This is a genomic window from Acidobacteriota bacterium, from assembly GCA_016208495.1.
Lineage (GTDB): Bacteria > Acidobacteriota > Blastocatellia > Chloracidobacteriales > Chloracidobacteriaceae > JACQXX01.
The window spans coordinates 115,344-173,014 of sequence record JACQXX010000091.1 but is presented as its reverse complement, the minus strand read 5'-3'; the positions used below and the strand labels follow the sequence as shown (position 1 = coordinate 173,014).

At 50.4% G+C, this 57,671-nt stretch carries 42 protein-coding genes (2 of these 42 cut by a window edge); 16 read left to right on the top strand and 26 right to left on the bottom strand.

Features of this window, described 5'->3' with window-relative positions; all coding sequences use genetic code 11:
- The 5 genes in view from HY774_19000 to HY774_18980 are tightly spaced (at most 24 nt apart) and all read left to right on the top strand, a layout consistent with a single transcriptional unit that may run on beyond the window.
- Positions 1–301: the 3' end of an alpha-glucosidase C-terminal domain-containing protein gene (locus HY774_19000; protein MBI4750577.1), read on the top strand. The gene continues 1,082 nt to the left of window position 1, outside the view; 301 of the gene's 1,383 nt are visible here — the last part of the coding sequence; the start codon falls outside the window, past its left edge; the stop codon is at positions 299–301.
- Positions 302–313: 12 nt separating this feature from the next.
- A complete protein-coding gene (locus HY774_18995) occupies positions 314–862 on the top strand; it encodes a sel1 repeat family protein (GenBank protein MBI4750576.1) in 549 nt (182 codons plus the stop codon).
- Positions 863–868: 6 nt separating this feature from the next.
- Positions 869–1,435: an MOSC domain-containing protein gene (locus HY774_18990; protein MBI4750575.1), complete on the top strand. Its 567-nt coding sequence runs from the start codon at positions 869–871 to the stop codon at positions 1,433–1,435.
- Between the two features lie 21 nt (positions 1,436–1,456).
- Positions 1,457–2,101 (top strand): C39 family peptidase, encoded by a 645-nt coding sequence (locus HY774_18985; GenBank protein MBI4750574.1) that lies wholly within the window; start codon positions 1,457–1,459, stop codon positions 2,099–2,101.
- 24 nt (positions 2,102–2,125) lie between these two features.
- Positions 2,126–2,941, top strand: coding sequence for an alpha/beta hydrolase (locus tag HY774_18980; GenBank protein ID MBI4750573.1), 816 nt, complete (start codon positions 2,126–2,128; stop codon positions 2,939–2,941).
- Positions 2,942–3,080: 139 nt separating this feature from the next.
- Here HY774_18980 and HY774_18975 read toward each other — a convergent pair whose 3' ends face one another.
- From HY774_18975 to HY774_18960, 4 genes are all read right to left on the bottom strand, one after another.
- On the bottom strand, positions 3,081–3,896 hold the full coding sequence (locus HY774_18975; protein ID MBI4750572.1) for a DUF1963 domain-containing protein: 816 nt from the start codon (positions 3,894–3,896) through the stop codon (positions 3,081–3,083).
- Between the two features lie 9 nt (positions 3,897–3,905).
- Positions 3,906–4,760: a hypothetical protein gene (locus HY774_18970; protein MBI4750571.1), complete on the bottom strand. Its 855-nt coding sequence runs from the start codon at positions 4,758–4,760 to the stop codon at positions 3,906–3,908.
- 3 nt (positions 4,761–4,763) lie between these two features.
- Positions 4,764–5,165: a hypothetical protein gene (locus HY774_18965; protein ID MBI4750570.1), complete on the bottom strand. Its 402-nt coding sequence runs from the start codon at positions 5,163–5,165 to the stop codon at positions 4,764–4,766.
- 200 nt (positions 5,166–5,365) lie between these two features.
- Positions 5,366–11,398: an alpha-2-macroglobulin gene (locus tag HY774_18960; GenBank protein MBI4750569.1), complete on the bottom strand. Its 6,033-nt coding sequence runs from the start codon at positions 11,396–11,398 to the stop codon at positions 5,366–5,368.
- Between the two features lie 329 nt (positions 11,399–11,727).
- Between HY774_18960 and HY774_18955 the strand changes: the two genes are divergently transcribed.
- Positions 11,728–14,550 (top strand): hypothetical protein, encoded by a 2,823-nt coding sequence (locus tag HY774_18955; protein MBI4750568.1) that lies wholly within the window; start codon positions 11,728–11,730, stop codon positions 14,548–14,550.
- A gap of 422 nt (positions 14,551–14,972) precedes the next feature.
- On the opposite strand, the gene HY774_18950 is transcribed toward HY774_18955, so the two are convergent.
- The 3 genes from HY774_18950 to HY774_18940 all read right to left on the bottom strand — a co-directional run bounded on the left by HY774_18950 (position 14,973) and on the right by HY774_18940 (position 19,703).
- Positions 14,973–15,851 (bottom strand): DUF4384 domain-containing protein, encoded by an 879-nt coding sequence (locus HY774_18950; protein ID MBI4750567.1) that lies wholly within the window; start codon positions 15,849–15,851, stop codon positions 14,973–14,975.
- A gap of 157 nt (positions 15,852–16,008) precedes the next feature.
- Positions 16,009–17,280 carry an RRXRR domain-containing protein gene (locus HY774_18945; GenBank protein MBI4750566.1) on the bottom strand — a complete coding sequence of 424 codons (1,272 nt, stop codon included), beginning with the start codon at positions 17,278–17,280 and terminating at the stop codon, positions 16,009–16,011.
- Between the two features lie 293 nt (positions 17,281–17,573).
- Complete coding sequence (locus HY774_18940) at positions 17,574–19,703, bottom strand: protein kinase (GenBank protein MBI4750565.1); 2,130 nt, start codon at positions 19,701–19,703, stop codon at positions 17,574–17,576.
- A 180-nt stretch (positions 19,704–19,883) separates the two neighbouring features.
- On the opposite strand from HY774_18940, the gene HY774_18935 reads away from it, so the two are divergent.
- From HY774_18935 to HY774_18920, 4 genes are all read left to right on the top strand, one after another.
- Positions 19,884–20,435: a hypothetical protein gene (locus HY774_18935; GenBank protein MBI4750564.1), complete on the top strand. Its 552-nt coding sequence runs from the start codon at positions 19,884–19,886 to the stop codon at positions 20,433–20,435.
- A 1-nt stretch (position 20,436) separates the two neighbouring features.
- A complete protein-coding gene (locus HY774_18930) occupies positions 20,437–20,832 on the top strand; it encodes a transcriptional regulator (GenBank protein ID MBI4750563.1) in 396 nt (131 codons plus the stop codon).
- A 32-nt stretch (positions 20,833–20,864) separates the two neighbouring features.
- Positions 20,865–21,599 carry a di-trans,poly-cis-decaprenylcistransferase gene (locus HY774_18925; protein ID MBI4750562.1) on the top strand — a complete coding sequence of 245 codons (735 nt, stop codon included), beginning with the start codon at positions 20,865–20,867 and terminating at the stop codon, positions 21,597–21,599.
- Between the two features lie 114 nt (positions 21,600–21,713).
- Positions 21,714–23,210: a DUF4173 domain-containing protein gene (locus tag HY774_18920; protein ID MBI4750561.1), complete on the top strand. Its 1,497-nt coding sequence runs from the start codon at positions 21,714–21,716 to the stop codon at positions 23,208–23,210.
- Positions 23,211–23,451: 241 nt separating this feature from the next.
- Here HY774_18920 and msrB read toward each other — a convergent pair whose 3' ends face one another.
- Positions 23,452–23,859: a peptide-methionine (R)-S-oxide reductase MsrB gene (msrB, locus tag HY774_18915; GenBank protein ID MBI4750560.1), complete on the bottom strand. Its 408-nt coding sequence runs from the start codon at positions 23,857–23,859 to the stop codon at positions 23,452–23,454.
- Positions 23,860–24,263: 404 nt separating this feature from the next.
- Here msrB and HY774_18910 point away from each other — a divergent pair, with 404 nt between their 5' ends.
- Both HY774_18910 and HY774_18905 read left to right on the top strand, forming a co-directional pair.
- The gene (locus HY774_18910) at positions 24,264–25,466 is read left to right on the top strand and encodes a CoA transferase (protein MBI4750559.1); all 1,203 of its coding nucleotides are present in this window, start codon (positions 24,264–24,266) and stop codon (positions 25,464–25,466) included.
- Positions 25,466–25,699 (top strand): hypothetical protein, encoded by a 234-nt coding sequence (locus HY774_18905; GenBank protein MBI4750558.1) that lies wholly within the window; start codon positions 25,466–25,468, stop codon positions 25,697–25,699. The genes HY774_18910 and HY774_18905 overlap by 1 nt, the downstream gene beginning before the upstream one ends.
- A 93-nt stretch (positions 25,700–25,792) precedes the next feature.
- On the opposite strand, the gene HY774_18900 is transcribed toward HY774_18905, so the two are convergent.
- A complete protein-coding gene (locus tag HY774_18900; protein MBI4750557.1) occupies positions 25,793–26,278 on the bottom strand; it encodes a hypothetical protein in 486 nt (161 codons plus the stop codon).
- Between the two features lie 109 nt (positions 26,279–26,387).
- Entirely contained in the window at positions 26,388–27,257 is an 870-nt protein-coding gene (locus HY774_18895; protein ID MBI4750556.1) for a TIGR02594 family protein, read from the bottom strand.
- Between the two features lie 74 nt (positions 27,258–27,331).
- On the opposite strand from HY774_18895, the gene HY774_18890 reads away from it, so the two are divergent.
- Complete coding sequence (locus HY774_18890) at positions 27,332–29,335, top strand: serine/threonine protein kinase (GenBank protein ID MBI4750555.1); 2,004 nt, start codon at positions 27,332–27,334, stop codon at positions 29,333–29,335.
- Between the two features lie 171 nt (positions 29,336–29,506).
- Here HY774_18890 and HY774_18885 read toward each other — a convergent pair whose 3' ends face one another.
- The 3 genes from HY774_18885 to HY774_18875 form a co-directional block, all read right to left on the bottom strand.
- Positions 29,507–29,911, bottom strand: coding sequence for a hypothetical protein (locus HY774_18885; protein MBI4750554.1), 405 nt, complete (start codon positions 29,909–29,911; stop codon positions 29,507–29,509).
- A 313-nt stretch (positions 29,912–30,224) separates the two neighbouring features.
- Positions 30,225–32,774 carry a GAF domain-containing protein gene (locus HY774_18880; protein MBI4750553.1) on the bottom strand — a complete coding sequence of 850 codons (2,550 nt, stop codon included), beginning with the start codon at positions 32,772–32,774 and terminating at the stop codon, positions 30,225–30,227.
- 349 nt (positions 32,775–33,123) lie between these two features.
- Positions 33,124–33,882, bottom strand: a complete 759-nt coding sequence (locus tag HY774_18875) for a 3',5'-cyclic-nucleotide phosphodiesterase (protein ID MBI4750552.1) — start codon at positions 33,880–33,882, stop codon at positions 33,124–33,126.
- Between the two features lie 449 nt (positions 33,883–34,331).
- Here HY774_18875 and HY774_18870 point away from each other — a divergent pair, with 449 nt between their 5' ends.
- Together HY774_18870 and HY774_18865 are read left to right on the top strand one after the other, a co-directional pair.
- On the top strand, positions 34,332–35,108 hold the full coding sequence (locus HY774_18870; GenBank protein MBI4750551.1) for a hypothetical protein: 777 nt from the start codon (positions 34,332–34,334) through the stop codon (positions 35,106–35,108).
- Between the two features lie 169 nt (positions 35,109–35,277).
- The gene (locus tag HY774_18865; protein ID MBI4750550.1) at positions 35,278–35,961 is read left to right on the top strand and encodes a YdcF family protein; all 684 of its coding nucleotides are present in this window, start codon (positions 35,278–35,280) and stop codon (positions 35,959–35,961) included.
- Positions 35,962–36,280: 319 nt separating this feature from the next.
- Here HY774_18865 and HY774_18860 read toward each other — a convergent pair whose 3' ends face one another.
- The 12 genes from HY774_18860 to HY774_18805 all read right to left on the bottom strand — a co-directional run bounded on the left by HY774_18860 (position 36,281) and on the right by HY774_18805 (position 55,539).
- On the bottom strand, positions 36,281–38,518 hold the full coding sequence (locus tag HY774_18860) for a hybrid sensor histidine kinase/response regulator (GenBank protein ID MBI4750549.1): 2,238 nt from the start codon (positions 38,516–38,518) through the stop codon (positions 36,281–36,283).
- 113 nt (positions 38,519–38,631) lie between these two features.
- Complete coding sequence (locus HY774_18855; protein ID MBI4750548.1) at positions 38,632–40,089, bottom strand: CHASE3 domain-containing protein; 1,458 nt, start codon at positions 40,087–40,089, stop codon at positions 38,632–38,634.
- 230 nt (positions 40,090–40,319) lie between these two features.
- Entirely contained in the window at positions 40,320–41,954 is a 1,635-nt protein-coding gene (locus tag HY774_18850; GenBank protein MBI4750547.1) for a methyl-accepting chemotaxis protein, read from the bottom strand.
- Positions 41,955–41,974: 20 nt separating this feature from the next.
- The gene (locus HY774_18845) at positions 41,975–42,586 is read right to left on the bottom strand and encodes a purine-binding chemotaxis protein CheW (protein MBI4750546.1); all 612 of its coding nucleotides are present in this window, start codon (positions 42,584–42,586) and stop codon (positions 41,975–41,977) included.
- Positions 42,587–42,601: 15 nt separating this feature from the next.
- A complete protein-coding gene (locus tag HY774_18840; GenBank protein ID MBI4750545.1) occupies positions 42,602–44,155 on the bottom strand; it encodes a tetratricopeptide repeat protein in 1,554 nt (517 codons plus the stop codon).
- 209 nt (positions 44,156–44,364) lie between these two features.
- The gene (locus HY774_18835) at positions 44,365–44,817 is read right to left on the bottom strand and encodes a purine-binding chemotaxis protein CheW (protein MBI4750544.1); all 453 of its coding nucleotides are present in this window, start codon (positions 44,815–44,817) and stop codon (positions 44,365–44,367) included.
- A 287-nt stretch (positions 44,818–45,104) separates the two neighbouring features.
- Positions 45,105–48,677, bottom strand: coding sequence for a GAF domain-containing protein (locus HY774_18830; GenBank protein MBI4750543.1), 3,573 nt, complete (start codon positions 48,675–48,677; stop codon positions 45,105–45,107).
- A gap of 4 nt (positions 48,678–48,681) precedes the next feature.
- Positions 48,682–49,752, bottom strand: a complete 1,071-nt coding sequence (gene cheB, locus HY774_18825; protein MBI4750542.1) for a chemotaxis-specific protein-glutamate methyltransferase CheB — start codon at positions 49,750–49,752, stop codon at positions 48,682–48,684.
- Positions 49,753–50,177: 425 nt separating this feature from the next.
- A complete protein-coding gene (locus HY774_18820) occupies positions 50,178–50,813 on the bottom strand; it encodes a hypothetical protein (protein ID MBI4750541.1) in 636 nt (211 codons plus the stop codon).
- Between the two features lie 80 nt (positions 50,814–50,893).
- Positions 50,894–52,873 (bottom strand): NAD(+) synthase, encoded by a 1,980-nt coding sequence (nadE, locus tag HY774_18815; protein ID MBI4750540.1) that lies wholly within the window; start codon positions 52,871–52,873, stop codon positions 50,894–50,896.
- Positions 52,874–53,034: 161 nt separating this feature from the next.
- Positions 53,035–53,961 carry a ribose-phosphate pyrophosphokinase gene (locus tag HY774_18810; GenBank protein ID MBI4750539.1) on the bottom strand — a complete coding sequence of 309 codons (927 nt, stop codon included), beginning with the start codon at positions 53,959–53,961 and terminating at the stop codon, positions 53,035–53,037.
- Between the two features lie 117 nt (positions 53,962–54,078).
- Positions 54,079–55,539, bottom strand: a complete 1,461-nt coding sequence (locus HY774_18805; GenBank protein ID MBI4750538.1) for a nicotinate phosphoribosyltransferase — start codon at positions 55,537–55,539, stop codon at positions 54,079–54,081.
- Positions 55,540–56,008: 469 nt separating this feature from the next.
- Between HY774_18805 and HY774_18800 the strand changes: the two genes are divergently transcribed.
- Entirely contained in the window at positions 56,009–57,010 is a 1,002-nt protein-coding gene (locus HY774_18800) for a hypothetical protein (GenBank protein MBI4750537.1), read from the top strand.
- 312 nt (positions 57,011–57,322) lie between these two features.
- Here the strand turns inward: HY774_18800 and HY774_18795 are convergent, their stop codons facing one another.
- Positions 57,323–57,671, bottom strand: partial view of a hypothetical protein gene (locus tag HY774_18795; protein ID MBI4750536.1) — the 3' portion only. It continues 11 nt past the right edge of the window; the window shows 349 of its 360 coding nt (coding positions 12–360); its start codon lies beyond the right edge, outside the window; it ends in the stop codon at positions 57,323–57,325.

Sequence of the window (57,671 nt, the reverse complement as noted above, 5' to 3'; positions counted from 1 at the left end):
TTATAAAAAGCTCTTCGCGCTCAAGAAAAAGAACACCGCCCTGTGGAATGGCAAATGGGGCGCGACCATGATCAAAGTCCCCAACAATGTCCCAACCAAAGTCTTTAGCTTTATTCGCCAGAATGAAAAAGAAAAAGTCTTTGCCGTAATGAACTTTTCTGATAAACCGCAAACCGTGACCTTTAGCGAAACCCTGTATCAGGGGAAATACACCGACTATTTCAGCGGAGAAACCGTCGAATTTCCGACCACAACCCAAATGCAATTAAAGCCCTGGGCGCATCGAGTCTTCGTGAAATAGTGGAGAATCCTTATGGTTTTAAAACAAGCGTTTCCCCATGTGGGACTGGCCATTTTGGCGCTGTTTTTCATCCCAGTCCTCACTTTTGCTCAGTCTACCACCGAAGATGCAAGCAAGTTTACTGAGCTTCTGAAACGAGCATTTGATGGTGACGCTGGCGCAATGAATGAAGTGGGTATTGCTTACGCTGAAGGAATAGGTACCAAACCTGATCAGAAAAAAGCGGTTGTGTGGTTCCAAAGGGCAGCCGAGCTTGGGGACGCACATGGGGCGGGAAATATGGGACTCCACTCCTTGAATGGTGCCGGGGTCACACGCGACAAAATGCAAGCGGCAAAATGGTTTATCATTTGCCATTCGTTGGATGGCTTACGGTGTTTCCCCGATGATTTTGTCGGTCAATTAAAGCTCTCAAAAAAGCAATACCGGATTGCCTGGAAAACAGCCGAAGACTGGCTTCGGGCACGTCCAGATTTGAAAAACAACCATGGAGAACGCCCCTGGTTTGGCAAAAATGATTACCCGCCTGACTTCGAACCAAATCCAAAAGACCGTCCTTAAAAAAATATGAATGACCAAACTCTGATTGTCTGTGACGCCATGCGTGAATCTCCCAAAGATGGGGGCACGCTCCGAATGATTGTTCGCCGTCCTGCCGTGGACGAACGCGAAGTCCTTGAAACTGGTCAACTTGATACCAATGAAGGACTCGTCGGCGATACCTGGAAACAACGACATAGCCCCCGGACGCCGGATGGTTCACCACATCCCGACACGCAAATCAACATCATGAATGCCCGCGTGATTGCGCTCCTGGCAGGCAGTCAAGATCGCTGGGCTCTGGCCGGAGACCAGCTTTTCATTGACCTGGATTTGAGTCTGGAAAACCTGCCGGCTGGAACACAACTTGAAATTGGCGACGCACTGCTGGTCGTCACCGATCAACCCCATACCGGATGCAAAAAGTTCTCGGAGCGATTTGGCCCCGAAGCACTCAAACTGGTCAATACGCCTGAAGGCCGCCAGCTCAATCTGAGAGGAATCAATGCGCGGGTGATTCGTTCGGGGCGCATCCAGGTCGGAGACACGGTCAGAAAAATCTGCTACCAGGCATCAGCCGCGACATCAGAATAGCTCTGGCACCAAGGTAATCGTATGAAAAAAGCGTTTCTCTTCGCAGGCATCGGGTTTGGATTGATCGCCCTGGTTGTGGGAGGCGCGTTTCTGCTTGCCCGTCAACCAGCCGAAAGCAAGCCGATACCATCGGTTGGAGGCACACCTCAAGTCAGTACCGGAAGCGGAACGACGCAACTGGCGACCACGGCTGGCACGATCCCCTACTACCTGCAACACGATCCGAAATGGGGTTCGCAAACCATTGGCGGCAGCCAGGAAAGTATGGCCGCCGTCGGATGTACCATTACCTGTGTCGCCATGGGGCTTTCAGCCCTTGGACATCCAGTGGACCCATCCCAAGTCTGTGGCCAGTTGAAAAATCGGAATGGCTTCACCGAGCGCGGATATCTGATCTGGAGTAAAGTCGGAGAAATCACCAATGGAAAAATCCAGATTGGCATTCCCGAAGTCAGCCATGCGGTGATTGATGCCGAACTTGCCAAACGCCGTCCAGTGATTGTGAAAATTCTGCTGGCGCCGACGATTCCCCACTGGGTTTTGATTGTCGGCAAAGAAGGTCAGGAATATCTGGCCATGGACCCGCTCAATGACGACAAACGGCTGGTCAAGCTTTCAGAACTATCGAATTCGATTGAGGCCATTCGGGTGTTTCGTCGCTCTTAATCTCAATGTGAAAAGGACACACCGATGAGTCAAGACACACCCCAGGATCATATTTCACGCAAGCTTGTACTCTTTCAATTGCCAGACCAGGATCGGGTCACAATCCGGCAAGATCTTGCCTTTCATACAATCGGTGACGATGTTCTCACCCTGGACCTCTATGTTCCGCCGGATGCACAGTCAGGCGATTTATTGCCAGCGGTCATCATTGTAACCGGATACCCTGATTTGGGTTTTCAGAAACTGGTTGGGTGCAAATTCAAGGAGATGGGGTCTTCGGTTTCCTGGGGAAAGTTGATTGCAGCTTCAGGAATGATTGCAATTACTTACACCAACCTCGAACCAGTCGCAGATATCCACACACTGCTCCGATTTGTGCGGCAATCAGCACCTGAACTTGGAATTGATGCCACCCGGATCGGACTCTGGGCGAGTTCCGGCAATGTTCCCCTCGCGCTTGCCCTCCTGATGGAACCTGACTTTCAAGACGTGCGGTGTGCTGCATTCTGCTACGGATACACTCTTGACCTGGACAACTCCACACACGTGGCTGATGTTTCCCGGATGTTTGGTTTTGCCAATCCAGGCCAGGGAAAGTCAACGGCGGACCTGCCACGGACAACACCGTTGTTCTTTGCCAGAGCCGGTCAGGACCAGTGTCCGCACCTGAACGACACACTTGACCGGTTTCTGGTTGACGCTTTACGGTGCAACCTGCCGGTTTCTCTGATCAATCACCCAGAAGCCCCGCATGCCTTTGATTTGCTTCACGATAGCCCTGAGACCAGGGAGATCATCCAGCAAATCCTGCGGTTTTTGCGAGTTCACCTGTTGAAATAAAACCAGTTTGTAGTCAGTAGTCAGCAGTTAGTAGCTAGCAACCAAAAGTTCATTAAACTCTTCTAATTGAATCATTTAACTGTTTTTTAATGTGAGTATTTTATTGAGAAATGGTATTCACTACTCGGAAATGATGGATTTAATGACATTGTATCCGCAAGCAAACCTGATGACGATGCGCCGGGCAGAAAAACAGATAGGCGGTTCCACCATCAGCCCACATCAGGCTTGCTTCACGGAGACTGGCAACTTGAGCCAGCAGCGACATTCGAACCGTACAGTCAGGGCAGGTTGGTGTTTCGTCACAATCGGCCTGGAGCCATTGGGGATAGCCTCCGACCATTGTCTGTCCAGAACCAGCGACCAGCGGGAACGAGTTCTGGCCAGAGATTTTGTTGATCAATGAAACATATTCATCTGTGGCTTCCGTCAAGGCATTCAACCAGTCCATTCCTTCCAATTCTTCCAACTGATACCTGGTCTGAAGAGTGGCAAAGTACTGAGGGCAATAGTGTTCAAGCCCGGTCCAGTCTGGAGCACACAACGCAGGTTGCATGACACCCAAAACTGGTTTAGTCAGTCGTTCCTGCTGGTGTGGGTTGTCCAACCATTCGACCGTATCAACCCTTGGAGTCTGATGAATGATTAAACGCCAGCCATCTCCTTCAGACGTATCCCAGGGAAAGCACGACCAGCAATAGAAAAGTGAGAACCAGACCGTTTGTTCTCGCTCTGTGACAAACACACCAGACGCATCAAGCTGGCAAATGAAGTCCAGGGCGCGTTGACACGTTGAACACACTGGCCAGGGCGTACCTTTTTCAAGAAATGGTCGTCCGCCAAACCGGTTCAGGAGAATGTCAGCGTCTCTGGTCTTGGGTTGAGCGAGTTCAAAGACTGAAACTGGTTGTATGACGGATTTGAGTTCATCGGCATATGGATCACATTGAGACATAACAGCGCGCTATCCTTTGTTCACAATGGTTTCAATGAATTTTCGAGCCTTGTCTTGATCAGTTTTCTTTTCTGAAAACCAGAATTGGAATGCGGCGCCGGAGAAATATCTTTCATTTGGGTAATGTGGTTGAATGATCTCTTCCGCCAGATTGGGTCGGTTCAAAATTTTGACCAGCGCTTCGTAACTCAACGTGCAGTCTGCTGGATTGTGTGAACCCAACTTCTCCAGAAATGGCTGACAACAGACTTTCAATTCAGCCTGACCACGATACTGCAACCGGCAAGTTCCATTACCAACCAGATCGGCCAGTACTTGAAAACAAACCACATCCCCATCGCTGAGAAGTTCGCTCAATTCCTGTGTATTGAGGTCCAAATGGGGTTCTTTGTACTCAAAAGGATCATGAAAAGCATAGAGCACAGCCCGCCGAACTATGATATTTCGGTCCTGCAGTACGATTTGTTTGAGCCTTTTGACAATATCTGGATGTAATGGGGCGTCGGACTCCAAAAGTTGACAGGCTGTTGATATACGAACTTCCGGGCCAGGATATGAAAGGAGCAGGCGTGCCAGGAGTGGGTTCGCTCTGCTTTTCTCACTCATGTCAATTGAGGGTCTGGCAAACCCCATTCCGCCTTTATATCCTGCTGGCGTCACTGATATCCATCCATCACCAGAACTTACGTCTGCGGGTTTGACTTCAAAGGGTGCAAGTCCCCGTGCTTCACATTCTTTGACATAGTCATAGGTGTAAAGCAGAAAGCACGAGACGGCAATTATCAAAATCAGACTCAGCACTCCGCCAGAAAAGAAAAGGTATTTTAAAACGATGAAACCAAGCCGCTTCCACTGGGGGCTCATAGATCACACCTGCTGTTCCAGCTTCGAAAATGCCGCCACGATGTTGGCTCGATACTCCACTTTGTAGTCTGGATCTGGTCTCAGTTCATCAATTTCATCATCGTACACCTGCAAAATCGTTTTCTTCCATCGCGTTACTTCGTGAGTGGTCGGACCGCCTCCCTGGCCCATGCTTTTGAGAAAAACCAGTAGCCTTGGGTCACCGGGTTTGATTTCACTACACTGGCTGGTCTCCAGAACCGCTGTCAGCATGGCGATGTACCCCATCGTGGAATCAACGTCTTCAACACCGAAATCATCGCCTTCAATAAATTCCTTGATGGCGGCGAGAATGTAATCAAGCACATCCCGCCGGACATCGAGCGCTGAGTCATTATCAAAAATGCCGGAGCCGAAACTTCCCATAAACCAAATTTTCCTTTCGCTTTGGCAACGCCGTACTCAACGGCGCAAGGTTTGATTTCGATAAGGAACAAAAAATCTAAAGCTGCGTCAAGCCGCAGCACTCCACATCTGAAAAAAGTTGAAGGGCGGTTCTCAATCAAAACTGCCCTTGCTCTCTTTTAGAATTCAAAACCCCGAACCCTGAACCCTGAACCCTGGATTTATTTGTCTTTGCGTTCGTCCACCGTCAGTCGAATTTCCGTGCTGTTTGATTTGATTTCCGGCACGTACATCGCGTGTGCCATTAGCGGTAAGGCGTGGAAAATGCCTGGGACTTCTGCCCGCAGATCGTACTTGATCTGCCACACCCCTTGCGGCAGCTTGCTGACAAACATGGCCACTTTCCGGTCTCGGAGTTCCTGATACACCCATTGCTGTCGATTGGTGTAGTCAAACTTCGACAATCCCAAACTGTGTTCCAGCAGATTTTTCCCACGCAGTTCCGGCTGGATTGCGTCGGCCCGGAGTTCCCTGGCATACAGGGGTTCTCCGCTCCGGAGTTGCACCGCTTCCAGTCCGGCGGGTTTCAGGTCTTCAAAGAGCAGGTATTCATAGTCGTTTTTGGTCTCAATCGTGACCACGACTTCCACCCGGTCGCCACTGGTCAACGACTCTCCGTCTTTGAGCGGAATCCGGTCATAGACATAGCCTTTCAACAACGTCGGGCGCGCCACCAGTCGGAAGTATTCGCGATTGACAAACATCTCGTTCCCGGCTGGCGTCACCGGGTCTTCGGTGCTAAAGAACGTGGTCTGGGCTGAAAAATACAGCGGCCCTTTCCCTGATTTGCGCACAATGTTGATGTCGTTCAGGCCGTTGCGGATGAACTCTGGATTGATCTCAAACCGGCTCGGCGCACTCAAAGCGTCTTCCGGTGTAACGGTTTTGGTCACAATTGACCGGCCATTGACCAGCACTTCGTAGCTTATTTCGCTTCCAAGTTCTTTGGTTGCTTTGAGATAATCATTGAGTGCCAGCACGGTAATTGCCGTATCACGGGTGTTGCTCCACTGGGCGCCGCGCCGGTTTTTTACCAGCCAGTTCATGGTTTGTTCGACCAGCTTGTTGTTTGGATCAATTGCCACCAGCGCCCGCAAGGCAAACGCCGTGGTTTCAACCGGACTCTCTGACCAGTGCCAGTACAGGCCATCCGAACCCCAGTGCGCGGTGCCCACCACCGATTCATCCGAAGCGTTTGAATTCCGCTCCAGGACACCAACGTCGGGCGTAGCGTCCAGCTTGACGCCGTTCACCAGATTTTGCGCCACCACGCTCGCTTTGTGTTTATGGTCAAAATTGATTGCCGCCAGAGCCAGCAAACTCAACGTGTAGGCGTTGAGCCGTTCACGGTTGAGCCACAGGTTTGAAAAAGCTTTGGCGTGAAACGCCGTCGGAGAAATCCCCTGCTTCGGTTTGTAATATACTGACAGTGCATGCAGCATCCATGCCTGCATGTCGTAATGGGTTTCTTCCTCGACGATTTCTTTATCCAGAAACTCTGCCGCGCGTTCCATCACCTCAGGCTTGACTGGAATTCCAGCGTTGCGGGCTTCGGCCATTCCCCAGAGCACATAGGCGGTCATAAAGTGATCGCTGCTGCCTTCTTTCCACCAGCCCCAACCGCCATCTGAATGCTGAAAATCGTAGAGCCGTTCCAGCCCCTTCCTGGTCATGTCATCGAGTTTGCGCAAATCCTGCGGGGCTCTGGAGTGGGTTTTATCGGCGGTTTCCGGTTCAATGCCACCAAAGACTTTTCCCATCACCGATTCTGGTTTTACCCCTAAATCATTGAGTGTTTTCGCGGTTATCACGGCTGGCAGGAAACGGCTCATGGTCTGTTCCGTACAGCCATACGGATAGTCAATCAGGTACGGCAGGGCATCCAGCATCGTCACGGCCATGCTTGGCGTCACCTGGACGCTCATCCGGGTAGTTTCGGGTTTGCGCTCAACCGGAAGCTCCAGTTTGATCGTCACACCATCGCCGCGAAGTTTTCCAGATCGGGCGAGCAGTTTTTCAATCCCGTGCTCAAAAATCGGATAGCTTCGCTCCATGGCATCCGCCAGTTGACCGCTTCTGGCCGTAACTTTGACTTTCGCCGTGCCTTTTTCCTGGGCTGAAACGACCCAATCAGCCCGTGCTTCGCTGTTGGCTGGAACTTTGATGGACGCTTGCTCGCCTTTGACAAACTGTCCGTTGACGACAATGCCCGAAACCACAATGCCTTCGGCGGTAATGGTCGGCATCACGGTCAAGTCTTTGCTGGTATTGTTGTTGATGACGGCAGAAACCGTCGCCAGATCCTGCTCGACAAAGAAGCGCGGTGCTTGCAACCGCACGATCAATGGTTGTTTGGTTCGGGTTGTTATTTCGCCGATGCCGGTCTGGGTGCTGGTGGTAAATGCCCGCGCCACGGCTTTCCACGACGTCAACGTGTCTGGATAAGTCACTTTCACCACCGCTTTCCCCTGCGCATCGGTTCGGATATCCGGCTGCCAGAATGCTGTCGCCCGGAAATCATTGCGCACCACAACTGATGGCTCTTCTTGAGTTTGTCTTGCATCTAATGAAATGGCCAAGTCGCCCTTGCTTGCATCTTGTTCTCCATTAGCTTTTCGTTTAAAAAGCTTTTCTTCAGTCACCATTTGGCCGCGAAATTCATTGGTGCGAGAGGCGTCACCGAAGCCAAAGCTAATTGATTGTCCTCCTGCAGTGCTAAAGCCAATTCCGCCACCATATCCTCCTCCCCTACCTGGACCAAGTCCTGAGCCAGTTCCCATCCCCTTTCCACTTCCAGTTCCATATCCAATTTGGTCAATTCCATCAATCAACAGATTGCTCTCATCTGCAGGCTCTGGTGGAAGCACTTTGGTATAAGGTTTGAGCTGGAATGAATTGAAATCTTTCACCAAATCCAGGCGTTTGCGGCCATAGAACCAGGCTCGCGGGTCAGCGGCATAGTCACTCTGGATGTACAGAACTGATTCGTCCGACAGGCCAAGCGCCACTTCGGCTGAAACAGGCCGATTGCTGGAATCGCGGGTCGTCACGGTCAACGTGCCTTCCTGACGGGCCTGATACTCTTCACGATCAGCTTTCACATCCACTTTCAGGAAGTTTTCTGTTGGCGGAACAACCAGTTCAACTTCGGCACCGACCACCTGATATTCGTTGACCATCACGGCGGTCATTTTCACGTTTGGAACATGTCGGGCATCAATCGGAACTTCAACCAGCCGGGTAGTTCCAGTCACATGAACAATCTGATGACTGTAAATTTCCTCGCTTTCCACCGTGAACAAAATATACCGGTCGTTCACAGGTGAAGTCAGCAACACCGGCATCGTACGGCCCACCTGAGCTGTGTCTTTATCCACAATGATTTGAACCTGTTGTGGATGGAAACCCAGGTCCTGATTTGCCGTCGTTGAAACCCAAATCTGGGTGGCAGCCAGCACCGGACGCTGGTCCTGGTCGGTGCTCGCCCAGTTGATTGTGTAGTACCCTTCCTGCGTGGCGGTAAACATCAGTTCACCGTTGCCTTCCGGATTGGTTTTGACGGTTTGTTTGAGCACTTCGTCGCGTTTGTAGCCCCGCGCCTTGAGCTTCCAGGGTTTTTCACCCTTTGGAACCTGGAGCGGGAACATCGTTCCGGCGGTTTGCAGCTTGCGCAACTCATCGCCAGTCACTTCACGTCCGGTTGGATCAACCCAGATTTCACGCCACGTTTCGCGCCAGATGGTCACGGTTCCTTCGGCTTCAACGGGCGACGAATTGGCATCAATCGCCTTGAATTTCATCATTACCCGATCCTGCGGTTGATAAATCCAGTGATCGGCTCGCGGGTAGACATAGTACCGCTGGCGGGTGACCCGAATTTTATCGCTCCCGATGATTTCACGCCGCGAAGCATCGGTCACGCGGGCTTCAACGCGATATTCAAAATCCTGACCGCTATCGCGTGGGGTTTCAAATTTAAGCGTGGCTTTTCCATTCAGGTCAGTTTTGATTGTTTCTTGTTTTACGGTCTGACCATTTCCATATTCGGAACTTCGGCGAGAGGAATTCTGATCGGATTCCTCATAAAACCACGGAAATTCACGCGGTTCTTGCCAATACTGGTAAAACGGCTTCTGGTAGACAACCACCTGAACCGTCGCATTGGCCACCGGTCCGCCGAAATAATACTCCGCCTGAATCGTGACTTCGACTTCATCACCCAGCCGGAAGGTCTTTTTGCGTCCATTTTCCTCGGGCGCGCTGACCGAGACTTTAAATTCCGGGAGTTTGTATTCTTCCATTCGAAAGAGCGTGGCCGCGCCAATCGTGAGGGTGCGTCCATCGGTCCAGAATGTGATGCGATATTCCCCAAGCGGCATGGTTTCGGTCAGGTCCAGTGTTCCCCAGGCACTGCCAAACTGATTGAGCGTGGCCTTGTCGGCTTTGACTTTGGTGCCACGTGGGTCGGTAATTTCATACTCGACGACCTGATTGGCGGGTGTGGTGTAGGTTTGATCACTCTGATTGCGAACCAGAAATTTCCAGTTCACCGTCTCGTTGGGCCGATAAGCAGGCCGGTCAGTAAAGGCATAAACTTTCCATTTGGCTGATTCACTTCGGTTTTCGTCGGAGGCGACGCAAAATGCCTGATGATCCTGGCTTTTTCCAGCCACAAAGATTCGGTGATTGTAGTCGGTGTGTGGTACCAGACTGATTTGGGCCAGCCCGTTTTGGTCGGTTTCGAGCTGATAATCACGACTTTGCCACGCATCGTTTTCATAATATTGATCCCACATGCGCAGTTGGGCGCCCCCGAGTGGTTTCCCATTTGCCGCATCCGTCAAGAAGGCAATCACCTTCGTCGGCGAAGTTTTGATCACGAGCGAAGCATTGGTCACCAGGATCAACTCGCGGGATTTCTGCCCACCGGCTTCAGCCGTGATGAGATAGGCACCAACAGGAAGCTTTTCGTCCAGTCGAAGTGTTTCGGAGCCGGGCTTGTAATCACCCTTCTCACCGGTTTCTTTGGTCCAGGATTTCACTTTGGTTTTGGCCGAAAGCGCAATGGTCTCCAGCCAGTTGTCAACCTGTTGCTCGCCAGCTTTGAAAACCACGTCCTGGGTCAAATTGGTTTTATATATCGCCAGATTGATCTGTTTGACGTTACGCCAGCTCAACGAGTATTCAATTTCAGACTCTGGCAGAAAAATATTTGAGACAGAAACTTCCACCACGGGTTGAGTAATGGTTTTGATTTCTTCCTGGGCATCGTCGAAAAAACGGGTTTCGCCTTCCTGGAATTCGGTCGTCAAGCGGCGGTAGAGTTCGAGGGCTTTGACAAAATCCGGCTTTTGCGTCCAGCCGGTTTGCTCACTCCAGGTGATCACCCCGGTGTCTTTCATCCATTGGGCATAGGCAAACAAGGCGTCGTCATACCAGTCGGTACTTTTGCCGGGCTTGAGCGCCTGTTCAAACAAAGCTGGAACCCGTTCCCGACGGTCCATTTGACCACCTTGATAGCGATAGGTGGCGGCCAGCAAATAACTGGCGTGAGCTTTGTCATTTTCGGTTTGGGCAATGGCCAGGGCATTGGCGGCAACTTCCAGCGGCAACGAACCATAATAGCCATAATAATAATATTGATCTGCCCAGCCCGGTGATGACATCCGAAACACAATCTTCAGGTAGCGGTCACGAGCCACGTCAATTTCAGGTGAGCTGGCCCACCAGTCGAGGGCCTGCTGGTAATATTGCCAGCCCTGATACCAGTTGTGGGATTGGCGGCGTAACCACCAGAAATCACCGAGCGACTCCTGAACTTCAACCCAGACCAGGTCGCGGTCTTCCGAACGCTGAATGTCACGCACCAGGGTGTCAAGCTGCCGTTGCGCCCGGTCAAATTGTGAGATATCAGCGGTTTCAGTTGCTGCCTGCGAGCGCCACAACGTGTCGGCCAGTCGAAATTGTACCCAGCGCGATTCAGCCAGAGGCAGGAGCGCCGGGTTGATTTTGGCGTATTCGGCATTTGCCAGGGCGTAGGATTTTTCCTGATACAGCTTTTCGGCCTGGGCTTTGAGCGTCTGGTACTGGCGTTCATAGTCGGTCTGCTGGGCGTGAGTTGACAGTTTCACAAACAAACACCCAACTCCGATCAATACAACCAGGAGCAAAACTATATTTTTTGCACGTTTCATGCGTGACCTCTGACCAATTTGAGAATGATGGTTCGTTGTGTCTGGAGAAAGGGAAAAAAGCTGGAATGTCTGGGCTAGAGTAGTGCAGATGGTTTGTTCCGAAACACAACCCTCTCTTTAGTCGCGCATTTTCCGGGGAAGTTCCCATTTTTGGAATTAACTTTTCACTCCACGCCAACACAGAAGCACGCCTGAGCTTCTCCCAAACTATTCCGCAGGTTTCTTTCCTGAAACTCAAGGGTGTCTCTGTGTGGCGATGGGGTTTCCTGAGGAACTCATGCCCACCGAATGCTTTATCACAGCTTCAGATTACAGGAGCGATTCAATTTATGATGTTACGCCGCTTCTTTTTATTGTTTTTCGCCGTATTTTCCGTGTTTCAGTTCAACCTGTTGCTTTCCGCAGTCCAGGTGGGCGCCAGTTGCCGTCCCAACCGTCAAGCGATTCACCACCCACTTTCCAGGGGCCCCCAGCCTATTCCCAGACGCCCTCGGCAAAACACTGCCAATGAATTGACCGGTAAGGCCAAACAGTTATTTGAGCTCGCCAAAGCTGCCAATCCAGAGCGAGTTCAGTTTGCACTCGATAAGGGAGCGAAAGTAGTTCCAACACCGGATGGCGAAAGTTTTGTTGTCACCTGGGAGCCAGTGAGTCCAGCCGACAAAAAGCCCGTGATGGTGGCCTTACACGGCAGCACCAGCTTTGCGTTCGATGAATTTTATCTGTGGTACCCCAGCCTCGAAAAACACGGTGTGGCCATGATTGCACTCCAGTGGTGGTTCGGAGAAACCGGAACGGATCGGGATTATTATCTGGTCAATGAACTGTATCCAATTATGGAGACCTTTCTCAGAGAACGTGGCCAACAATCAGGCACGGCCATTTTGCAGGGATTTAGTCGGGGCTCGGCCAATAGCTACGGCGTAACTTATTTTGACCGCGATACTGGAAACAATTATTTCGGGATGACTTTCTCGCTTTCTGGAAGCGCCGAGCTTGATTTCCCACTCTATGCCGACATTGAAAGTGGTGCACTGGGTGAAAAAGTATTTGCCAGGACACACTGGGCACTATTTTGTGGTGGAAAAGACCCAAATCCCGAAAAAACCGGCTGTCCGGGTATGGAACGCACCGCCGACTGGCTCAAAAAGCACGGTGGTTCCATTGACCTGATGTTTGAGGACCCAAACCTGGCCCACGGCGGGTTTAACTGGAACTCCGAAGGAACAGACACGTTCTTCACCTTCTTTAAACAGCTCATCGGAAGCCAACCCAACCAGAACGAACGTGAAACATTTGTAATGAAAGGTTTTTGTGTTGGTGCGCTGGCTGGAAACGAACCTCCGAAAAGCGGGTCCTACCTCATGCCAAACATTCAGCGGCTGGAGAATGGAAGCTATCGAATGTATTACAATCGGTCAATGTTAGGTGATGACCAGATTAAATATGCGGAATCTCCAGATGGGGTTACCTGGACGATCAAAGGCACGATTTTAAAAGGGTCTTCAAATCCAACTGATCGAACCTTCATGTTTGGTGGTCCGAGCGTCGTGAAACTCGTGGATGGCCGATATCGGATGTATTACCGATGTGCACCAAAACAGGAACAAAATCAGCCGCCCAAATACCACGTCCTGAGCGCGATTTCCAACGACGGCATTACTTTTACCCAGGAATCGGGCGTTCGGATTGAGATTATTCCGCATGATCCAAACAGTCAGTTTCAGTTGGCCGGGCACGGGGCGTTTTATCGCCTGAAAGACGGGACATTTGCGGCTATTTTTTCAGCCAACCCGGTCAGCAGCACCAACCAGCCAAGTGACCTGTACCTGACGACTTCGCCGGATGGATTGACATGGGGGAATTTCAAATTGCTCTATAAGGGATTTCACGATCCGACGGTGGTGGAAAAGGATGGAAAATTCTATCTCTACACCATGTATTTACATTTCTATCATGCCCGAGGGATCTCAGAAGACGGCGTCACCTGGCCAACTACGTTGGATGAAATTCTGCTTTCTGACGAAGCTGGCACTGATTTAACCCAGTCCCGTGCCGGAGTTGGCGATCTTGGCGCCGCCATTGCGCCGGATGGAAATATCCGCATCTATTCAAATTATGGCAACCCTTCAGAAACAATTGCCTATTTCGATGTAAAACCGTCGTCGTCTCCGTCGGACAACGCACCAACGGTCAGGCTCGCATCACCCAACGGCGGCGAACAAGTCGTGCTCAATGCGCCACTTTCCATCTCCTGGACCAGTTCAGATGATAAAGGTGTGATGGCCCATTCGATTGGGCTTTCAAGTGATAGTGGCACAACATTCCCAACCACGCTGGCAACCGGCCTTGATGGATCCGCCACCAGTTTTTCAGCGACGCTCCCAACCACAATGAATTCGACCACTCGGGCACGGGTGAGAGTTACCGCCACCGATACCAGCGGGAAAACCGGATCCGATACCTCAGACGCTGACTTCTCGATTTCAGCGCCAAATCAAACCGATACCGTCGCGCCAGCCGTCCAACTTTTGTCACCCAACGGAGGCGAACAGGCAGTTGCCGGGGCAAACCTGACGATTCGGTGGAATTCGAGTGATAACGTTGGGGTTCGATCCCAGGCCATCCACCTCTCAACTGATGGAGGCACCTCGTTTGCTCTTCAACTCGCCACGGGACTGCCAGGCAATGCGACGTCGTTTGCAGCACAACTCCCTTCAACTCTGGCCACGACTCGCGGCAGAGTTCGAGTCTCAGCCACTGATCAGGCTGGAAACAGCGGAACAGATATGTCGGAGGCTGATTTTACGGTTACAACCCCTGCACCAGACGATACAACACCGCCTTCGGTACGGTTGATTGCTCCGAATGGCGGTGAGAAATTAAAACTCAATCAATCGTTTTTGATTCAGTGGCAATCCAGCGACAATCTCGAACTGGCCAGCCACGACCTGTTTGTCTCAACTGATGGTGGCGCCAGCTATCCCAATCTGATTGCCACCGGATTACCGGCTTTGGCACAATCGTTTGCCTTTACCGTTCCATCAAACATGGCAAAGACGAAGACGGCAAAGGTTCGCGTGGTGGCAGTGGATAAGGCTGGTAATCGCGGGCAGGATGATAGCGACGCGACCTTCCGCATCAAGAAATAAAGGCAGAATGAAGAAACCATTTAGTGGTTAGTGGTTAGTGGTTAGTGGTTAGTGGTTAGTGGTTAGTGGTTAGTGGTTAGTGGTTAGTGGTTAGTGGTTAGTGGTTAGTGGTTAGTGGTTAGTGGTTAGTGGTTAGTGGTTAGAAATCAATACTTTCGAAGAAAAGTCAGAAGCCAAGAACTAATCACTAATCACTAATGCCAGTTAAGAGTTGAAGCCGTTTTGGTTCTCAGCCCACGAAGTGGGCGCCGGCTCGTAGCCCAGGGCGAGTCTTCGAGCCCTGGGAATTCGGGTCATTCCCCACTTTTTCCCCGCCCGGCCAGCCGCTTCGCGGGTTCAAATCCGCTTATTTTTTCAACTCTTAACTGGCATCACTAACCACTAACCACTAGCCACTAGCCACTTTTTTCATTCTCAATTCTTCACTTATGAGTTAGATCAACTTCGGTTACCAGATTTTCTTTGTTGGCTGACTGATTCATCAAAATAACCGAAGGCGCTGGCGCGCCCTTTGGCAACCCGAGCGAACGGGTCAACGAGGTTTGTTCAAGCTTCGTTTGCACTGTACCGGCATTGCTGTTGGTGGAGACAATTTGTGCTCCAGTTTTTTCATTCCGAATTTTGGCCCACAGTTCTTTACTCGGAGACCATTGAAAGCCATTTTCATTCCCAGCGTATTTCTGGACCAACTCCTGGCCAATGGGAATTCCAGTGATTGGCTGCCGGGCAATAATGATTAAAAGCCGTTCTGTGGTTGGAGCACCATCAAAGACAAACCATTGATTCCTCTGATTTGCGTCGGTACTGGATGGAACCTCATAGGGCACGTGTGCTCGAACAGCATTGGATCCAGCTTGCAAGCGGGGATCTGGAAATAAGAGTTGGGGGTTTTTGTCCTGTTCGGTGTGAAAAATATATAAAAATCCATCTATATTGGGCTCAAGCAATATTCGAATCGCATCACCAGTCACAAATTCTCGGTTGGTATCAACCCGAACTGGCTGATCCTTTGGGCCCTTCATAAAAAGTGTATACCCTAACCCAACGGCTGTGCCAGGTGTCGAAATAGCCAGGTTATGGGAACTGGCGGTGGGCTCCGTTGACCCAGAGCTGGTGACATCTGATGTTTTCTTTTTTGGAACTGCTTTTTTGGGTTTGGGTTTCGCGGCAGTTCCGCCAGGGCGAGTACTTAGAAAACTTCCCCGCACTTGATCTTGATTCTTTTGAACCGCCCAGATAGCTGACGGAAATACCATCAATGAAGCAATAACCACAATGCGAACCACGAAATACTTCAACATACACCTGATTCTCCAATTGAATTGTCTACAATAACGAACTTAAACTTGGGTAAAACAAACTGGGCTTTACCCAGGACTTGCACAAATCGCTTTTTTGCCGTTCGGTCACAGAATGAAAAAAGAAGCTCAAGGCCCAATTTTTGACAGAACTGCATTTTCATCTTATTTTCGGCGTGGAGACCCGGTCCTTGCTGGGCCGGGAGGAAACGCCGTTCCTGCTTTGAATTAAAGTTGTGTTTCGTGCGGTCAACCGGACACAGTTGGTTTTGATGTTGACGCTGTTGGTCAGCCGAGTCCCGTCAATCGCACCCACGGCGAAATACCCACTGCTGCGCTTGCCGGTGACAAACCCGATTCCCTTCACAGTTTGAATCAAATCAAACTTGCGCAACCCAAACAGCTTGCCGGTTGGAATTCGTTGCTGGCTGTGTTTGCCGGTGGTTTGCTGATAATCGCCCTGGCTGACGTGACGTTTGACGAAACTATTTCCGTTCCCGGCTTCGACCGCTTCGCCATCCTCGCAACAAATCGCCATCGCATCAGTGGTGTGAGACTTGGGCAACTTCAAGAACTGCTCGCGCTTGTATTTGGTTTCGTAGCCGAAGGTCGGTTCAAATTCCCAATCAGATTGCTTGAGTTGGGCGGCGATCACACCCACTTCGGTTGCGTGTTTGGTCACATTTCGTTTCGGTTTGATCTCAAATTTTCCCTGGTGCAAATCCTGATGACAGGTCAGGCACAGCGTGAGGAGATTTCCAGGCTGGTTGCCGCCCTGACGACGCTTGAACTGCACGTGATGAACATTGAGTTTGACGCTGTGGGTGATCTTTTGTCCGCTTTGACACTGGTGGCCGTCACGGTGCGGCACATACGCTTTGACGTGATACCAGTCCTTGAGCAGTCCATTTTGATATTCGACTCCCGCTACCTCCGGATTGACCAGTTTGTGAATGTCGAAACTTGCCGTTTCCACTTTCCACCTGGTCACCGGCACCAACCGTTCCACTTGTCGGCGTTCCCGAAGGTGCGATTCGACTTTGCCGCGGATCGAAGGCGGCAACCGGCCTTTGCGGCGCGATGCCCCACGATTTTCAAATCTGGCTGCCCGGTAGCGGGTCTTTCGACTGCGGCGGCTGCGGCGGTACATCTTTCGGTGTTCCATCTTACGTGAAACATCGGTCCGGAGTGTGACTTCCGCCTGATACACCACGTTCCCGTTCGCCACCGCCGCCGTTCCAACCCTGGCACTTCCCGTATCCATCCCGGCTACAACCTCTTGCTTGTATCCCGATGAACCGAACCGCAGTTTGATGGTAAACGGTGTTTTCCGAACCACTTTCGCTTTCCCCGCTTTGAGCAACAACCTCGCCTTGGCCGGATTGGTCGGCATCAGCGGTTTGCCATGACAATTCAAAACATAAACGAACATCGCGTTTATTCTTCCTTTCGGAGTGATGCGTACCGGTCTAACTGTGACCGCCGACCGGATTCGACTTCCTCTCGACCGGATTTAGGAAGGTTTGCCTATGACAGGCACTGGAACTGACTCCCATTCTGGGTTTAACCTGTCACCGTAGTGCGGCGGACCGCAGGCAAATCCGCCGGTACCTATCGATTCTTCCCAATCGTTTCCCGTGATTTGCACGGGGGTCTGGTCAACTGGAGCTTGAACCAATCTCCCCACACCGGCCATCCGGCAGGATGGCGTCGTGGCGACACGACTCAAGCTCGGCCCTTGAGGGCCGAGCCTGTTGACTTATGGTTGATCTTGACTTCGAAGACAACTGGTTTCTTCTGGTTCTGATCTTTTGGTTTCAAAACCAACAACCTTGGTCCAGGTTGGGAAATGATTTTGGTCTCAGCCTTGACCAAGAAAATTTGAAGGGCCTGCCATTCCTGCATTTCCTCCGGTGTGAGAATGGAACCCGGCTCTCGATTCCAAAAGGTTGGAACTTCAAGCTGAACCGGGGAGAAAATCAGCGTGTATGTTTCTACTCCCGGCTGATTGTCAAGCTTGATCCAGAAGTGCTCTTTCTCCGGGAAGATATAGTCCTTACCGCCTGGAAGCACATTCACATGACCAGGTTCCCCCAGCGACTGCACGTTGGTCAAAAAGGTCATGAGTTGGTTGTTCTTCCCTGGGCCAAGAATATAGAGATACCCAAATTCAGATGATTGGAAACCAAATTTAAACTCAGTGCCGGACTGAAGTTCCGGCTCATTGGCAAATTGCTCCGTGGTCGCGCTACCTGTTTTTTGGGAAACGGTTATCCAGAATTGGAGAACTTCGGTGAGAACCGGAGTGGTTTTTATTGGTACAGGAGGAGTCGAACGAGGAATGTTCGTCCGTGGCCAAAAAATTACGCCAGCCACAATGACCATCATAATCCCTGCCACCATGGCAACCAGTACCTGGTTCATCGTGAACCTGCTTTCACTGATGGCAGGCTTTTCCACCAAGGCTCCAATCACGTTTGCTGAGTCAAGCTGGGGAGACTCTGCAATGAATACTTGCTGGACGGGTGAAGGATCTGAAGTTTCGGGGTCCAACTTGAGGGTTGGCGCGGTTAGCGCAGGCGCCGCCAACGGTTTTGAAGTGGAAATTGCTTTCTTTGGCGGATCCTTCCTGATGGGTGCGCGCGTGGTTGAAAAATCAGGCGGCGGCACCATCTTTTGAGCTTGCGAGGGTGTCGGATCCAGCATTGTCACCTGGGCATCGGGTGTACCAGCCGTCTCCCGCAATTGATCACTTTGCGAATTTTCAGCCACATCAAGCAGGGTTTTTGTGGCGCCTTTCTGGCGTGTATCCTGACCAGGGTTGGTTGGTTGGGCATCAGTGTGGACGAAAAGCGTCAGGGCGGCTTCCTGTTCATCGGTTACCGGTCCCCCAATGCCAATATTTAATTCAAGGATGGCCTGTCGGAGCTGCTCCATAAAGGCGAGCATGGTCGGAGGTCGCAGGTTTCGATCCTTTTCCATGGCCCGTTCAATAATCCGACTGAAATTATATGGAATTCCACTCCGTAATTCATGAAGCGGTTTGGCCTTTGTGAACGTGTGCAGATAGGCCAGGCTTTCAAGTGTTTTTCCCTCAAAAGGTCGCTTCCCGCTGATGAGTTCATACAAAATGATTGCCAGGCTATAGATATCTGAGCGACCATCAATGTCCTCGGTTCCGTCCCATTGTTCAGGAGACATGTAAAAGGGCGTTCCCAGTAACTGGCCAGTCATAGTCAGCGCCGTCACATCGGCGCTTTCCCGGATTTTGGCAATCCCAAGATCGAGCAGTTTCACCATTGGCTTTCCATCAGCATCAGTCCCAATCATGATGTTGTCCGGTTTTAAATCCCGATGGACAACGCCGCTTTGGTGGGCTGCCTGGAGCGCGCCCATAATCGGCTCCAACAGGTAAAAGGCTTCGGTGGCAGGTAAGGCTCGCCGTTTTTTTAATTCTTTGGTCAGCGTTTGCCCTTTGACGTACTCCTGAACCATATAGAGCAAGCCATCGCTGGTTTCCCTCAAATCGAAAACGGCTACGGCATTTGGATGCCGAAACAGTCGAGCCGCCTGGCCTTCCCGCACAAATCGCCGCTGATATTCCGGGTTCCCACTTAAGTGCAATGGCAAAATCTTGATCGCCACCATGTCCCCAAGCCGACTGTGCCGGGCTCGATAGACAGCGCCCATGCCGCCTTTTCCCAGGAGTTCTTCAACCTGATACTGCCCATCGAGCAAAGTTCCCACCAGCGAATTCAGGTCAAATTCCAGGACCTCGCTATCCGCCGGGCAGAAATTGATCGTCGCGGCAAATGTCTGCTTGCAGGTGGGACAGATTTTTCCAAGAGTGGACATAGGCGAAAGACTCCAACAAGGGATAAAACTCAATAAATGAAAGCCGGGAATTTCGCAAGAGGACTTTATTCCAAAAAGTACTTGTCAACAATCAAGAGCATATGCAACTATCCGCCCGTGGCTGCGATTCATCCATTTCCAAAACAACCAAATGACCCACCAGCACTCCACGCGCGTGCGATGGATAACTTGCGCTTTATCCGCGAAGCAATGGAAAATGCTTCGGCGTTTACCGCAGTGCCCGGCTGGGGAGGTGTCTGGATGGGCATTACGGCCCTGCTGGCGGCAACCTGGGCGGCAAACCTGTCATCACCGACCCGGTGGCTCCAGGCGTGGCTGGTCGAAGCCGGCGTGGCGATTGCCATTGGGTTTGGCATGATGATCCGAAAAGCACGAATCGTAAACATTTCTTTATTGTCCGTTCCCAGCCGGAAATTTGTGTTGAGCTTATCGCCCCCACTGCTGGTTGGCGGATTATTGACGGTGGTGATGTATCGTGCCGGCCTGATTCACATAATCCCAGGACTGTGGCTGCTGATGTATGGAACTGGAATCGTCACCGGAGGCGCATTTTCGGTGCGCATCGTACCACTGATGGGGGTGTGTTTCATTTCGATTGGGACCGTGGCTTTGTTTAGCCCGCCAGCCTGGGGCAACGCATTTATGGCGGCAGGATTTGGCGGACTGCACATTATTTTCGGCCTGATCATTGCCAGGAAGTACGGAGGTTGATATGGCAAAACACAACGCACTGGCACGGGAGTTAAATCTCCACGCCAGTTCAGAGACTCCCAAGCTCCAGGAAATCCCTGGAAAAGCCCCAACCGAAGCAAGCGCCCTCGAACTCGACCGGCTCATCCACGAACGGATGCGTCTGGGCATCGTGAGCGCCCTTGCGGTCAATGAATCCTTAACCTTTAACGATCTCAAAAAATTGATGAACACCACGGACGGGAATCTGAGCGTCCATGCCCGAAAACTTGAAGAAGCCAACTACATTACCTGCACCAAATTTTTCGATGGGCGACTGCCCAAAACTGAATACCGGCTCACCCAGTCTGGTCGTGACGCCCTGGAACGATATCTCAACCACATGGAAACGTTGATTCAAGCCATGCGCCCCCGCTAGGGCGCAGGCAATTTTTTTTGGAGGTTTACTTTATGAAACAAAGCACTTTGACACAAACAGAACTTCATGGAATTCACGTCGCCATCATTATGGACGGCAACGGACGGTGGGCGACTCAGCGCGGACTGCCTCGCGTCGCTGGTCACCGGGCTGGAGTTGAAACTGTCCGCCGCATTGTTGAGGCCGCGCCAAATGCCGGAATCAACATCCTGACGCTCTATGCCTTTTCATCAGACAACTGGAAACGACCTGCACCCGAGGTCACAGCCCTGATGCAATTGCTCCGGGCTTTTTTGAGACGTGAAGCCGTGCGATGTGCCCGCCATGGGATCCGCCTCGAAGTCCTCGGCCGCCGAGACCGGCTCCCAGCACCAGTGGTTGAGGAAATCATCCGCGCCGAAAAACTTACCTGCCAGGGCAATCGGTTGCACCTTCGAATTGCGGTGGACTATTCATCGCGAGATGCCATCCTGCAGGCGGTTCAAAAGATAGCCACCCTTCCTGAATTGACCCGCGACACCTTTGCCACACTCCTTGGCCAGGTCCACAACAGTCAATCGGCAGCCCCTGATGTGGATTTACTCATTCGCACCAGCGGTGAGCAACGGCTGAGTGATTTCCTACTTTGGGAGTGCGCCTATGCCGAATTTTTCTTTACCAAAAGCCACTGGCCTGATTTCCAGGTGACGGAGCTTGAAGCTGCGGTGAGTGATTTTCGGCGTCGTGACCGACGCTTCGGTGCCCTTCCACAAGCTGTGGCAAGCTAATTGCCCTGTTGAATCAAACACTGGCAACTGATTTCGAAATCACCTTTAATTCTCCTGGAATCAATAGTTTGAAAGATTCAACCAATTTAATTTCAGTTCACGGGAGCAACTGATATGGATTCAAAAATGCGGCTTGGCTTGGAAGTACTTATCGTTTCTCTATTCAATGGCCTGACGGCGGACCTGCTGCTGCGGGAAATCCCCTGGGGGGCCAATATTTTTTTATGGGTGGCTGGGTTTGGCGGCTCACTGCTCTTTCTGACCTACCGATGGTGTCAGGAAAAAAGAACCAGTGACCACTGGCTGCTGCTGATGGCGGTCGTTTTCTCAGCCGCCTGCGTCTGGCGTGATTCCCCGACGCTTCGAGGACTGAATTTGCTGGTGACGGCGATTGCGGTCGGCTTGTTAGCCCGTCCCCAGTTGATAGCTCACCTGAGACGGGCTGGGGTGATTGAGTACGGTCTCAATCTTGGGCTGGCGTGGCTCTCGCCAATGATTGGCCCCACCTTTGCTTTTTCTTCTGAAATGGAATGGAAACAAATTCCACGCTCGAAATGGACCAGCCAGGCATCAGCCATTGTCCGTGGGGCCGTGATTGCGCTGCCGTTGTTGCTGCTGTTTGGAGCGTTGCTGGTCTCAGCCGACGCCACGTTTGAACGACTCGTCAATCACTTCTTCAATTTTGACCCAGCCGAACTGATTGTTCATGCCGGGTTAACGCTCATTGTGGCCTGGCTGACAGGTGGACTGATTCAACGAATGTTTCTTGACAACGGACCGGGGCTGGCACCGTCAACGCTGTTACCGCTTAGTTTGCGCAACCTTGGCATTACCGAGGTCGCCACGGTTCTCTCCCTATTAAACCTTTTATTTCTCAGCTTTGTATTGATTCAGATTCGCTATTTCTTCGGGGGCGCGGCACGAGTTTTCACGACCTCTGGATTGACCTTTGCCGAATATGCCCGGCGTGGTTTTTTTGAACTGGTGACGGTTGCGGCGCTCGTCTTGCCGGTTTTGCTGGCCCTGCACTGGATGCTCAATCAGGAAAACCCCGCTCACGAGCGGTTGTTTCGCTGGCTGGCTGGGTTTCAAATCGTGATGCTCCTGGTGATGATGACATCAGCACTCCAACGAATGATGATCTATCAAAAAATGTACGGGTTAACCGAGCTGCGGGTCTACACGACGGCATTTATGCTCTGGCTAGCTGTGGTTTTTGTGTGGTTTGGAATGACAGTCTTGCGTGGGCAACGACAAACGTTTGCCTTCGGCGCCCTTGTGACGGGAATTCTGGCAGTGGGAATTCTCAATGTCGTCAACCCTGATGGGCTGATTGCTCGCACCAATCTCGCTCGGGTCTCTGAAGGTCGCACCGTTGATGCCGTTTACCTGACCCGGCTCAGTGCGGATGCCGTTCCAATTGTGGTGGACCATCTGGATACAATCCATTTGGAACAACGAGTCAAAGTCGCAGATTGGTTGATCACCCGGTGGACACCAGCCGAAAACCTCACCTGGAGATCCTGGAATCTATCTCGCTCAAAAGCCTGGCAAAAAGTGTATGACCGAAGAACTGACCTTTGTGCCCTGGCTTGCCAGCCAGTGGAATGAAGAATGAAAAAAGTGGTTAGTGGTTAGTGGTTAGTGGTTAGTGGTTAGAAATCAATACTTTCAAAGAAAAGTCAGAAGTCAAGAACCAATCACTAACCACTAACCACATTCTTCATTCTTCATTCTCAAGAAGTTGTTATTCCATTTTGGAATGGAGTCCTCCTGCTAGAACATAGTCAAGTGACTCAATCAAATAGATTTAGTGAACCACTGACCACTGACCACTGACTACTGACTCGTATTATTTGTTCTCTTTTTTCTCTTCAAACTTCAGAGCTGCCGAATTGATGCAGTAGCGCAGTCCGGTTGGCCGGGGACCATCGTCAAACATGTGCCCGAGGTGGGCATCACAGCGGGCACATTTGACTTCGGTGCGGGTCATTCCAAAACTGACATCGCTTTCTTCCTCAATATTTTCTTCTTTTGCCGGAGACCAGAAGCTTGGCCATCCCGACCCGGAGTCATATTTGGTTTCAGAGGTGAACAACTCTGTTCCGCAAGCCGCACACAAATACACACCTTTGGCTTTCAAGTTATAGAGTTCACCGGTAAAGGCGCGTTCGGTCCCTTTTTCCCGCATCACGTGGTACTGCATCGGTGTCAGTTCTTTGCGCCATTCTTCATCGGATTTGACAATCTTTTCGGTCATTTTCCCCCCTTTTTGATGATTGGTTTTTGAATGCTGGCCGGATGAATCTTGTTTAAAGAATGCTTTCACCCGGTCTGGATGACTGAGCCCCCAGTATGTTCCCGTCACAAGCACGCCGACGGTCAGCAGAATGGTTGGAATAAGCACTTGTTTTGAAATTTTCATAAATGAGTCTCATTACGGTTGATTGAATTCGTGGAAAAGGATTTTGGGTTCCGGAAGATATTGGTTTCCAGGCATCAGCACCAAATCCACCTCCCAGGGGGCCTATTCCGGCGATACCATATCAGAAACTGAAAAAGACGCCGAAGACAGGTTTCCTGATTTTCCACAGCGATGCAATCAGGATTCGCGCTACACTGCCAGAGATAAACATTCAATTCTGTTTGTGGAGACTTTTCACTATGCAACACCAGCCGAAAGCGGCTCTGGAAGGGATTCGCGTGATTGAAGCGGCGACTCTCTTTGCCGGTCCCCTGGCCGGAACCTATCTGGCGGATTTTGGCGCCGAAGTTATCAAAATCGAACATCCCAACGGCGGCGACCCTGTTCGTGTCCACGGCCCCACCAAAAACGGCGTTCCCCTCTGGTGGAAAATGGCCGGGCGAAACAAACGCTCAATCACACTTTACCTGGGAACCCCCGAAGGTCAGGACATTGTGCGAAAACTGATTCAAACGGCGGATGTATTGATTGAAAACTTTCGACCTGGAACACTCGAACGCTGGAACCTGGCGCCAGCGCTCCTCCACGAACTGAATCCGAGATTGATCATCGCTCGCGTCTCCGGGTTTGGCCAGGACGGTCCGTATCGAACTCGTCCAGCTTTTGGCACGCTGGCGGAAGCGATGAGTGGGTTTGCCGCGATGACCGGAGAACCAGAAGGACCACCGACGCTTCCACCACTTGGATTGGCCGACAACATTGCGGCCATGGCCACTACGATGGCGATTTCATTTGCCCTCCACGCCCGGCATTCAACTGGACGTGGTCAGGTGATTGATCTGGCGTTGATTGAACCGATTTTGACGATTCTGGGACCGCAACCGACGTGGTTTGACCAGCTTGGGTTGGTTCCACCTCGGCTTGGTAATCGCTCGATGAACAATGCCCCGCGCAACACCTACCAAACCAAAGATGAGCGGTGGGTTGCGGTTTCAACCTCTTCACAAAACATTGTCGAACGGGTAATGCGGCTGGTTGGGCATCCGGAAGTCATCGAAGAACCCTGGTTTGCCTCTGGTGTTGAACGTGCCAGACATAGTGATTTGCTGGATTCGATGGTTGGTGGCTGGATTGCCCGCCATACGCTTGACGAAGTAATGGCCGCGTTTGAAGCCGCCGAAGCCGCGATTGCTCCAGTGTATGACATCCGGCACATTATGACCGACCCGCAGTTTCAATTTCGCGACACCATCACGACCATTCCCGACGAAGAGCTTGGCGAAGTCAAAATGCAAAACGTGATGTTTCGGCTGTCAGAAACGCCGGGCCACATCAACTGGGCCGGGCGCAAACTTGGGCAGGACAATGATTTTGTGTACCGTGAAATGCTGGGGTTAAGCGAGGAATATCTGATTGAATTGAAAGGGAAAGGAGTCATCTAATGAAATGGTTGTGGATTGGTGGAATGATTCTCTGTCTCTTTATTGGGAACAGAGTGGTTTACAGTAGTGAACTCCATGAATTTGGCCACATTGGCACGGTTCGCATGTTGAAAGGCCAGGTTCGGGATCCGTCGGATGAGCCGCTGGCTGACGCTATGCTTGAACTACCCAACCAGGAAACCGGTAGTGTTCTGATTCTGTTGAAAATGTCTTTTCCGATTTGTCAGTACTGACTGCAAGGAGTTGATCTTATTGCTATTCAGAAAAATTACTCAAACTTGTTTTTTTGAACTTCAACAGTTTTGGAACACTACCCCAGTTACCAACTACTCAGATTGGTAAACATTTACCAGTCTCCACTTTCCTTGGACCTGCCTAAACTCAAGATTGTAAAAACTAACAAACCCATTGTTTATCTCTTCCTCAGAAGCAGAGACAGTCGGGTTTGCTTTTACGTGTTCAATCAATTCTCGTTCTCCTTCAAAATCTGCTTTTATAAATATCCGGTAAAATTCAAGTTTGATGAACTGAGGTCTTCTCACAAAATGATGCGGGTCAGAATCGAACTCACCACTTATTTCCAGAGGGAAAAGGGTCAGATCAACAACTTTTTCTTTGTTTTGAGTAATAACAGCTTCCCGGAATTCTCTCCAGAATTCATGAAATGATTGAGTCTGAGAAACTGATTTGGCTAAACGAGATTTTTGTTTAACTTGAATACTTGTTTGTCGCTTTTCCTGCGCCCAAGTTAAATGCAACAGCCCATTTGTCAATAATAATATCAAGCAACTTATGATTCTCATTGGCTTCATTGTGTTATCCTCAGATTTAGCGTTTTCACCTTCTGAGTCTTATATTTATCTCATTGAAATTAATAACTTTACTACCATCCCCGTGTAGAGTATGGAGCACTATTTTACCTTATTTTGGCCAGCGGTATTTGACCCAGCGATAATTCTTGCCTTCAATATATGGCGACGATTTGACTGTATGTTTTTGGTTTCCTCCAAAAATCCAAATCCCTCCTGGGCATTTCCCTTGATAAAAAGCAACATGATAGCGGTCATTCATTCTTTGAACTACTGTAATTGCCCCAACTCGCGGATACGTCTCTTTCCCCCAGGACAACCAGCTTTCTGCTCCCGCATTGTTTGTTCCTTGAATCCCAGCCTTTGTAAGACACCAGTTTACAAATGCTGAACACCAGGCAGTCTCATCCCTGGTTGCCCGATAAGTCGTTGTACTGTGATATTCAACGACCCGTGGATTGTGACTTTTTCCGTCAATTGCTTTCTGTCCTTGTTCAGGTAGCGCATAAGCCATCCAGGGTGTCTCGTAATAGTTGAACCACCTGAACGGGAGCGACTCTTCCACTGTTGGGTGTCCATTTATTAAACATTCCCATACTTCAGAGGTCACAACACCATTCACTCTCAATCCAAATTTTGACTGGATCGTCATCACAGCAAAAGTTGTCTTCTCATCAAAGATAAGAGAAAAGGAAAGCTTCTGTGCAGGATTTAATTGTTTGTTGAGTAATTCCTTTAACCTCAACACATCTACTCCGAAGCTGCCTTGTTGCAATACTGGATTCATTGAATCAGCACCTCTGTAAATGAAAGATTTTTGCATCAGGTCAAGGGTCCCCGTGAATTTTGACGTCACCCCCGTTTGGAAATTCCAAATCAAGGCTGCCGCTTCAGAATCAACCTGGACTCTTGTCGTACATGCTGCTTTTCCACAAGCAATCAACAGGCCAAAGAAATTAAATTCAATTTTAAATTGCCACATCCCACAGATTTGCTTAGAGTTGCTCGGATTGATGCCTACTCCTGGGCGCCATCCATCACATCTGGGGACACACTATGCGGAGTCTGAAAGATTTGCTCGGGCTGACGCTCGATGGGAAATACCTGATAGAGAAGATGCTCGGCCAGGGCGGGATGGGCGCGGTGTTTCTGGCTACCCACCTGGGAACTGAACGAACCGTGGCTCTCAAAGTCATCGCTCCAGAGTTTATGGCCAACGAAGAGTTCATCGAGCGATTTCGCCGTGAAGCCAAGGCCGCTGGACGGTTGCGCCACCCCAATATTGTCAATGTCACTGATTTTGGGTTCACGCTGGTCGGGACAACCCAAATTGCCTATCTGGTGATGGAATACCTCGACGGCAGCACCCTGACTGAAGTTTTGAATTTCAAACACCAGCTCCCGGTGAACGTGGTGGTTGATGTGGTGGAACAAATCTGTCTCGCCATTGAGCGCGCTCACCAGTACGGCATCGTCCATCGCGATTTAAAGCCCGACAATATCTGGCTCGAACCCGATGGACGCGATGGCTATAACGTCAAGGTACTTGATTTTGGCATTGCCAAACTCCGTGGGGCACCGGCTGACAATATGCTCCCTGGCTCAACGCTGCCACTGGCTCAACTTGAAATACGTGACTCAACCACATTTCCCAATGTGACCGAGGAAGTTTCAGAAGCCGCCACCTTTATCAAACCGACTGTCCAGCCTGTTGATGCTGGCGGGGTAGTGACTGAGCGACAACTTGCCTCGGCCCAAACCGAAGCGGCAACGATGATGCAGCCCGCTCCGGCTGAATTGAGTTCTTCTCCGCTCAGCTTTGATTCAGAAGGAAGCACCAAAATCCAGCCGACAGGGGGAAGCGGAACGCATGGGTATGCGTCGGGTTCTGGGGCTCGTTCATCCGGGTCGCTGTTATCAACGCGCCATACCGGAGACAGCCAGATTACCCGGCTCGGATCAGTGATGGGAACCCCGATGTATATGTCTCCGGAACAATGTCGGGGCGAAGAAGTTGATACCCGCTCAGACCTCTACAGCCTGGGAGTGATTGTCTACCAGATGCTGACGGGTGAGCCGCCCTTTCGCGGCGACACCTCGCAACTCCTGGTCAAACATCAAACCGAACCGCCCCCGCCATTTCCCAAAAAACCCAAAGTTCCCAAGCGAATTGCCAAACTGGTTCTTTCCGCCATGGCCAAGGAGCCAACCCAGCGGCCACAATCCGCCACGGCATTTGCCAGTGCGTTCCGTGCCCGGACTGAAGGGTTTTGGTCATTCGTGAGCCAGGGAGTTAGCCTCTATAACCAGTATTTTCGGACATTTCTGTGGATTTCAGTGATCTCCCATGCCCCAATGATTCTGGTTGGGTTTCTATATCTGGTCTTTAACATCAACCGATGGGCGACCATGGGTCCCGATGCGGTGAAGGAGTCCAAGTTTTTTGAATTATTACTTGGGGTCGGAGGCATTATTCACTCTTTCATTTCGTGTTTGTTTGCCCCAATTGTGGTGCAATTGCTGGCAGTCCAGGTGAAAAAGGTCTCCCTTCGGCCATTACTGATGGTTCTGAAAAAAAATATAAAGCCACTTTTGAAAACGGTGGTCTGGTATATGGGGGCGATGACCCTGGCTGGTTGTCTGTGTTTCTTTCCAGTTTTATGGGCAATGGTGACGTTCTCGTTTACGATTCCAGTCTTTCTGATTGAAGGCTATTCCGGACTGGCAGCTTTGAAGCGCTCAAAAGAACTTGTAAATCGCCTGTGGTTTACGGTGGCGGGAGTGATGATTGTCAATGCCTTAATTGCGGGATTCCTCCTGCCAGCCATCGGCAATCAACTGGCACACAGCGTGATTAAAGTCTCGCCTCATTATCAAGAAGTTTATAATCAGGCGGTCCTACCGTTTTTTCAAACAATCAGCTCATTGTTCGTTTCTCCGATTCCACAAATCGCCTCGTTGATTGCCTATGTTCGTGCCCGACAGGCTGGAGGTGAGACAATGAAGGAAATTTCCGAGCAGTGCCGCTCCCGGTGGGAAGAGGTGAAGAATGAAGAATGACAAAGTGACAAGGTGACAGGTGACAAGGTGACAAGGTGACAAGGTGACAAGGTGACAAAGTGACAAAGTGACAAAGTGACAAAATAACACCAGTTGTCTTTTGCAGGTTCATCTGTCAAAAAGTCACCTTGTCAAAAAGTCACCTTGTCACCCTGTCAGTTTGTCAGATGGTCAGGTCGCCAGAAATTCCGGGATTTTGGAAAAATCGGGGTGATCGCCTACATTTTGAAACTTGTGGTGCCAGAGCACTTTTCCTTTTTGATTTACCACAAAGGCACCGGGCATCATCCGCGGGTCACCCATTGGTTTTCCAACAAAATTTCCTTTTGCGGCAGCACGTAAGCCACAGACCAGTGCGCTCGGACCAAAAATCTGGGCTAAATTCCCGCGTTTGATCCCAAATGCTTTGTACAACTGAAAATCCGGATCGGAAATTGCCCTGGCTTCGGGCCACAGTCCATCAAAAAAGGCTTTTCCTTCTTCAACTAAGCCCTGAACCACAAACACAATCGGAGGATAGTCGGGTTGGGTTGCAACAATCTGGCGTAAATCCTTTACGCTCTCCCGTGGGAACACTCAGCCAAAATGGCGCAGGAACAGCAGCAGGGTGCCCTCTTTGTCCAATTGGTCCCGGAAGGTTCCAGGTTTTATGTTGAGTCCTTCCACTGACGCATTCAATACTTTGGCGGGTACATTGTTCATGGTTTAGAAATCCTTTGTCTGGAAGTTGCCGTTGAAACGGAATCAGGTCGCTCTGGCTCAATTATCCAACAGGGGCAGGCAGGTAATTTTTATACTATCCTGGAATGAATTGCTCGTATGAATGAGCAGGTAAGCAACTCAAAGAACTGGAGTTAGTGAACAACTGACGACTGACTCAAATCCATCCTTATTTTTCCGTCATGGTCCACACACAATCCCAATTTTCAGACGGGGGAGCCGAGATCAAATGCCAGCAGCGCTCCTTATGGAGCAAGGCTGGTTTATCATCGGGCGCCATCTGGAGGACGCGGTTAAATTCCCGCAGGGCCCGCGTAAACTCTCGGCGGCGATACAGTTCAAGCCCCAGTTGATAGTAATCAATCACCTGCATCTGGTGCTCCGACAACTGATCAGCCAGTGGGCCTTCGCGAATTCCAACCAGTTCAAAAATCGAGACCGGCTCGGTTTTTCCCTTCACCCGGATACAGTCCAGCTCACGGGCCCAAATTCGGTTTTTACAGGCAAAATAAGTGCGGTCACTGATGACAATATCGCATCCATATTGCTTGCTGGCCCCTTCGAGGCGTGAACCTAAATTGACCCCGTCACCGATGGCAGTAAATTCCATGCGCTTGCTGGAACCAATATTGCCGCTGATGACGCTGTCGGTGTTGATGCCGATACCGATGGCAATTGTATTTTGGTGGTTCGCCTTTCGTTTGGTATTGAACTCAACCAGTCGGTGCCGCATTTCAACCGCGGCTTGAACAGCACACCAGGCGTGATCCTCTAACTGAAGCGGTGAGCCGAAAACGGCCATAATGGCGTCACCAATGTATTTATCCAATGTGCCTTTAAAGCGAAAGATGGCTTCCACCATCTGCTCAAAATACTCATTGAGCATTTCGACCACGGCTTCGGGCGGCATATTTTCAGTGAGGGTCGTGTAGCCGCGAATATCTGAAAACAGAACCGAAACTTCTTTTCGATCCCCACCCAATTTGGCGCTCTCACTGTTTTGCATCAACCGCTCAGCCAGTTCCTGGGTCATGTACCGATACATGGTATTTTTGAGCCGCTTTTCTTTGCTGATGTCTTCCATGACCACCAGGGCACCTCGAATCTGGTCTGGGTCAGCGGCATCGGCAATGGTGTTGATGGTGAGGTTGACGCTGTGCGCATCAGACTGGGAATCAATGATCAGAATCTGCTCGGGATAATACTGCTCCAGAGGGGTTCCAGCCTGGGGCTCAAGCGCTTTGGCAAACCAACCCGCAAAATCACTGTCCTTGAGGCGGATCAATTGGGATAAATATTGCCCTTCGATGTGGTCCTGGGATTTGAGATTGAGCAGGTGACTGGCACTTTCGTTCACAGCAATGATCCGACCGGCATGGTCAGTGGCGATCACCGCATTGGTCAGGCTACGCAAAATGTTGCGCTGCATTTGTTCTTGTTGCTTTACGGTGGCAAACAATTTGGCATTTTCCAGGGCGACCCCCGCCTGGATATTGAAAGCCTGCATAAATTCCTGGTCTTCACGTGTAAAACTGGCCTTCCAGCATTCAGGGGACTCAGGCCACTGGCCAGGGTCGTAGGGTGGGAACTCACCCTGTTTTTTCTTGTTGATCAACTGCGTCACGCCAATCAGTTTCTGATTGGCGTTAAAGATCGGCATACACAGCAGACTGCACGTCCGATACCCGGTCCGCTGATCAGTTTGTTTTGAAGTGTCAGAATTGGGGTGGGTATAGAGATCAAAGGCAATATTGACGGGGTCACCGGTGGTGGCGACCTGTCCGGCAAACCCGGCGTTGGATGGAATTCGGATTTCCTGCAACACCCTGCCAATGGGAAGTTTCGTCCAGAGTTGCTCTGATTCTTCATCCAGCAACCAGATGGCACTTCGGTCGGCGTTCATCAGCTCTTTGGCTTCGTCCATCACCCGTTTCAGGGTTTCTTCCAGATCGAGACTACTCTGGCTCAAGGATTGGGTGGCCTTCATCAGGGCTGATGCGGCCCGCTGTTTTTGGGCGGCGGTGTAAAACAGTCGTGATGATTCGAGGATTAGTCTGATCGAGGGGGAAAATTCCTGGAATGTTTCTTCATCGGTCTCGGTAAACCCAGCCAGATCAATCCTTTCAGCCAGTGATGAAAATGGTTCGCCCCCCGGTTTGAGCTTATTGATAAGCTGGACCACGGCCACCAGATTGCCAGTTTCGTTTAACAGCGGCAGGGCCAGCATAGTGTAGGTTCGATAGTTAAGCCGCTGGTCAAATGCCTGAGCAGTTTTCGACCGTGGATCATCATAAAAATCAAACGGAATATTGATACTCTTTTTAAAACAGGCAACTTCCCCCGCAATTCCCACTGTGGTCGGCAATCTGATTTCCAGCAGGTTTCCGGCTTCGTTTTTCGCCACGATGGACCATAATTCGTCCTTTTCCTCATCGAGCAAAAAAATCGTGGTTCGATCCGCATTGAGCAACTCACCGATTTTGAGGGTAATCGCCCGCAGCATCTCATCCAGCAGAAGGTCAAACCCATGGTGGTCCTGAACCCCTTCAAGCCAGGAAAGGGTTTGATGAACGACCTCCAGGTTGCTCTGAATCGAAGAAATGACTTGTTTAAAAGTATCCTGGGTAAGGGGTGCCAAAAACGAAGCAAAACTCCCACGTTGACTTACCAGGGCTGAAGAAGACTCGGACAGAGGTTGCGAGGACCGGGAAGAACTCATATTTCGTGATTCAACGGAGCATTTGGGAACTGACTATCCGTGGGGAGCACCGGACAAGGGGACAAGGTGACAAGGTGACAAGGTGACAAGGTGACAAGGTGACAAGGTGACAAGGAGAAAAAACAGATCGTCTTATATCAATTTGGGCTGATGGCTGATGGAAATACAATATTTTCAATATTTCAGCCTTTTCATGATGCAAAGATTGCATTCCACCGCGCCCAAAGTCGGTTGGATTGTCACCTTGTCACCTTGTCACCTTGTCACCCTGTCATTTTGTCACCTTGTCACCCTGTCATCTTGTCACCCTGTCATTTTGTCACCTTGTCACCCATGTCACCTCTTCCACTTACCATTCATAATCCACATCCAATTGTGCCACCCGCAAGTTCGGCAGATTCAATTCATTGACTTCTTTTGCAACCAGCGTCCGGCACATGGGCTTGAGGTTTACGGCAAAAATCTCGGCGGGGCGAGTCAATTTTTCCAATTCACCAACCAGCAGACGCGGGGTCAGGTGTTTTGAAGCCAGCGCCACACCCTCAAGTGCGTTGTTAAAGGCAACATCAACAAATACCGCCTTGAGGCGATCCAGTGTGTTGAGATATTCCCAAAAAGCATCCGTCCGCGCGGTGTCTGAAGAAAATGCCACCACCACTCGCCCGTCATCAACCACCAGCCCAAAGGTCTCGACGGTGTGGTTTACTGGAACCGGAGTGATCGTCAACCCCGCAACTTCAAAGGGCTGATTGGTGATATAAGGGTGAAATGCCAGGAGTTGGCCGTGTTGATTTGGAATCTTTGTAAAATCAGGCCAGATGACATTGTTGAAAATATGCGCTTTTAAACTGGTAATATCCCGCTCAGAGGCATGGATGCGCACTGGTTCCTGGATTTCCGTAAATTCCTCGGAAAAAATAAATGGAAATGACGCGATATGATCCAGATGCACGTGGGTTAATACCAGATCTTTCACTCGAAGCAACTTTTCCCCAGTGAGATGGAAGGCAACAGCACCTGCATCAACCGACACACAATCATTAATGAGAAATGAAATGAGCAATTGGCTGCGCTGGTCAGTAATGCTGGGCAGAACACGGATTTTCATAAAATGCTCGTCTGGATAAAATGTGGATTGAAGTTGCCGGTGACGGCCTGGCAACAAAAGACACCTGACTGGAAAATGGCTGTTTACCTGGGAGGTATGAAAAATGTGTGTTGCTTGGTGTGATCAAGTCTGCACCACCTTTGAAACTCCAGTCAACTCATTCACCTAAAAGTCAGTTATCTGTTCCCACTTGGAAATCAAAGTATTCAAGAAAATATTTGTATTATCTATAATTTAATGAAATTTTAAAAATAACATAGATAATATAGATAAGCTTATTTCAGATATAAACTGGGTTGTGATGATTTTTGATTTTTCCAGGTTTTGAAAGCAATTGAGCTTCGAAATTATTTCACACCAGCCATACTGCTTCGGAAGTTGACATTTAAAGGCAAAGACCCAATAAATAGAATTGCGGAAGAAACCGAATTGGATGACGAGAGGACGCTATGCATAACGAGGACCCCCCTCCCCAAGAAATATTCTTTATTGTTGAACGACTCGAACACATGTTTGCCTTTGACCGAATGTATAAAGGTGGCCAGGGTGGCATTGATATTCGTGGCAAGTACCGGGAGGATATGAATGTTTTCCTGGAATCAACCAAATATCTGAAAATCAGTTTTTCCCACTCCCCTCAGTTACTTGAACAGACCTTTCAGCACGAAAACCTGAAGAAAGACCCGCTTCTGCGCAAATACCTGAGTGAGAAAATTCATGGCTGGTTTCCACAAAGCCCGTCGTTGCTGGCGATTGTCAGTTCCCATAGCGAAATCCAGCGTGAGTCCACAGAAGCCGTTCCGTCAGCTTCCCGTAAAGGCGTGATTGATATTCGAGCGGCGCAGCTTGAAGTCAATGAGATTGGCAAATTCAAAGCGGCCTATTCCGAACTCCTGGCCGAACGCACCGGCCTGCTTGAAGAAGTTACTCAACTCACCAAACGTGTTGAAGAGCTGACCCGCGAACTCAGCGAACGCAGCGAGAAGGAAAAACCCGCTGCGGATACCGCTAAAAATGATCGCTTGATTCGCTCCTATCAGAATTTAATCAACACAATCACCGGTATTTTTTCCGTGATGTTTATGAACAAAAAGCACGTCAGCTTTTCTGAGTTCAGTGCCGCCATGCAGTCGGTGATTCGACATATCCGAAACCACAATAAAACCCACGACGACCGGATTGATATTGAGTCGCTGGAGTTTCTTTTGAAAGAAGGCCCTGAGTAGCGAGTAAGAGCAAGTCGTGAGTTGCGAGGAGCGAGGAGTCAATCCACTTGCAGAATGAAGTAGCAAAATAGCGAGTTGCGAGCCGTCAATCCACCTGTTTTAGCAGGTGGGGATTTATCGAAAACCCGGAAGCGCGGAAGCGCGGAAGCGCGGAACCCGAATGAGCTTTATGCAGGATAAAGGCCAAACGCAATTCAAACGACGACGAATCAAACGACTGGTCCTGGTTCTTTTTTTGCTGGTTGGCTCACTTGGTTTGTTTTCGATTGGACTGAAGTACTATGTTCACCGGACCTGTGAAGGCCGGGTCTATCGTGAAATTGCCGTTGTTCCAACCGAAGATGAACCTCGTGTGGCGATTGTCTTCGGCGCCGGCGTCTGGCCCAACGGACAACCCTCTCCGGTCCTGTATGATCGGGTCGCGACGGCGGCGGATTTGTACCACGCCGGGAAAGCCCACAAGTTGTTGTTGACTGGTGACAATCGCTTTCACAACTACAATGAACCCGAAGTCATGCGGCAAACGGCACTCAAACTCGGAGTTCCAGATGAAGCCCTTGTCCTTGATTTTGCTGGACGCCGAACCTATGACAGCGCCTTTCGAGCCGCACGAATCTTTTGCGTGAAACGAGCTATTTTGGTGACCCAAGCCTTCCACCTGGAGCGCTCGCTCTATCTCTGCACATCGCTTGGGATTGATGCCATTGGAGTCCAGGCGGATCGGCAGCCGTATCCTGCCCGGTCTCAAAAGTGGTGGTCTTTCCGTGAATTTTTAGCCACCACCGGCGCCTGGTGTGACATTCATCTGCTGCAGCCCAAGCCGGTTCTGGGCGAAAAGCTCCCGATTGAATAGGATGAGTTTAGAGTAACGCCTTCAGGCGTGAGGCTCATAAGCGCCAGGATAAAGGAACAACGTCCGATCTGGACAAGGGAGGAGACAAGGAGACACATTCAATAGTCTCATTCCTGCGGCTCCCAACCGGAGTCCGTTCAAGCCGACACACTCCGTGAAATTGTCTCCCTGTCTCCCCGTCTCTTCTTCTCCTGGTCTCAACCAGCCTCTCATTTTCTTATCCTGGCGCTTATGGGTGCGAGGCTTGACGAATGGGACCAACGATGAACCCCTCTCGTCTAAAGACGATACTCTGAACCTTTTTCTGGAAGGCTCTAGTTCAAATGAGCTGGCGGACGATTTCAAGCAGGTTTGTCTGATCAAAACTGCTTTTGACGATATAGGCATTGGCTCCGATTTCAATTCCCCGCTCACGATCTTCTCTTTTTTCCAGGGCAGTGACCAGGACGACCGGGAGTGCCGAGAGTTTTTTATCGGCCCGGATGCGAGCCGTCAGATCCAGGCCGTTCAACCGTGGCATATCAATATCAGAAACCACCAGATGAAACGTCTCGGTCTTCAGCAGGGTCAGGGCATCAACCCCATCCACGGCAGTTTTTACCCGATACCCGGCTGACTCCAGAATCGTTTTCACCAGGGTTCGGGCGGTAATTGAATCTTCAACCACTAAAATTGATTTTTGGGTTAAGGCAGTTTCACGGCTTTCAACTGGGAGACGATGTGGTGTGGCAATCGCTTTCAGCGCCGATTTCTTTAAATCACCAACATTGAGAATAGTCACCACCTGCCCTGAGCCAAGGACCGTGGCCCCAGCCACATTGCGCACTCGAAGAAGTTGCCGGCCCATACTTTTGACCAGAACTTCCTGCTCACTCAATACTTCATCAACCTGAAAGGCAATCTGCTGATCACCGGTCCCAAGCACCAGGATCATCAGAAACTCCGAGGATTTGGGTTGAGGACTCCGCCGTGGCAATTCCAGAACCTCGCTGAGCCGGACGAGCGCCAGAGTATGCCCGTTGATTTGGATGGTTTCGCGATTTTCAACCGTTCGAATTTCGCCACGACGAATCCGGGTCACTTGCTCAACATTCAGGGTTGGGACAATAAATTGCTGATCTTCAACCCGAATCAGGATACCGCGAAAGGTCGCCAGGGACACCGGCAACTGAATTTGGAACTGTGTCCCCTGATGGAGGCTGGTTTCAACACGGATGCTCCCGCCCACCTGCTCGATTTTTTCTTTCACAATCGCCAGCCCCAATCCGCGACCGGAAATGCTGGTAATGATCGGACTGGTTGAAATTCCGGATTGAAAAATACAGGCAAGCCAATCGGTAGTGGTCCGTTTTTCAGCCTCTGATTCCGAAATCAGGTTGAGCTGGATGGCTTTTTGTTTGACTTTGGCGAGGTCAATGCCTGCTCCGTCGTCTGAAATCAGGATTTCCAATTTACTGCCCTCTTTCCGAGAAACACTCAGGGTGATGGTGCCGGAGGGCGACTTTTTGAGTCGTTCCCGTTCGGCTGGAGGCTCAATCCCATGGTCAACACAATTTCGAATCAGATGAATCAACGGTCCTCGCATTTCCTCCAGAATTCGGCGGTCAACTTCGATCTCACCACCCGTTATCTTGAGTTCCACCAGCTTGTTTTGATCTCGCGAAAGATCGCGAACCACCTTGGGAATAATTTCCAGCAGGGTGGTTACCGGCAGCATAATGACGTTTTTTACGTCGTCCAACAGAGCATCAACCATTGAGCCGACCAGGCGGCGATCATTTTCCGCTGCTTTTGCCAGTGCTAATAAATTATGCTCAAATGCCTTTAAATACAGTTGATTCCACTCAAGAAAATCCGATATACCGGTGGATTTTGAGCTGGCGTCATCAACCAGATGCCTTCCCTTCTGAAATTCAGGGTGTACCTTTGACCACTCCTTTCTCCAGGTTGAAAGCTGTCTCAACAGTCCGTTGATTTCAACAGCGCGCTGTTCAGCCGTCAATTTCAGGGCTAGCATCTCTTCGGCCTGCAACAATAAGGAATTTAACTTCGAACCTGGAATGCGGACACTGTCAACGCTCAAGGGCTTCTCAACCGGGGCTGGAGATTCAACTTCCGGGATGGCACTCGGTGGTGGTGGCGTTAACTCATTCTTTAAAGCACGTTCCAGCCGCCGGGTGAAAAGTACAATCTTTGATTTTTCCTGTGCGGGCGGTGGTGAATCAATCGCCATGAGCAGTTGATTGAGGTACTCAATTCCCTGATACATCAAATCAGTCAGTTCAGGAGTCAGGGTTTGATCCTGTCGTTTTAAGGTGGTGAATACATGTTCCAGGCGATGGCACAGGGTCTCGATTTCTAGCAGGTTGACTGAACGGGCAGCGCCTTTCAAGGTGTGAGCTTCGCGCAACAATACCTCGATCAGATTTTTTTTCTGATCCCAACCGGTTTCTTTTTCCAACTGCAGAAGCCCTGATGACAGGGCCTGGAGGTGCTCGGCAGCCTCGATTTTAAAAGTGGCCAGCAGTTTTTTCAGTAATTCGTCTTTATTCCCCATAAATTTTATGTCTGGTTGGACTTAGGGAGAGGGTTCAGGGTTCTTTCAAGGGATGAGGGATGAAGGATGAGGGATGAAAAAATCCCATTGTCACCTTGTCACCTTAAATGGCATCAGGTGCTTTCAATCAATGCCCGCAAGTTTTGGCCTAACTGGTTCAGAGTATGCGCCGCCTGTTCAGCTTGTTTGGTACCAGCCATGTTTTGTGAAGTTGCCAATCGAATACTGTCCATTGCGGATGCCACCTGGTCCATGCCAACCAGTTGTTGCTGGCAGGAAGCGACGATTTGAGTCGCCGCCTGGGATGATTCACCGATGCTCTCGCTCAACAGTCGAATGGTCTCTCCGGCTTCCAGTGACAGCTTGACCCCAATTTCGACAACTTTGGCGCCTTGCTCGGTTGCCATCACGGCCTGGGTCATGGCTTTTTGAATGTCATTGAGGATGGTTCGAATTTGGATCGTCGCCTGTTTCGATTGTTCAGCCAGACTTCTGACTTCTTGCGCCACAACTCCAAATCCTTTGCCGAGGTCTCCGGCTTTGGCCGCTTCGATGGCGGCATTGACCGCGAGCAGGTTGGATTGTTCGGCCAGGTCGCTTACGGAGGCAATGATTTCGCGAATTGACTGGTTCTGCTCATTCAATTTGACGATATGTGCCGCAATAGATTCCATTTGGAGCCTGATGCGTTCCATTCCATTCACGGTTTCGGTGACCGTCGCTTTCCCTTTTTGTGAAACCTGGGCAGCTTTCTGGGCACTTTCGGAAACAATTCTGGCCTTTTGGGTCGCGACATGGGCGGTTTGTTTGACCTCTTCAACCGTGGCCGTGGTTTGGTTGATGGCCGACGCGGTTTCAACGGCGCCAGATGCCACCTGGGCGGTGGTCGCCACAATTTCATTTGAAGAGGTAGTCAATTGAAAAATACTTTCCCGAAGCTGGTGCGTGATGGAACCAGTCAGCCACCAGGAAAGAGCAGCCGCGGCAATCAAAGCCACACCTGAAATCAGGTACATGGCAATTGAAATCAAATTGATTTGAGTTGAGACCCGGTCACGAGCCTCGCTGCGAATCTGGTTTTGAAGATCTATAAATTTATCAACTTTTTCAAACAGCTCGACTCGAAAAGGACGAACCAGCGCCGCTTCATCCAAAATATCCTGAATGGCTCCCTTCCGGCGCAGGTCAATCACCTGCTGTTGTTTCTCAGCCAGTTGCTTTTCCAGACCTGTTATTTCATCAATCATCTGGCGTTCCTGGGGTGTTGAAACCAGTCTATCCATTTCATCGCAGATGGCTCGAAATTCCCTGGCGCCATCTAACCAGCCTTCAATCTGGACTTCCTGCCCATACAGCAAAAAGCCCCGATACCCTTCGCTTTTCTTCAACACGGCCACCCGGAGTCTGGTTGCCTCAAGCACCAGCCGCTGGTTGACTTCAATCAATTGGGTATAGGAATCACGCGTTACTTTGAGAATGTATAAACTGGTGCCAGAAACCAGGAGGGTGAAACACACCAATAAGGTAACTCCGCCGAAAATCTTTTTCCCAATGGTCAGGTAAACTTGCATACTGGTTTTCCTTTGGACGACTGGATACCATTTTTGAATGACCCTGTCGGATAAGCAAGAGGCTCAATTGTTGACAAAATTGTATTTTCCTCAGCCTCTGGCCCGATACTCTCAGCCCTAAATGGTATTGGTTAAAATCCTTGAGAATTGGAAGTTTGACTCGTTTCTAGCCACCACCTTGGACCAATAGACCGCCGGCTCCGTTTCAAGACCCGATGTGGTCACCGGCCTCATGCCTGATAGCGGTCAGCAAGTCGTTTCAAAGATTGTCCAAGTTCATACAGGTTATTAGCTGCCAGCTCGGTTTGTTTGGTGCCGGCCACGTTTTGGGTTGTGACTTGCTTGATATTGTCCATTGCCTGAACCACCTGATCCATCCCAACAAGTTGTTGTTGACTAGAGGCCGCAATCTGGGTTGCTGACTGAGCCGCTTCGGAAATGGATTCAGCCAGCATCCGGATGGATTCCCCGGCGGTGACTGACTGTTTTACCCCAGCTTCGACAGCTTTACTCCCTTGTTCCGTCGCCAGGGTGGCCGCGTTCATCGCTTTTTGAATATCAGCCAAAATGGTTCGAACTTGAGTGGTAGCCTGTTTCGATTGTTCGGCCAGAGTCTTGATTTCCTGAGCCACCACCGTAAACCCTTTGCCATATTCACCGGCCTTGGCGGCTTCGATGGCAGCATTGACCGCCAGCAGGTTGGATTGTTCAGCCAGATCGTTTACCGACACAATAATTTCACTGATTGCTTGATTTTGCTCGCTGAGCCGGACAATGCTGGTGACAATCGCCTCCATTTGATTCTGGATGCGGTGCATTCCCTCCAGTGATTGTTCAATGGATTTTTTTCCATTTTGAGATACCTGGATTGTCTTCTGGGCGTTGTCAGATACAAGTTTGGCTTTCTGGGCGGTCACCAGTGCGGTTTGCTTGACTTCTTCCACTGTGGTTGTGGTTTCCGTGACCGCCGTGGCTGTTTCAGCCGCACCGACACTGATTTGGGTGGTGGTCGCCAAAATTTCACTGGCCGACGTTGCCAGGACATTGATTCCTTCCTGAAGCTCCAGCGTAAGTTGCCGAAGCCTGTCGGTCATGGTTTGAAATGTTTTTGTCAAAATCCCAACTTCATCGGCTCGATTGGCGGGAAGCCCCGTGGCGGTCAAATCACCCTGGGCAATCTGCTCCGCCAAAACTGAGATTTGCCTGAGCGGAATGGCCATGGTCTGATTGAGGAGAATGATCATAATCAACGCCAACCCAATCTCAATCACGCCGATTATGAGCAGCAGGCGATTGGTGTCCTGGATGCGTTGATCAGATCGAGCCATGGCGGTATTGATTCGGTCTTTGCTGTCTTTTTCCAGTTCCAGGGCAATTGTCTGGATTTTGTCAAACCGGCTTTTTTGACCGCCAATGGTCAATTGTCGGGCTTCCTCCAGCTTCCCTGCGGCAACCAGAGAAATCACTGTTTCCCGTGTCTGGCGAAACTCGCTTAATGTCGTTTTCAGGTCTTGAAGTTCAGAAATGAACTTCAAATCGTCACGATTCTGGGTGAACAGCAAAGCCAGTGTCTCGTCAACGCGTTGGGCACGGCCCCGAATGTCCCGCTCCAGTGTTTCCTGTTCGATTTGCCGGGAAGAGAGCGTCATTTCCAATCCCTGAAACCGCTGGGCGGATAGATCAGATCGCAATTCATATAAAAAGATCGTTCCGAGGAAATCTTTTTCAAAGAGTTTTTTTTGTGCTTCCTGAAGTGCTTTCAAATTCGTGTAAGCGGTCGTAATCGCAGCTCCCAGCAACAAAATCAAGACGCCAAAGCACAACAGGAGTTTTGTTCGAATTGTCAGATTGAGAAACCAGTTCATAGATGTTTCTCCTTATTCATTTACCCATCAACCTGTTCTGAAATAATGAGTTGCCTGTCCATCACCAGCCGCTGAATATCAAGCAGAATCGCTCGCTCGCCAGTCACGCCTTTGAGATATTCAGCCTGCACGCCGGTAAACAAATGAACTGAGGGTTGGATTTCGGAAAGAGGAATGGCTTTGACTCCGAGCACCGCATCCGCCAGGAGGCCAATTTCAAACCCCTCGATTGAAACAACAATCACTTTGTTGAGTTCAGTTAGACCTTTTTCAGGAAGCTGAAAGAATTTCTTGATATCAATTACTGAAAGAAGCTGGCCCCGAATGTTGATGAGCCCGAGCACAAAAGGTGGAGTGCAGGGGACGGGAGTCAATTCCCTTAACGGAAATATTTCCCGAACCGCACTCAGTTCAACGCAATAGATTTCAGAGGCCAACCAAAATTCAACCACCGCCACACAGGGAAAATCACTGGTTGTTTCCCGTGGTTCCAGGGCCAACTGTCGGGCTCTGGCGCGCAGAATCCGCCGGGTCTCTTCGGGGCCTGCCTGCTCACCGGCAGCCTGGGTTGTTTTTAAACGGTGGTAAATATTGTCCCAATCAATTGGCGTGATTCGCTCTGCTTCCGCCATACCGGGATCACCTCCTTATCCTGATTGCCCCAACATCGCCTGAATTGTGGTCGCCAGTTGTCCCGCAATCATTCCTTCTGATTCCGGAATGGTGGCTTGTGGGTCATACGCCTTTAACAGAGAAAGCGCGATCATCAATTGTTTCTCTGACTCCTGGCGCCGGCCCTGCCCCAATGCAATCACTCCAAGGGCAAAATGAGCTGGAACATACTCCGGTTCAATGTACATTGCCTGCTTCAAGGCGGTGACGGCAGCTTCAATGTGGTTTTGCTCCTGATGAATGGTTGCCAGCAGATAATAGGCCGGGGTGTTGAGCTTATCGGTGTCAATCGCCATCCGGCACCAGGTAAGCGCCAGCTCATACTTGCCTTGGTTGGCATGGATTCGTGCCTTCAAGGTCATTGCCTGGACATTGGTCGGGTCCACTGCCAGGAGATTGAGCAGTGTCTCAATGGCTGGCTCATACTGTTGGGCAGCATACAACTGAACCGCCGTGTCATACAAAATTTCTGGGGAATTGGAAGCTGGTTGAACTTCCAGTTCGGAGGCCATCTCGCTCACTGTCTCAAAACCCCCCTGTCCCCTGGTCTCCTTGTCCCCTGGTCTCCTGACCTCCCAGTCTTGCTCAATGATTTCCCTTTCATCGTGATGCTGATGCCCTTCCGCCGGCGCCATCTCATCCGCCAGGAACTCTGACTGAGCCCAGGTTGATTCAATTGACTGAAGGAGTGGGCAGTTTTTGGTGTAACACATCATCCCAAGAACTGTCGTGGATTGAAAAGAAGCAAATAAAACCTGGGAAAGCTCGCTTGGACTGACCAGAAACCAGCCATCATCCGCCAGAACATGATGGAAAAACCGAACCACCCGGTAAGCCGCCTCACAGTCAAAGTACATCAAGACATTCCGACACAAAATCAGATTGACTGAGTTGGCGGGGAACCGAGGGAAAGAATCGGGGTTGGCCAGGTTTGAGTACGTGAACGTAACCAGCTTTTTGATGGAAGGCAAAATTTCATAGTGCCCAGGCTGGCTTGTAGTCCTGAAATACCGGGCCTTGATCCAGGCTGGGGTGTCTCGAAACGACCATTCGCTATACCTGCCGGTTTCCGCTTTGTGAAGAAATGTCGAATTAATATCAGTTGCCAGAATTCGAACCGATAGCCCAGACATGTCAGGACATAATTCATGAAGCAAAATGGCAATTGAATACGGCTCTTCGCCAGTACAACACCCGGCACTCCAAATTGTTGGCGGGATTCCAGTTTCCTTCCAGACACGGATCAAGGCCGGTAGGATTTCCAATCGAAGCGCTTCGAAAGTGTTCTTTTCGCGAAAAAAATAGGTTTCTCCAACCGTCAGATGGTGGGCTAAAATCTCGATTTGTTTTTGGGTCAGCGGGGCTGCCAGCAACCACTTCACACAGGCTTCCGGATCAGCAAAATCAAAGGTCGAAGCAACCCGACTCAAACGGTATTCGAGATCAGACTGACGCTCCTTTGGGAAATTCAATCCCAAATGACCCGCCACCAGCTCACGAAATTGGGAAAGGGTTGATTCTGATAGCATAGTAAAGTCCTGGGTTCCGGGTTTTGGAAGGGACGAGGGATGAAAGAACTCACCTTGTCACCCTGTCCCCTTGTCCCCCTGTCACACTGTCACCTTGTCATTGGATAAGACCGTGGGCTGCGCACCACGGCTATTACACGACGACCCTGCGGGCCTCAAATCCTCATCCTGGCGCTTATGCCTTGTCACCCTGTCACCTTGTCCCCGTGTCATCCCGTCGCCTGTTGAATCGCTTGCTCTTCATCAAGTGAAAGAAAAGTATCCAGGTCATGAATGAAGATCATTCCCTCGTGAAGTTTGGCGATACCCTGAATGTATTCCGCAACTGGCAAAATTGTATCAACGGCCACAATTTCCTCCATCTGGCATTCGAGCACATTGAGAATGGTATCCACGACCAGAGCGACAGATCGTCGCGAGGTTCGGGCAAGAATGAAATGATTGGAAGGGACGATTTCCCGTGTGGGTAACTGAAAGCGTTTTCGAATGTTGATCACCGGCACAAGCTGACCCTGGTTGTTAATCACCCCCAGCACAATGTCAGGCATCTTGGGCATGGGAGTGATTTCAACTGCCCGAATCACCCGTTCGACACCGGTAATCGAAAGGGCATAGAGTTGCTCATCAAGTGTGAAAACCATCAGGTGGATTGGCTGAGTCATTGCCGGTGGGTCCTCCTGTGAAGTCATAAGCGCCAGGATAAGGAAACAGAGCCCGATCTGGGCAAGGGGACAAAGGGGACAAGGAGAAAAAACAACTGGTCGCCTTCCCCACTCTCAATCGGAACTGATTCAACCTGACAAATCTGGTGAAGTGTCTCCGTGTCTCCCTATCTCCTTGTCTCACACAGGCTTAAACTTCCTTATCCTGGTCCGTATGTCCTGTGAAGTGTGCTGGCGCAAAGGCCAGATAGTTGTTTCGTTGGGCTTCAGGTATTGGAACTCAAGCGTTAGCCATTCGAGGTCCCCAACACTTCTTTGATCTTTCGAAACAGATCAAGCGGTGAAAAGGGTTTATGGAGCATCCCTGGCTTTACTCTTCCCTCAATCTGGCCCTCAATCGCCTCTGCGCTGTACCCGGTCATTAAAATAAATTTCAAATTTGGGTCACGCCGGGTGAGGGTCTCAAACAACTGTTTGCCACTCATTCCGGGCATAACCATGTCTGAAATGATCAAATCAACTTTCCCGTCATGGTGCTCAAACAATTGAATTGCCTCCAAACCATTGACGGCCTGGAGAACGGTATAGCCTTCCGGTTCCAGGACCGCCGTCACCAGGTCCCGAACAATTGACTCGTCTTCAACCAGCAAAATGGTGCCGCTTCCAGAGAATGGTTCCTCATTCACCACTTTGGTCACGACCTCGCCGGCGGTAACGACGGCTGGAAGATAAACCCGGAAGATTGTCCCATGGTCCAACTCACTATAGACATTGATAAAGCCATTGTGCTGACTGACGATCCCGTACACCATCGCCAGTCCTAACCCGGTGCCCTTGCCAGCTTCCTTGGTGGTAAAAAATGGTTCAAAGATTCGTTCCTGGGTGGCCCGGTCCATTCCGCTGCCGGTATCCCTTACTGACAGCAAGACATAGTCCCCTGGTTTGGCAAAGGTATGAAACCGGCAATAGGCTTCGTCAAGGCTGATGTTGCACGTCTCAATCAGGAGCACTCCACCATTGGGCATGGCGTCGCGGGCATTAATACACAAATTCATCAAAATCTGCTCAACTTGTGAAATATCGGCATGAATCACCCACAGATGGTCGGATTTCAGGAACCTCAACTCAATTTGCTCTCCAATGACCCGCCCCAGAAATTTTTCAAGGTTTGATATCACCTCATTGAGATTAAAGTGTTTTGCCTCAAGGATCTGTTTTCGGGCAAACGTCAGGAGCTGACGGGTCAACATCGAAGCCCGGTCAGCCGCATTGGCGACTTCACGGAGATAATTCTTCACTGGACTGGCCGGGGGCACGGTGCGGATGGCCAGATCGTTGAACCCCATAATGGCGGTCAAAATATTGTTAAAGTCATGGGCAATGCCGCCGGCCAGCGTTCCAATTGATTCCATTTTTTGAGCATGGCGCAATTGTTCTTCCAGGATTTTGCGCTCGGAAATATCGGTGGCCACGATCAATCTGGCGGGTTGCTGGCTAAACTCAATCACGTGTGAGACAACGTCTCCCCAAATGACGGATCCGTTTTTGGTGTAATGCTTTCCAGTACCTGAGAGGTGTGGTTCGGATGGCGCCGGTGCATCGGACTGATCTGGGATGTCACCCGCCTGAGCTCCCTCCGGGTAAGAAAGGTCGCTCATCGTCATGGTGAGAAATTCTTCGCGTGAATATCCATACCGGGAAATCGCGGTGTCATTGACCGCCAGAAACCGGTGCGTCGTTAAATCCTGCACCCACATGGCCTGTGGGCTGGCTTCAAACAGAAGTCGGTATTTTTCCTCGCTTTCGCGGAGTGCTCGTTCGGCCTGGCTATTTTGCAGCGCAATCCCAACCTGGTTTCCCAGCAGTCTTCCTAAATGAAGATCATTGGACGTAAACCGACCCGCCGCCGCCTTGTCTGTGGCAAACAAGACTCCCATCAACGTACCGGCAAACTTGACGGGAATCGCCATAATGGATACCTGATCCTGGGCAAGTGGTTCGAGTCGGTGTTCCCATTGGGAATAATCTTCGATCACCATGGCCTCGCCTGTTTCCACGACTCTTCCAACCAGACCTTGCTCTACCTGGACCAATGTGGGGTAGTGACCAATCGTGCTCAGGTTGACGTCCAGGGTTAAGGTTTGAAGGTGTGGGTGAAACGCGAAATACCCTCCATCTGGAACTTCCAACAACTCCATGAGTCCTTTAACCGCCGTTTGTAAAATTCGATATGTTTCGTGCTGCGCTGAAATATCAGCCGTCAAATGGCTGAGTTGCTCTAACTTTGAGGCACGATCCTGGGTGGACTGATATAACCGGACATTGCTGAGCGCCGCGGCGCATTGATTGGCCACCAGTGCCAGCAATCGCAGGTCACCTTCGCCAAATTGATGAATTTGGGTGGTTCCAACCATCAACACACCCAAAACGTCGCCACCTGAGATAACCGGAATAAATGCCGCCGAGACAAACCCGGTTTCGGCCAAAAAGGGTGGAGCCGTTCCATCTTCGGTATCCACCTCCAGTACAATCACAGGTACTTTCGTTCGAAATACAGAGCCAAACACGGTCTCATCGGTATTGCTCACTTGAAACTCTTTGAAAAGCGAGCACTGGCTTCCCACACAACTGGCCAGGGTCAGAACCTGTCCTCGTACATCAGCCAGGAAAATACCAGCTAAATCTGCCTGAACCAGATCCCGAGCCGTCTGAGCGGTTTGGGCCAAAATTTCATCGAGGTCCATCGTCGTCAATAACTGCTGGGAAAGGGCAAACAACATCGCCTGTTCCTGGATCCGTTTGGATTTCATCAACTCATAGAGCCGTGCATTTTCGGTGGCAGCGGCAATCTGATTGCCAATGCTTTGGATCCATTCAATCTCAGCCTGGTTAAACTGTTGAGATCGAAGCATATACAGCACAATGAACCCAATGATTTCCTGCTTTGCCCGGAGCGGGATTCCCATAAAAAACTGGGAATTCGAAGGGAAAATGGAGTGGATCTTGAACCAGGGGAAGGCACCAGGCACGGGCTCAGCGGATTCGGCACCTGAATTCCCTGGCTTCATTCCCGGTGACTGAAGGAACTGGTGCACCAGTTTTGGGTTCAGGAGTTCGACAGGCAATTCACGGTTTGCCTTTAAGACCAGCGTCTCACCTTCCCGAAGAAAAATTCCAGCCCCATCAATCAGCAGAATTTCAATTAACTTCTCAAGGGCAACTTCTAAAATTTCATCCAGGTCCAGCGATTGATTGAGGGTGTTGCCAATCGCGTTGAGTGTCGCTAAATGGAGAACCGAGGTCTCTAACTCTTCTTCCCGGCGTTTCAACTTGTCGTTGATGTGAACCGCCTGTTCGTAGGTTGAAATCAGTAAATCCAGGATTTGCTGGCGTTCGGAAGTAATGAAGTGGATTTTTCCGGCAAATTCGATTTCCACCCCCATCTGAAGCCGATTGCGTTTCCGCAATTCCCGATTGGTGAGGATGTATTCGATACGGGTTAATAAATAATCTTCGTTATAAGGCTTGGTAATAAAGTTGTCAGCACCGCATTCAAGGCCACGCAAAATATCCGTGGTATCAGATAAAGAAGTTAATAAAATAATCGGAATCTCTTTCAGCGTTTCGTCGCTTTTCGCCGCTCGACAAAAGTCATACCCATTCATTTCAGGCATCAGGACATCACTGACCACCAGAGTCGGGTCATTTTCCCTCATGGCCGTTAACCCATCAGCGCCGGTTCTGGCCAGAAGGCATTGAAACCCCTGGTCTTCGAGAAACCCAACCAGCTTTTGCGCCTGGGTCAGGCTATCCTCCACAACCAGTATTTTTTGATCTTTTTTGGCCCGTTTTTCAAACATAGAACTATCCTTCCGAGAAACAGGGATTGGGGTTGCCTGAATTGAGTTCTTTTAAATATTGAGCAATCTGGCCGGGATTGAGCACATATTGAGCAGCCCCAAGGCTTACCGCCTTTCCCGGCATTCCAAAGACAACCGAGCTTTTTTCATCCTGAACAATAGTAATGGCCCCTCTTTCGCGCAGTAATTTGAGTTCAGCCGCGCCATCAGCTCCCATCCCCGAGAGCAATATTCCGACGACCTGCCGTCCGTTCACTTTGGCCACCGACCGAAAAAAAACCGAAACCGAAGGACAATGATGTGTTTCGGCACTACAGGCCCTGAGTCCGAGTCGGTCACCAGGCTCCATCTCGACTTGATACCCATCTGGAGCAATATAGACCCGGCCAGGTTGGAGCAATTTTTCGTGGACCGCAATTTGAACCGGCAAGGCGCAGGATTGACCCAGCCATTCCGCAAAACTTTGAATAAAGCCAGTGGCCATATGTTGAACGATGACCACTGGGGCCGAAAAATTTGACGGCAGTCCCTGTAAAATGATTTGTAATGCTTGTGGTCCTCCGGTGGAGGCACCAATGGCCACCAATCGGATTGGCTCCTCTGGCTTTCGCTCCAGTTCAATGGAGCGAATCTCAGTTACTTTTTTCCGTCCAGACCGGGGCCATCGGCGAACCACTTTGACTTCGGACATCAATTTCACGCTTTGGACCAGTTTTTGAGCCGTGAGTTCGTGGTCCGAATGACCAATGCCGGATGGACGCGGGAGAACCATCAAGGCACCAGCTTCCAACGCCTGAAACGTCACCGCGCTTTCCTCCGGAGTGACGTTCCCGCTCACAATGATGATTGGTGTCGGCACTGTCTCCATAATCTGCCGGGTGGCCTCAAATCCGTTCATGCCCGGCATATGGATATCCATTGTGATCACATCCGGGCGATAGCGTTTGACGGCTTCGAGTGCGGCTTCACCAGTGCGAACAGCTCCAACAACTTCAATTCCAGGGTCGGAAGTGAGGATGGATTGCAGAAATTCCACAATGATGGGTGAGTCTTCGACAATCAAAACCCTGATCATGATGAACTGGCTCCGGATTCAATATTATTCAGGTATCTCGAATGAAAAATGCGAAAGTAAACTCAAAGCTCAATCCTGTGGAAAAACAGACCGAGCTGTAACCGAAGTGCTGGTTTCTGCGGAAAACCAGTCGGCATGACCAATAAGTAAAATGAGGCGACCAGGAGAAAGAATAACCAGCTTTTCGAAGCTGTCAAAGAAATTCTTTTGAAAAACTATCAAGTCTCGCTATATAAATGGGTTAACCAGCGCGCCGTGCTTTTGGTAGATGAGATATTTCAGAGAGTGTTTCTTTTGGCGCAATCGGATATTGCAACGGCTCGGTTTTTCAATTTTTTCTCTCAGGCCGAAGACCAAACACGTTCGATCAATTCACCTGAGCAGAACATCGTTTTGTTATGTCACCATAGTGACATGGTATACCGTTATTTTGCCTTTTTATTTTTCCGGTCAAGGCAGTCTTCGACGCACTTTTCCAGTTTTTCGCGGAGGCGGTGCGCCCGAATGCGCAACGCATTGAGCGGAATCCCAAGCTGCGAGGCAAGCCGGGTCCGGTTCTCGATTCGCTCACGCTCTTTTCCCTGATGATAGGTGACAAACAAGTCGCGACTTTCGGCAGTGAGTCCTTCCAGGCATTCTTCAAGGCAATCCAGGGCGTGCTCATGCTGAATTCGATCATTCATTTGACGCTCAACTTCATCCGGTGTCGAGATTGGATGGGAAGATACCGGGAGCGAATCTATGGCGGAGGGCGCTTTCTCCTGATGGCGCCAGTGTTCGCGCAAAATATTACGGGCAATCCCATAGAGATACACAATGGGCTCGCTCGCTTGAATTTCAGACCCCTCGGCCAGTTTGCGGGCAGCTCGATGAAAAGTGTCGTCGGCGTATTCCGCAAAATAAGGACATCCCTGGGCTTCAAAATATTTCATCAATCGCACCCTGGCCTTTTCATACACCTGACCTGCCTGCTCGCGGTCAGCATGGAGCCACCGAAGCAAGGTGTCAAAGGCTTCCTGGGTCATCACCCAGTCATTGGGATTGATTGATGGTTGGGCCACGTGATGCAGTTCTCCCGATAAAGTTGAAAGTAAAACCTCAAAATCAGTTGGAACCTAAGATTTCAACATTCAGATACACCTTATTCAACTGATTTTAACTGTTCAAGCTCACGCTCGAAATTTCCGGAGAGAATTGGGAACCGGCACCAGGTTTTTGGATCCAGATTTTCGTCATCCAGGTGAAATGACGGGGCATATCGCTCGCGTTTCCATTGATTGATGCTCCACAGTTGGAAAAACTTCATCACCCAGCTTTTGAGTGACGTGGCTGGATAGACACTGCCAAAGGTATGTTTGATCAGCCGATAGACATCTTTTGGGTCGCGTTTGTCTCGAATAGCGGCCTTTTCGATGGCATCCAGCACCGGGTAGGGCATCAGGTCAGCTTCGTCAGTTTGACCAAACTCCTGGGGTTTGAGTTCGGCGGTGGGTTGCTGGTTGTTGACGTAGGAAAGCGCCGGGACAGCCGCAAATCCATTCGGACCAGTTGTTTCCATCCATCGCAACCACTCACGCAAAAAAGCTTTGTCAATACCCCCAATCGGAGAAAGTCCGCCACAGGTATCGCCATCCATGGTGGCATAGCCGACAGCGGCTTCACTGCGGTTGCTGGTGGTGAGCAGGAGCGCTCGTTTGACATTGGCGAGCAGCCAGACTCCCGGCGCTCGAACCCGAGCCTGAACATTTTGCAAGGCCAGATCATCCGTGGCCCAGGTGAGGGACCGTCCCAGACTTTCCGAAACCATCCCGACATAGTGCTCGACCAGGGGATTGATGTTGAATTCAAAATACTCAGCCCCAACGGCTTCAGCCACTTTGCGGGCGGCGGTACGGGTCGTCTCACCGCTGTTTTCAGTCGCCTGATACACACAGGTCAGCAGTGTCTGCGAGAGTTGCTCAACCGTCATCTCAGGCGTGAGCGCAGCCAAATATGAAATTTTTTCTAAAAACCGGGCACCACCGAGTTCCGCCAGGCCACGCTCGATCATCAGTCGAACCAGACAGGCCGAAGCACACGAATCAGCCCCACCGCTGAGTGAAATCACAAACCCGTTGGAGCGGCTTTTCCGCATGTAGTCAAACAACCCAAGGGTCAGAGCCCGGGTAAACTCTTCTTTTTTCAGGTCAGGCGATGTTTCCCAGGGTTCAACTGTTTCAGCGTGGCCGAGTAAATCCAGCGAAACTTCTGGAAAATCAAAGGTGCCGGAAATACATCCCACCATGGCATTTTTAAGATCCGGTTGAAAACTGGCGATGCGGGACTGTGACATCCGGGTATTGGCCACATCAACGGTGGTGGCCGTCACACAGACATCTTCAAATGACAGCCGCTTCCCTCGGGTAATGACTTTTCCTTCTGAAGCAATCAGGACTCCGCCATCAAAGAGCGCCCGGCCCGACTCACACCCGAGCAAGTTGGTATGAACATAGGTCACCCCAAACGCCCGTGAGCCTTCAACCACAAACCGTTCGCGGATGGCGTGTTTGGCAAACGCAAAGTGGCTGGCGCTTGGATTGAGAATGATATCAATTCCTTTGAGCGCTAAATCCCCGCCCGGACGGCGTGCGACCCAGGCATCTTCACAGATCTCGTACCCAATTTTGACTCCCGAGACGTCAAAGAAAATGTCCCCAATTGGATACTGTTTACCATCAATAAACTGAATTTCGCAGGCCACGTCTGCCGGCCAGGGTTTGAACCAGCGTGGTTCGTAGTGGATCCCATCTCCGGCCAGATGCTGTTTGGCGACAAATCCCAGAATGTGCCGGTTTACAACCAGACAGTGGGTGTTAAAAATGCCGTTTTGCAGCACAACCGGCAACCCGATTGAAACCAGCATCCCGTCAGTGGCAGGTAAAATGTCATCAACCAGGATTCGTTGCGCCATTTCAACCACCGCCGGCGAATGAAAGGCATCTTCGCACCCATAGCCGGTGATGCACAGTTCAGGTAAACACAGAACCGAAACTCCCTGCTGTCGTCCCAATTCAATAGCTTTCAGAATGTGTTCGGTATTGGACCGCCAGGCAAGTGGTGTTTGACAGGGTTCAGGGTTCAGGGTTCAGGGTTCAGGGTTCAGGGTTCAGGGTTCAGGGTTCAGGGTTCAGGGTTCAGGGTTCAGGGTTCAGGGTTCAGGGTTCAGGGTCTTCGAATTTATGTCCTTTTCGTCCTTTATGTCCTTTTCGTCCTTTTGACTTTCCTTTCCCTGAACCCTGAACCCTAAATTGAACTTTCTGTCAAAAAATCGGCGAGCAATCCGGCAATGGATTTGACGCCGAGAAAATCACCTTGCAGTTCCAGTGCCCTGGGGTGCGAATCAGTACACATAACTCGCTTGATAAGTCCACTGGCCCGGAGTTTTTCTAAAGAACTCCCTGGCAACACGCCGTGAGTCGTCACAACCGAAATGGATTTTGCACCAGCATCCCGGTAGGCGCGGGCAGCATTCAACAACGAACTTCCCGTCCGAATCATATCGTCATAAATCACCACCTGTTGATTTTCAACCTGAGCACTCACGGCGGAAACTGATGTGGTTTCACCATCAATGCGCCGCTTGAAGACAAATGAGGGTTTGACGCCGATTTCATTGGCCAGCGATTCGACCCACTTCGCCCGGCCAGCATCAGTGCAGGCCAGGACAAATTCACCATCCACCAGTTCTCGAATCGCCTGGAGCACAACCTGTTTGCCGTACAAATGTACCGGGCGGATATTGCCTTCAAAGTAATGAGTAATCCCTGAAACATGGAGGTCAAGCAAAACCACCCGATTCCCATCGCGGGCTTCCGGAATCACTGAGATGAGCCGCGCGCGGGTTTTGGCGGTGACGACCTCGCCAGACTTCACGGCACGCTCCATCGTCGAATATCCAAAATAAGGAATGATCAGGGTCAAGGTTTCGGCTTCGTGTTTGGCGGCAGCACAGGCAGCATCATAGAGTTCGAGCGTGTCGGAATCACTGATGGTTCCCCCAATAAAAATGACATTTCGCCCTTTCACGGGTGTCAAAATGCGCTGGTATCGCTCACCGTCAGGAAACACTGTGCGGTCAATCAGCCCCGGTTCAAAATGCCCAAGCGCGCAAATGGCTTCCCGCAGGTAGGTATAGGATTGGGTGCTGAAAATCAAATATGGTGACGACATAAGCTTTCCATTGAATGAAGAATGGAAGAATGAAGAATGAAGAATGAAGCTGGTTTTTGGTTTTGAAAACCCTGAACCCGATGTTTTCTTCATTCTCAATTCTTCATTCTCAATTCTCTAGCTCTTGACTCCGCGAGCCTTCAACACCAGATCGGTCTTGAGGGCGTGGAGTGATTTTTCAAGTCCGACCGGGTACTGGTGTGGATTGACAAACCGCTTGACGCCCGAATGGAACTTCTCCAGGTTCTGGTGTGTTTGGGTGCGGATTTCAGCAATCGGCGGGTTTTCATACACACAGCTTCCCTTCCGGAAAACGGGAACCAGGAGGTCTTCAAATGGGGTTCCAGCCGTCAGTCGTTTCTGGCGGGTCATATCCATTGGATCAACCATCACACATCCGCCTGATAAATCAGTACTTACGTCATAAATGACATCAGCCACACTTTCACCGTTGTGAAAGTAGCGTCGAACCTGTTGGATTCCAGGGTTTGAAATCTTAATGGCCTGCTCGGAAAGTTTGACCCGGTGATGCCATTCGCCGTCGCGGTCCCGAATACACGACAGCTTATAGACTCCGCCCAGGGCGGGCTGATCATAAGCGGTAATGAGCTTTGTCCCGACGCCCCACATTCCAATTTGGGCGCCTTGCTGCTTGAGACTGTTGATGATGGTTTCGTCGAGGTCATTGCTGGCCACAATCGTGGCGTGGGGGAACCCGGCTTCATCCAGGAGCTTTCGGGCTTCGATGCTCAAATACGCTAAGTCACCGGAATCCAATCGGATGCCAATCATTTCATGGCCTTCGCCGCGCAACCATTTCCCAACTTCGATGGCTTTTTTGACACCTTCGAGCGTGTCATAGGTATCAACCAGAAACACGCAATTATTGGGCATGGCTTTGGCATAGGTTTGAAAGGCTTCCAGTTCATCATCAAAGCACATCACCCAGCTATGGGCATGGGTGCCCTTGACCGGAATTCCATACACTTTCCCAGCCAGCACATTTGAAGTCGCCGCGCACCCGCCGATGTACGCAGCCCGACTGGCGGCCAGTCCACCGTCAATTCCCTGAGCCCGCCGAACGCCAAATTCGAGCACCGGTTCACCTTCAGCGGCCATGCATACCCGCGCGGCCTTGGTGGCAATCAACGATTGGAAATTGACGATATTTAACAACGCCGTTTCCAGAATCTGGGTCTGGATGATATCGCCTTGAATCCGGATGAGTGGTTCAGAAGGAAACACAATCGTGCCTTCAGGCACGGCATCCAGGTCACATGAAAAGGACATTTCCTGCAAATACTGCAGAAACTTGTCTTCAAACAACGGATTTCCGTCTCGTCCAATCAACGACGCCAGGTATTCCACGTCTGAAGCATCAAATTTGAAATGCTGGAGGAGGGTAATCACGTGTGCCAGGCCGGCAGCCACACAGTAGCCGCCATTAAATGGGTTTTTGCGGAAAAACAGATGAAAGGTGGCTTCTTTCTGACCGATCCCGGATTTCCAATAGCCATAGGCCATCGTGAGTTGATACAGGTCGGTCAGCAAGGCCAGGGACTGGTTATAGATCAACATGGGTGAACCTCAATTTGGAAAGAAAAAACTGCGGGCTAAAAACTTCGGGCCTGGGGCTGAAGACTGCGGGCTGAAAACTTCGGGCTTGGGGCTGAAGAAAACAGGTTGAAGAATTGGTTTTATTTCATCCTTCATCCTTCATCCCTCATCCCTTGCTTCATCCCTCATCCCTCATCCTTTGGTTTCATCCCACATCCCTTTATTTGAGGCGCTAGTGTAGTGATTTGAAGCCGAAAAGAAAACTCCTGTTGAAACCTCTAAGTTTCCGAAGAGAAACTTTAGACCTGTCTTTGAATTTATGTTGTATTTAACTGGCTTCCAGTATTGTCATCCTACTTAACGAACTCCCAATCAAATCTGAACTATCCCTAACTACCTGCAGTGGTGTCTGATATCCCACCCCTGAGGTGAGGATCACCACTGAACCCACCGATTTAAACTATTTATTACTTTTGGAGTTTCAACACCTATGACTCAGCTTGCACAATCAAACACCACCCCATCTCCTGTTTCCCGTAGGGTCAACAAAGGCATCCGATTCTTTCTCTTGAGCGCATTGATTTTATCTTGTGCGTTTTTTAAAACCCCATATCACTCAGCTTTTGCCAAATCTCCAAATAAATCAGTGAGCCGGACAGCGAACAAACTTGAGCGCCTGGCCGATCACACCTCAAATCACCCAAATGCCAAAGCTCGTCAAGTAACGCTGCACGTTTTGGCAACCCACAGTGGATTCTCAATCAATGAACTTGAAAAGTATGCAGCATCAATACCTCTGGGCAAACTCGCCAAGGCCGCCGTTGTCGCTCATGCAACTCAGCAAAGCCTTGACCAGGTGGTCTCGCAAATCGTAACTGGAACCTCACTCAACCAAATTGCGCACCAGTCCCAGGTCGGTGGAAACGTGATTCGATCAGCCGTTTTGACAACTTTTACAGCCCTCACCCTCAGCCTGACACACATTCTGCCCTCAACGGCGGATAATGATGGCGATGGAATTCCAAATGCCTGGGATGATGATATTGATGGTGACAATATCAAGAATGCCGATGACCCCGACATTGATGGTGATGGCACACCCAATGCCGAGGATAGCGATATGGACGACGATGGAATGAATAACAACATTGATGATGACATCGATGGAGACAATGTCGCCAATTCAGAGGACGATGATATGGATGGTGACAACCAGTCTAATGATGAAGACTCAGACGATGACGGTGACAACATTGAAGATCAACTGGATGACGACGATGACAGTGATGGCATTGACGATGATGACGATCCAGATTCTCAAGAAGACGAAGATGGCGATGAAGATGGCGATGAAGATGGCGACGAAGATGGCGACGAAGATGGCGATGAAGATGGCGACGAAGATGGCGACGAAGATAGATGGCGACGAAGATGGCGACGAAGATGGCGACGAAGATGGCGACGAAGATGGCGACTAATTCTGCTTTTCTAGCCAGTTGGAGAGAATTTACCATCGTTCATATAAGCAACCCCAGACAGAATTGTTTCTGTTTTTGAATGACAGTGTGGTTTAGCAATTGGCTTTTGCCCTGGCCCAGACACAAGTTGTCTGGGCCTTTTTCTTTGAGTGAGAAGTAAGATGAATGCCGATTTAAAATTGAATTTAAATGAGTCAGTAGCCAGTGGTGAGTAGTCAACAAATTCAAACTTTCCAATTATACCATTTTGGAATGAACCTCTCTTGTTATGGGAAGGCTAAATTATTGAAAGAATTGTATTTCCATCAGCCCTTAGCCCGATACCCTCAGCCCAAAGTGGTATTACTTAGTACAAGTCCCCATAAAAGAGGAATGAAATTCGGCCACTCAATGGCGGAAAATTGGTTTTCGCCCGGATGGGCGCCGGACAATAGCCGGTGGCAAGTGTCGCTTTGGACATGCGGCCACCGGACAGAGCCGCCATCAAGGGTTCGCGCCCGGATGGGCGCTGGAAGTTGGTTCGATCCCGCTTTTCGTGGAAGTTTTGGCTTCTGGCTCACGACTCCTGTTCCAGCGCCCATCCGGGCGCGGACCACCGTGGACCCAAGCTCCGGTGGTGTGCCCAAAGCGGCAAACCACCGGCTATTCTCCGGCGCCCATCCGGGCGAAAGCCAA

Bases quoted from the DNA above. Each gene is read 5' to 3' on its own strand.
- HY774_18995 (MBI4750576.1), top strand. From the start codon at position 314: ATGGTTTTAAAACAAGCGTTTCCCCATGTGGGACTGGCCATTTTGGCG.
- HY774_18990 (MBI4750575.1), top strand. From the start codon at position 869: ATGAATGACCAAACTCTGATTGTCTGTGACGCCATGCGTGAATCTCCC.
- HY774_18985 (MBI4750574.1), top strand. From the start codon at position 1,457: ATGAAAAAAGCGTTTCTCTTCGCAGGCATCGGGTTTGGATTGATCGCC.
- HY774_18980 (MBI4750573.1), top strand. From the start codon at position 2,126: ATGAGTCAAGACACACCCCAGGATCATATTTCACGCAAGCTTGTACTC.
- HY774_18975 (MBI4750572.1), bottom strand. From the start codon at position 3,896: ATGTCTCAATGTGATCCATATGCCGATGAACTCAAATCCGTCATACAA.
- HY774_18970 (MBI4750571.1), bottom strand. From the start codon at position 4,760: ATGAGCCCCCAGTGGAAGCGGCTTGGTTTCATCGTTTTAAAATACCTT.
- HY774_18965 (MBI4750570.1), bottom strand. From the start codon at position 5,165: ATGGGAAGTTTCGGCTCCGGCATTTTTGATAATGACTCAGCGCTCGAT.
- HY774_18960 (MBI4750569.1), bottom strand. From the start codon at position 11,398: ATGAAACGTGCAAAAAATATAGTTTTGCTCCTGGTTGTATTGATCGGA.
- HY774_18955 (MBI4750568.1), top strand. From the start codon at position 11,728: ATGATGTTACGCCGCTTCTTTTTATTGTTTTTCGCCGTATTTTCCGTG.
- HY774_18950 (MBI4750567.1), bottom strand. From the start codon at position 15,851: ATGTTGAAGTATTTCGTGGTTCGCATTGTGGTTATTGCTTCATTGATG.
- HY774_18945 (MBI4750566.1), bottom strand. From the start codon at position 17,280: ATGTTCGTTTATGTTTTGAATTGTCATGGCAAACCGCTGATGCCGACC.
- HY774_18940 (MBI4750565.1), bottom strand. From the start codon at position 19,703: ATGTCCACTCTTGGAAAAATCTGTCCCACCTGCAAGCAGACATTTGCC.
- HY774_18935 (MBI4750564.1), top strand. From the start codon at position 19,884: ATGGATAACTTGCGCTTTATCCGCGAAGCAATGGAAAATGCTTCGGCG.
- HY774_18930 (MBI4750563.1), top strand. From the start codon at position 20,437: ATGGCAAAACACAACGCACTGGCACGGGAGTTAAATCTCCACGCCAGT.
- HY774_18925 (MBI4750562.1), top strand. From the start codon at position 20,865: ATGAAACAAAGCACTTTGACACAAACAGAACTTCATGGAATTCACGTC.
- HY774_18920 (MBI4750561.1), top strand. From the start codon at position 21,714: ATGGATTCAAAAATGCGGCTTGGCTTGGAAGTACTTATCGTTTCTCTA.
- msrB (MBI4750560.1), bottom strand. From the start codon at position 23,859: ATGACCGAAAAGATTGTCAAATCCGATGAAGAATGGCGCAAAGAACTG.
- HY774_18910 (MBI4750559.1), top strand. From the start codon at position 24,264: ATGCAACACCAGCCGAAAGCGGCTCTGGAAGGGATTCGCGTGATTGAA.
- HY774_18905 (MBI4750558.1), top strand. From the start codon at position 25,466: ATGAAATGGTTGTGGATTGGTGGAATGATTCTCTGTCTCTTTATTGGG.
- HY774_18900 (MBI4750557.1), bottom strand. From the start codon at position 26,278: ATGAAGCCAATGAGAATCATAAGTTGCTTGATATTATTATTGACAAAT.
- HY774_18895 (MBI4750556.1), bottom strand. From the start codon at position 27,257: ATGTGGCAATTTAAAATTGAATTTAATTTCTTTGGCCTGTTGATTGCT.
- HY774_18890 (MBI4750555.1), top strand. From the start codon at position 27,332: ATGCGGAGTCTGAAAGATTTGCTCGGGCTGACGCTCGATGGGAAATAC.
- HY774_18880 (MBI4750553.1), bottom strand. From the start codon at position 32,774: ATGAGTTCTTCCCGGTCCTCGCAACCTCTGTCCGAGTCTTCTTCAGCC.
- HY774_18875 (MBI4750552.1), bottom strand. From the start codon at position 33,882: ATGAAAATCCGTGTTCTGCCCAGCATTACTGACCAGCGCAGCCAATTG.
- HY774_18870 (MBI4750551.1), top strand. From the start codon at position 34,332: ATGCATAACGAGGACCCCCCTCCCCAAGAAATATTCTTTATTGTTGAA.
- HY774_18865 (MBI4750550.1), top strand. From the start codon at position 35,278: ATGCAGGATAAAGGCCAAACGCAATTCAAACGACGACGAATCAAACGA.
- HY774_18860 (MBI4750549.1), bottom strand. From the start codon at position 38,518: ATGGGGAATAAAGACGAATTACTGAAAAAACTGCTGGCCACTTTTAAA.
- HY774_18855 (MBI4750548.1), bottom strand. From the start codon at position 40,089: ATGCAAGTTTACCTGACCATTGGGAAAAAGATTTTCGGCGGAGTTACC.
- HY774_18850 (MBI4750547.1), bottom strand. From the start codon at position 41,954: ATGAACTGGTTTCTCAATCTGACAATTCGAACAAAACTCCTGTTGTGC.
- HY774_18845 (MBI4750546.1), bottom strand. From the start codon at position 42,586: ATGGCGGAAGCAGAGCGAATCACGCCAATTGATTGGGACAATATTTAC.
- HY774_18840 (MBI4750545.1), bottom strand. From the start codon at position 44,155: ATGCTATCAGAATCAACCCTTTCCCAATTTCGTGAGCTGGTGGCGGGT.
- HY774_18835 (MBI4750544.1), bottom strand. From the start codon at position 44,817: ATGACTCAGCCAATCCACCTGATGGTTTTCACACTTGATGAGCAACTC.
- HY774_18830 (MBI4750543.1), bottom strand. From the start codon at position 48,677: ATGTTTGAAAAACGGGCCAAAAAAGATCAAAAAATACTGGTTGTGGAG.
- cheB (MBI4750542.1), bottom strand. From the start codon at position 49,752: ATGATCAGGGTTTTGATTGTCGAAGACTCACCCATCATTGTGGAATTT.
- HY774_18810 (MBI4750539.1), bottom strand. From the start codon at position 53,961: ATGTCGTCACCATATTTGATTTTCAGCACCCAATCCTATACCTACCTG.
- HY774_18805 (MBI4750538.1), bottom strand. From the start codon at position 55,539: ATGTTGATCTATAACCAGTCCCTGGCCTTGCTGACCGACCTGTATCAA.
- HY774_18800 (MBI4750537.1), top strand. From the start codon at position 56,009: ATGACTCAGCTTGCACAATCAAACACCACCCCATCTCCTGTTTCCCGT.